The organism is Psychrobacter sp. 72-O-c, assembly GCF_904846605.1.
GTDB lineage: Bacteria > Pseudomonadota > Gammaproteobacteria > Pseudomonadales > Moraxellaceae > Psychrobacter.
Genome location: NZ_CAJHBI010000013.1, coordinates 1 through 57,671 on the forward strand (window position 1 = coordinate 1; position 57,671 = coordinate 57,671).

46 protein-coding genes and 1 pseudogene (1 of these 47 running past the window's edge) are annotated in these 57,671 nt (G+C 42.7%); 33 read left to right on the forward strand and 14 right to left on the reverse strand.

From position 1 onward, the window contains the following. Positions 1-190: 190 nt before the first annotated feature. Positions 191-1,081 (forward strand): DMT family transporter, encoded by an 891-nt coding sequence (locus JMX97_RS06340; RefSeq protein ID WP_201556300.1) that lies wholly within the window; start codon positions 191-193, stop codon positions 1,079-1,081. An 81-nt stretch (positions 1,082-1,162) separates the two neighbouring features. Beyond that, positions 1,163-1,687, forward strand: coding sequence for a TIGR00645 family protein (locus tag JMX97_RS06345; protein WP_201556301.1), 525 nt, complete (start codon positions 1,163-1,165; stop codon positions 1,685-1,687). Positions 1,688-1,905: 218 nt separating this feature from the next. Here the strand turns inward: JMX97_RS06345 and JMX97_RS06350 are convergent, their stop codons facing one another. Further along, positions 1,906-2,319 (reverse strand): organic hydroperoxide resistance protein, encoded by a 414-nt coding sequence (locus JMX97_RS06350; protein WP_201556302.1) that lies wholly within the window; start codon positions 2,317-2,319, stop codon positions 1,906-1,908. Between the two features lie 218 nt (positions 2,320-2,537). On the opposite strand from JMX97_RS06350, the gene JMX97_RS06355 reads away from it, so the two are divergent. Beyond that, complete coding sequence (locus JMX97_RS06355) at positions 2,538-3,395, forward strand: AraC family transcriptional regulator (protein WP_227671477.1); 858 nt, start codon at positions 2,538-2,540, stop codon at positions 3,393-3,395. Positions 3,396-3,694: 299 nt separating this feature from the next. On the opposite strand, the gene JMX97_RS06360 is transcribed toward JMX97_RS06355, so the two are convergent. Then, on the reverse strand, positions 3,695-4,825 hold the full coding sequence (locus tag JMX97_RS06360) for an S-(hydroxymethyl)glutathione dehydrogenase/class III alcohol dehydrogenase (RefSeq protein ID WP_201556360.1): 1,131 nt from the start codon (positions 4,823-4,825) through the stop codon (positions 3,695-3,697). A 301-nt stretch (positions 4,826-5,126) separates the two neighbouring features. Here JMX97_RS06360 and JMX97_RS06365 point away from each other — a divergent pair, with 301 nt between their 5' ends. Then, positions 5,127-5,999: a LysR family transcriptional regulator gene (locus tag JMX97_RS06365; RefSeq protein WP_227671478.1), complete on the forward strand. Its 873-nt coding sequence runs from the start codon at positions 5,127-5,129 to the stop codon at positions 5,997-5,999. 35 nt (positions 6,000-6,034) lie between these two features. Here JMX97_RS06365 and JMX97_RS06370 read toward each other — a convergent pair whose 3' ends face one another. Together JMX97_RS06370 and JMX97_RS06375 are read right to left on the reverse strand one after the other, a co-directional pair. Beyond that, complete coding sequence (locus JMX97_RS06370; protein WP_201556303.1) at positions 6,035-6,895, reverse strand: universal stress protein; 861 nt, start codon at positions 6,893-6,895, stop codon at positions 6,035-6,037. A gap of 44 nt (positions 6,896-6,939) precedes the next feature. Next, on the reverse strand, positions 6,940-8,439 hold the full coding sequence (locus JMX97_RS06375; protein ID WP_201556304.1) for a SulP family inorganic anion transporter: 1,500 nt from the start codon (positions 8,437-8,439) through the stop codon (positions 6,940-6,942). Between the two features lie 747 nt (positions 8,440-9,186). On the opposite strand from JMX97_RS06375, the gene uvrA reads away from it, so the two are divergent. The 4 genes from uvrA (at position 9,187) to JMX97_RS06395 (ending at position 14,942) form a co-directional block, all read left to right on the forward strand. Then, positions 9,187-11,781 (forward strand): excinuclease ABC subunit UvrA, encoded by a 2,595-nt coding sequence (gene uvrA, locus JMX97_RS06380; RefSeq protein WP_201556305.1) that lies wholly within the window; start codon positions 9,187-9,189, stop codon positions 11,779-11,781. 606 nt (positions 11,782-12,387) lie between these two features. Continuing rightward, on the forward strand, positions 12,388-13,254 hold the full coding sequence (trpC, locus tag JMX97_RS06385; protein WP_201556306.1) for an indole-3-glycerol phosphate synthase TrpC: 867 nt from the start codon (positions 12,388-12,390) through the stop codon (positions 13,252-13,254). 104 nt (positions 13,255-13,358) lie between these two features. Continuing rightward, positions 13,359-14,090, forward strand: a complete 732-nt coding sequence (locus JMX97_RS06390; RefSeq protein ID WP_201556307.1) for a Smr/MutS family protein — start codon at positions 13,359-13,361, stop codon at positions 14,088-14,090. Between the two features lie 219 nt (positions 14,091-14,309). After that, a complete protein-coding gene (locus JMX97_RS06395; RefSeq protein WP_201556308.1) occupies positions 14,310-14,942 on the forward strand; it encodes a DNA-3-methyladenine glycosylase family protein in 633 nt (210 codons plus the stop codon). A 107-nt stretch (positions 14,943-15,049) separates the two neighbouring features. Here JMX97_RS06395 and JMX97_RS06400 read toward each other — a convergent pair whose 3' ends face one another. Continuing rightward, the gene (locus JMX97_RS06400) at positions 15,050-17,017 is read right to left on the reverse strand and encodes a mechanosensitive ion channel family protein (protein WP_227671479.1); all 1,968 of its coding nucleotides are present in this window, start codon (positions 17,015-17,017) and stop codon (positions 15,050-15,052) included. Between the two features lie 378 nt (positions 17,018-17,395). Between JMX97_RS06400 and JMX97_RS06405 the strand changes: the two genes are divergently transcribed. The 8 genes from JMX97_RS06405 to JMX97_RS06440 all read left to right on the forward strand — a co-directional run bounded on the left by JMX97_RS06405 (position 17,396) and on the right by JMX97_RS06440 (position 32,277). After that, positions 17,396-19,300 (forward strand): TonB-dependent receptor plug domain-containing protein, encoded by a 1,905-nt coding sequence (locus JMX97_RS06405; protein ID WP_201556309.1) that lies wholly within the window; start codon positions 17,396-17,398, stop codon positions 19,298-19,300. A 370-nt stretch (positions 19,301-19,670) separates the two neighbouring features. Then, positions 19,671-21,095 (forward strand): adenosylhomocysteinase, encoded by a 1,425-nt coding sequence (gene ahcY / locus JMX97_RS06410; protein ID WP_201556310.1) that lies wholly within the window; start codon positions 19,671-19,673, stop codon positions 21,093-21,095. Between the two features lie 47 nt (positions 21,096-21,142). Continuing rightward, positions 21,143-21,988, forward strand: coding sequence for a methylenetetrahydrofolate reductase (locus JMX97_RS06415; RefSeq protein ID WP_201556311.1), 846 nt, complete (start codon positions 21,143-21,145; stop codon positions 21,986-21,988). Between the two features lie 215 nt (positions 21,989-22,203). Next, positions 22,204-23,082: a 16S rRNA (uracil(1498)-N(3))-methyltransferase gene (locus JMX97_RS06420; protein WP_201556312.1), complete on the forward strand. Its 879-nt coding sequence runs from the start codon at positions 22,204-22,206 to the stop codon at positions 23,080-23,082. 148 nt (positions 23,083-23,230) lie between these two features. Further along, entirely contained in the window at positions 23,231-24,928 is a 1,698-nt protein-coding gene (locus JMX97_RS06425) for a putative bifunctional diguanylate cyclase/phosphodiesterase (protein WP_201556313.1), read from the forward strand. Between the two features lie 487 nt (positions 24,929-25,415). Further along, positions 25,416-27,209 carry an acyl-CoA dehydrogenase C-terminal domain-containing protein gene (locus JMX97_RS06430; protein ID WP_201556314.1) on the forward strand — a complete coding sequence of 598 codons (1,794 nt, stop codon included), beginning with the start codon at positions 25,416-25,418 and terminating at the stop codon, positions 27,207-27,209. Positions 27,210-27,756: 547 nt separating this feature from the next. Beyond that, the gene (locus tag JMX97_RS06435) at positions 27,757-29,541 is read left to right on the forward strand and encodes an acyl-CoA dehydrogenase C-terminal domain-containing protein (protein WP_201556315.1); all 1,785 of its coding nucleotides are present in this window, start codon (positions 27,757-27,759) and stop codon (positions 29,539-29,541) included. A gap of 267 nt (positions 29,542-29,808) precedes the next feature. Further along, entirely contained in the window at positions 29,809-32,277 is a 2,469-nt protein-coding gene (locus tag JMX97_RS06440) for a site-specific recombinase (RefSeq protein WP_201556316.1), read from the forward strand. 89 nt (positions 32,278-32,366) lie between these two features. Here the strand turns inward: JMX97_RS06440 and JMX97_RS06445 are convergent, their stop codons facing one another. From JMX97_RS06445 to pdxA, 3 genes are all read right to left on the reverse strand, one after another. Further along, positions 32,367-33,203, reverse strand: coding sequence for a symmetrical bis(5'-nucleosyl)-tetraphosphatase (locus tag JMX97_RS06445; protein ID WP_201556317.1), 837 nt, complete (start codon positions 33,201-33,203; stop codon positions 32,367-32,369). 118 nt (positions 33,204-33,321) lie between these two features. Beyond that, complete coding sequence (rsmA, locus tag JMX97_RS06450; RefSeq protein WP_201556318.1) at positions 33,322-34,191, reverse strand: 16S rRNA (adenine(1518)-N(6)/adenine(1519)-N(6))-dimethyltransferase RsmA; 870 nt, start codon at positions 34,189-34,191, stop codon at positions 33,322-33,324. A 297-nt stretch (positions 34,192-34,488) separates the two neighbouring features. Beyond that, positions 34,489-35,571: a 4-hydroxythreonine-4-phosphate dehydrogenase PdxA gene (gene pdxA / locus JMX97_RS06455; protein ID WP_201556319.1), complete on the reverse strand. Its 1,083-nt coding sequence runs from the start codon at positions 35,569-35,571 to the stop codon at positions 34,489-34,491. A gap of 366 nt (positions 35,572-35,937) precedes the next feature. Between pdxA and dnaB the strand changes: the two genes are divergently transcribed. The 3 genes from dnaB to argF all read left to right on the forward strand — a co-directional run bounded on the left by dnaB (position 35,938) and on the right by argF (position 39,704). Beyond that, positions 35,938-37,338, forward strand: a complete 1,401-nt coding sequence (gene dnaB / locus JMX97_RS06460; RefSeq protein ID WP_201556320.1) for a replicative DNA helicase — start codon at positions 35,938-35,940, stop codon at positions 37,336-37,338. A 134-nt stretch (positions 37,339-37,472) separates the two neighbouring features. Further along, complete coding sequence (alr, locus tag JMX97_RS06465) at positions 37,473-38,597, forward strand: alanine racemase (RefSeq protein WP_201556321.1); 1,125 nt, start codon at positions 37,473-37,475, stop codon at positions 38,595-38,597. Positions 38,598-38,780: 183 nt separating this feature from the next. Continuing rightward, a complete protein-coding gene (gene argF / locus JMX97_RS06470; protein WP_201556322.1) occupies positions 38,781-39,704 on the forward strand; it encodes an ornithine carbamoyltransferase in 924 nt (307 codons plus the stop codon). Between the two features lie 165 nt (positions 39,705-39,869). Here argF and rpiA read toward each other — a convergent pair whose 3' ends face one another. Next, the gene (gene rpiA / locus JMX97_RS06475; RefSeq protein WP_201556323.1) at positions 39,870-40,529 is read right to left on the reverse strand and encodes a ribose-5-phosphate isomerase RpiA; all 660 of its coding nucleotides are present in this window, start codon (positions 40,527-40,529) and stop codon (positions 39,870-39,872) included. Between the two features lie 297 nt (positions 40,530-40,826). On the opposite strand from rpiA, the gene ilvA reads away from it, so the two are divergent. The 9 genes and pseudogenes from ilvA to JMX97_RS06520 all read left to right on the forward strand — a co-directional run bounded on the left by ilvA (position 40,827) and on the right by JMX97_RS06520 (position 48,496). Continuing rightward, positions 40,827-42,380: a threonine ammonia-lyase, biosynthetic gene (ilvA, locus tag JMX97_RS06480; protein ID WP_201556324.1), complete on the forward strand. Its 1,554-nt coding sequence runs from the start codon at positions 40,827-40,829 to the stop codon at positions 42,378-42,380. Positions 42,381-42,709: 329 nt separating this feature from the next. Beyond that, positions 42,710-42,874, forward strand: a pseudogene (locus JMX97_RS14005) (excalibur calcium-binding domain-containing protein); the annotation flags it as partial. An 85-nt stretch (positions 42,875-42,959) separates the two neighbouring features. Continuing rightward, positions 42,960-43,610 carry an FMN-binding negative transcriptional regulator gene (locus tag JMX97_RS06490; protein WP_201556326.1) on the forward strand — a complete coding sequence of 217 codons (651 nt, stop codon included), beginning with the start codon at positions 42,960-42,962 and terminating at the stop codon, positions 43,608-43,610. A gap of 166 nt (positions 43,611-43,776) precedes the next feature. Next, the gene (locus JMX97_RS06495) at positions 43,777-44,199 is read left to right on the forward strand and encodes an RNA-binding S4 domain-containing protein (RefSeq protein ID WP_201556327.1); all 423 of its coding nucleotides are present in this window, start codon (positions 43,777-43,779) and stop codon (positions 44,197-44,199) included. A 274-nt stretch (positions 44,200-44,473) separates the two neighbouring features. Beyond that, positions 44,474-44,992, forward strand: a complete 519-nt coding sequence (locus tag JMX97_RS06500) for a low molecular weight protein-tyrosine-phosphatase (protein ID WP_201556328.1) — start codon at positions 44,474-44,476, stop codon at positions 44,990-44,992. A 233-nt stretch (positions 44,993-45,225) separates the two neighbouring features. Next, positions 45,226-46,266 (forward strand): UDP-N-acetylmuramate dehydrogenase, encoded by a 1,041-nt coding sequence (murB, locus tag JMX97_RS06505; protein WP_265089440.1) that lies wholly within the window; start codon positions 45,226-45,228, stop codon positions 46,264-46,266. After that, positions 46,256-47,026 (forward strand): YdcF family protein, encoded by a 771-nt coding sequence (locus JMX97_RS06510; protein WP_201556330.1) that lies wholly within the window; start codon positions 46,256-46,258, stop codon positions 47,024-47,026. The genes murB and JMX97_RS06510 overlap by 11 nt, the downstream gene beginning before the upstream one ends. A 131-nt stretch (positions 47,027-47,157) precedes the next feature. Further along, positions 47,158-47,481 carry a cbb3-type cytochrome oxidase assembly protein CcoS gene (gene ccoS, locus JMX97_RS06515; RefSeq protein WP_201556331.1) on the forward strand — a complete coding sequence of 108 codons (324 nt, stop codon included), beginning with the start codon at positions 47,158-47,160 and terminating at the stop codon, positions 47,479-47,481. Positions 47,482-47,596: 115 nt separating this feature from the next. Beyond that, positions 47,597-48,496 (forward strand): sulfite exporter TauE/SafE family protein, encoded by a 900-nt coding sequence (locus JMX97_RS06520; RefSeq protein WP_201556332.1) that lies wholly within the window; start codon positions 47,597-47,599, stop codon positions 48,494-48,496. A 177-nt stretch (positions 48,497-48,673) separates the two neighbouring features. Here the strand turns inward: JMX97_RS06520 and JMX97_RS06525 are convergent, their stop codons facing one another. Both JMX97_RS06525 and JMX97_RS06530 read right to left on the reverse strand, forming a co-directional pair. Then, positions 48,674-49,828: a DEAD/DEAH box helicase gene (locus JMX97_RS06525; protein ID WP_201556333.1), complete on the reverse strand. Its 1,155-nt coding sequence runs from the start codon at positions 49,826-49,828 to the stop codon at positions 48,674-48,676. A 259-nt stretch (positions 49,829-50,087) separates the two neighbouring features. Further along, a complete protein-coding gene (locus JMX97_RS06530) occupies positions 50,088-50,303 on the reverse strand; it encodes a cold-shock protein (RefSeq protein WP_201556334.1) in 216 nt (71 codons plus the stop codon). Between the two features lie 355 nt (positions 50,304-50,658). Between JMX97_RS06530 and aroQ the strand changes: the two genes are divergently transcribed. Beyond that, complete coding sequence (aroQ, locus tag JMX97_RS06535; RefSeq protein ID WP_227671485.1) at positions 50,659-51,171, forward strand: type II 3-dehydroquinate dehydratase; 513 nt, start codon at positions 50,659-50,661, stop codon at positions 51,169-51,171. A 234-nt stretch (positions 51,172-51,405) separates the two neighbouring features. Further along, on the forward strand, positions 51,406-52,716 hold the full coding sequence (locus tag JMX97_RS06540; protein ID WP_201556336.1) for an ABC1 kinase family protein: 1,311 nt from the start codon (positions 51,406-51,408) through the stop codon (positions 52,714-52,716). A gap of 49 nt (positions 52,717-52,765) precedes the next feature. On the opposite strand, the gene JMX97_RS06545 is transcribed toward JMX97_RS06540, so the two are convergent. Beyond that, on the reverse strand, positions 52,766-53,596 hold the full coding sequence (locus tag JMX97_RS06545; RefSeq protein ID WP_201556337.1) for an ion transporter: 831 nt from the start codon (positions 53,594-53,596) through the stop codon (positions 52,766-52,768). Positions 53,597-53,917: 321 nt separating this feature from the next. On the opposite strand from JMX97_RS06545, the gene JMX97_RS06550 reads away from it, so the two are divergent. After that, positions 53,918-54,667: a YebC/PmpR family DNA-binding transcriptional regulator gene (locus JMX97_RS06550; protein WP_201556338.1), complete on the forward strand. Its 750-nt coding sequence runs from the start codon at positions 53,918-53,920 to the stop codon at positions 54,665-54,667. Between the two features lie 130 nt (positions 54,668-54,797). Here the strand turns inward: JMX97_RS06550 and JMX97_RS06555 are convergent, their stop codons facing one another. Together JMX97_RS06555 and ftsY are read right to left on the reverse strand one after the other, a co-directional pair. After that, a complete protein-coding gene (locus JMX97_RS06555) occupies positions 54,798-55,370 on the reverse strand; it encodes a methylated-DNA--[protein]-cysteine S-methyltransferase (RefSeq protein WP_201556339.1) in 573 nt (190 codons plus the stop codon). A gap of 128 nt (positions 55,371-55,498) precedes the next feature. Beyond that, positions 55,499-56,410 (reverse strand): signal recognition particle-docking protein FtsY, encoded by a 912-nt coding sequence (gene ftsY / locus JMX97_RS13945; RefSeq protein ID WP_320157739.1) that lies wholly within the window; start codon positions 56,408-56,410, stop codon positions 55,499-55,501. A gap of 849 nt (positions 56,411-57,259) precedes the next feature. Between ftsY and JMX97_RS06565 the strand changes: the two genes are divergently transcribed. After that, a complete protein-coding gene (locus JMX97_RS06565; RefSeq protein ID WP_201556340.1) occupies positions 57,260-57,457 on the forward strand; it encodes a hypothetical protein in 198 nt (65 codons plus the stop codon). Between the two features lie 97 nt (positions 57,458-57,554). Continuing rightward, a protein-coding gene (locus JMX97_RS06570; RefSeq protein ID WP_201556341.1) for a hypothetical protein crosses the window boundary here: on the forward strand, positions 57,555-57,671 show its 5' portion. The gene runs 93 nt beyond the window's last position; 117 of the gene's 210 nt are visible here — the first part of the coding sequence; it begins with the start codon at positions 57,555-57,557; the stop codon falls past the right edge of the window.

Genomic DNA, 57,671 nt, shown 5'->3' on the forward strand with positions numbered 1-57,671 from the left:
TAGGCTTAGATGTGTATAGCTCATGGTTGCAATCTCACTTTGGTGGTGGATAGAAACTGTGATGCTAGCGCATCTAGGCCTCTTTTTCACCTGCTGTTTGAAATTGCACTTCATGTGTTAATCTAAGAATATTAAAAAACATCTTAGTGTGGTTTGCACTACGCTTGTTATATCTTATTAGGAATTATTTTTGAAAGCCACGTTATACACAATTATTGCCTTGATGGCATTTGCCGCAAATTCTCTTTTATGCAGAATGGCCTTAGCAGGAGGCTATATTGATCCTTGGAATTTTACCATTATTCGGCTACTGAGCGGCGCGGTCTGCCTGGGTATTATCATGACGGTCTATACTTATAATATACGACGTAAAAGCGCAAAAAACGACGATATGCTCAATACTGCCATTTTAAAAGACAAAGGCAGTTGGCTCAGTAGTCTTAGCTTAGTGGTTTATGCCCTTTGTTTTTCGATTGCGTATGTGGAGCTAGATACTGGTACTGGTGCACTGATTTTATTTTCAACGGTTCAGCTGACTATGATTGGTTGGGGTATTTATCAAAAAGAGCAGCTTAGTAACCTACAGTGGGTGGCGCTTTTGGTGGCGCTCGCAGGTTTTGTTTACTTGATGCTCCCTTCAGCGGCAGTACCCTCGCTACTTGGTGCTATGATCATGGCAATAAGTGGCGCGGCATGGGGCATCTATAGCATACGCGGTAAAGTGTGCGTGTCACCACTACGGACAACTGGCTTTAATTTTATCAGAAGCCTCGTCGCTATTCCGATACTACTGTTAGCAGGGATGAGTTACTTAGTAGAAGTTAGTCTAGAAGGGGTGTTACTAGCATGCCTTTCAGGTGCGGTTGCCTCTGGTATAGGGTACAGCCTTTGGTACGTTGCGATGCCATTGCTAAAGAGTACGCAAGCGGCAGTAGTGCAATTCTGCGTTCCTGTACTAGCCGCTATTGCGGGCATGCTCTTTTTATCTGAACCTTTGACCATGAGGTTTATAGTGGCAAGCGCCGTAATTTTAGGCGCGGTATCGGTATTTGTCTTAAATAAAAAGGCGGTTAAAGCTTAAATCGAAGTGTGTTGGCAGTCTCCTATAGCACAACAGCAACGGCAATATAAACAGCGCTACTCCGATTATTAAGAGATCTATATGTTGAAAAAATTTGAAAAACCTTTAGAAAAAACTATCTTTAGTAGTCGCTGGCTGCTGGCACCTTTTTATTTAGGTTTGATTCTAGGCATTATTTTATTGTTTGTTAAATTCGTCCAGAAACTTTGGTACATGTTCGCCAATATCCTGAATGCCTCTGAGGCAAACGTCATCATCGATATACTGGTGCTGGTCGATATATCCTTGGTTGCCAGTTTGTTACTCATCATAATATTCAGCGGCTACGAGATTTTTGTCTCAAAAATTGACATTGGTGAGCATGTTGATCGCCCTAGCTGGATGGGTAAGGTCGATTTTTCTGGTCTCAAACTAAAGCTTATTGGCGCTATCGTTGCCATTTCTGCGATTGATCTTTTAAAATCATTTATGGATATTTCTACTGAAATGAGTGATCTCGATGCTGATAAACTCATGTGGAAAGTCATTATTCACATGACATTCGTAATATCTGGCCTATTATTTGCCGTTATGGATAAAGTGGTTGGTGAGACGAAAAAGCACTAATACTTATCAAGGTATATTTCACATTCACGTCTGCCCTGTCAATTCTTGCCTTCTCAACTATACTGCGCTGAATAAAAAACGCCCGTAACTCAGAACACTGGAGCTACGGGCGTTTTTTTATTGTCAGGATATGTATTGAAAAAATATTTAGCTTTTCAATTGGTTGTTTCCCAACGCTATGGCAAATCTGAATTTGTGCGTCAAACCGTTAATACTGATTAAACCACAGTAACCTCTAAGCGTGTGTCTACATTGCCACGAGTCGCATTAGAGTATGGGCAGACTTGATGTGTGGCTTCGATCAAGGTTTGCGCTTGTTCCTCATCGATACCGGATACTTCAACATATAAATCGATGTCCAAGTTATAGCTACCATCAGCTTTCATGCCAAGACCCACTTGGGCAGAGGTTTTTGATGACGTTACTGGCAATTTTAATTGTTGTGCCGTCATACTCAACGCACTATCAAAACAGGCCGCATAGCCCATTGCAAAAAGCTGTTCTGGGTTAACGCCCTCTTTGTCTTTTTCTTGAAAAGACACTAGATCAAAGCCTAATGTACCATTGTCGAGTTCGGTATGTCCTGAACGTCCACCAGTTGCTGTTGCGCGGGTTTTATAGAAAATTTTCATAACATTTGCCTTATTTTAAAGTGATTGGTTATTAAGTATTAATTTTTAAATACTGCTCTTTAAGTACTGCTCTTTAAATACTTATTTTTAAACATAGTATCTTTCGATTTAATGATTATACGAGGATGACAGATAAACGGTTAGAACATTCCTCTAACATTCTTGCCTAATTCTATAAATATTTATATTATTGAGTAAAACATAAGGACGGATAAAATATGATCCATTCAAAAATAATAGACCAGTTGCTGTCTACGCTACCCAAAAACAAAACCATTGAGTCTACCGTTTCAGGTTTGTTTTTTTATTGTGCAGATAGGCCCAGTGACATGGTTAGTTATATCCAAGAGCCAAGTATCTGTATTGTCTTGCAGGGGGAGCGAGAGATTTACCTAGGTGCAGAGTGTCAGTATTTCGATGACAGCCACTTGATGTTTTGCCCCGTCAATATTCCCATTAGTGTGCATATTGAGCAGGCCACTATAGAGAAGCCTGTTATTGTTTTATCCATGAAGTTAAACCTTGCCACAATCAGAGAAGTCCTAGCCAAGATACCCACTAAGCAAAGCATAGACGAGCGGCATTTGGGTATAAAATGGCAATTAGAGGATACTGTACTCTCAGCATTTGAGCGTTTAATTGACTTGCTCAATTATCCAAACGATATTGAATTTTTATCACTATTGATTCAGCAAGAGATCTATTATCGATTGCTTATGGCGCAGCAAGGAGAGAAGTTACGACAGTTGGTGGTCAACGGCAGCCATACGCATCGTATTACCCAAGCCACTGATTGGCTTAAAGCGCATTTGGGTGAGCCGGTGATGATAGAAGATCTAGCCAGTAGCTGCGGTATGAGTGTCTCAGGGTTCCATCAACATTTCAAAGAGATTACTCAATTAAGCCCGCTACAATATCAAAAAAGCCTCCGACTGATGGAGGCACGGCGACTGATTCAATTGGGTGAGGAACAAATATCGCAGATTGCCATGCAAGTGGGTTATGAGAGTCCCAGTCAATTTAGCCGAGAATATAAGCGGCTGTTCGGTATTAGTCCCAGCAGTGAGTTGATATAGTCGATTCATTCGAAACGGATATGGTGCGGCTGGATAATCGGCTCATTTAAAATATACAACACGTTCTTTCTATAGGAAACAGTTAATTTTTTAATGTTATTGTTTTTTTACTTAGGCTATTTATTATTATGGCTTAAGTTAGTTATAGTCGTAAATTTCGCTATTGTTGTATCTATTTTACTAGGGTGCTGACATTCACTATGAAAATTTTGAGAAAGCCCCCTAAAACGAAAAATGCCGCCCCGTAAAGGAGCAGCATTTTTTATTAAGAATTTGAAAGCTATAGCTCGCTCATTCCACTACGCATCGAAATGAATAACCGAGCGGATACTTTCGCCTTTATGCATCAGATCAAACGCTTCGTTAATATCTTCTAATGGCATAGTATGCGTAATGAAATCATTTAATGGAATTTCACCCTCTAAATATCGTTCGACGTAACCGGGCAATTCTGTACGGCCTTTAACACCGCCAAATGCTGAGCCTTTCCAGACTCGACCGGTTACTAGTTGAAAGGGACGGGTTGATATTTCTTTTCCGGCTCCGGCAACCCCAATGATAACTGACTCGCCCCAGCCTTTATGGCAGCACTCAAGTGCTGAACGCATGACATCGACGTTACCGATACACTCAAACGAGTAATCAACGCCGCCATCAGTCATCTCAACAATAACATCCTGAATAGGCTTATCGTAGTCTTTAGAATTGATGCAATCGGTCGCCCCCAATTTTTTGGCCAACTCAAACTTATCTTCGTTAATATCGACACCGATAATACGGCTGGCTTTGGCCATACTTGCACCGATAACGGCTGCTAGCCCAATACCACCAAGACCAAAAATAGCAACGGTGGAACCTTCTTCAACCTTGGCAGTATTCATGACTGCGCCCATACCAGTGGTGACACCACAACCGAGCAGGCAAACTTTTTCTAACGGTGCTTCTTTGCTCACTTTGGCCAAAGAAATCTCTGGTAAGACCGTGTATTCAGAGAAGGTTGAGCAACCCATATAATGATAAATAGGTTCGCCATCTTTATAAAAACGCGTGGTGCCATCTGGCATTAGGCCTTTGCCTTGAGTTTCACGTACGGCTGAGCATAGATTGGTTTTACCCGACATACACATTTTACACACGCCACATTCGGCAGTGTATAAAGGAATGACATGGTCGCCAACTTGGACGCTGGTCACGCCTTCGCCGATTTTCTCAACGATGCCGCCGCCTTCATGACCCAAGATAGCGGGGAAAACGCCTTCTGGATCTTCTCCAGATAAGGTATAAGCATCAGTATGACAGACACCGCTAGCAATAATTTTTACTAACACTTCGCCTTTGCGCGGCAGCATAACGTCCACTTCTTCGACTGAGAGTGGCTGATTTGGCCCCCAAGCAATGGCGGCTCTAGATTTAATAAACTTATCTGACATTTGCTCTGACATAGTCGTCTCTCTTTTTAATAATTAATTATTGTAGCCTGTTAAATACAGGCGTCGTTCTAAAATAAGCATTTGCGGTTAAGCGACACTATCCATCTTTTTTGACGTGACAGGCAATATTCTCACTACTTCCGAAAAAGAAACATTTAACTCATTGCGCTTTCTTTATATTAGCAGGCTTTAACGCTAATAGATTAGAAGCTGTTTTAATTTATGTTGCCATTTTACATTATTTCTAAGCTAATGATAATATACTCTATTTGAAAATATCTTTTACACAGTGGTAATAATCATGAAGTGGGATGGCATTAGCGAGTTCGTCTACGTCGCAGAATACGAGAGTTTTACTCAAGCGGCAAAAAAACTGGGCATCTCGACCGCCCAAGTAAGTCGACAGGTAAGCGCTTTAGAGCAGCGGCTCAATATCAAATTACTGTACCGCACTACGCGCAAGGTGACGTTGACGGAAGAAGGTCAGGTCTTTTATCAGCACTGCCGCGCTGTCCTCGATGGCTTAGATGCGGCTGAACAAGCGGTGAGTAATTTGCAATCAAAACCGCAAGGTATGATCAAGTTGACCGCCCCTGTCACTTATGGAGAACGGCAATTACTGCCATTGGTAAATGATTTTATGGTGCACTATAGCGATATTGAAGTGACAGCTTTTTTAAGCAACCAAAAGATCGACTTGGTTGAAGGCGGCTATGATTTAGCGATTCGCATTGGCAAGCTAAGCGACTCTACTATGATGGCCAAAAAGCTCAGTAGCCGTACCAATTTTGTCTGCGCGTCGCCATCCTATATTGAAAAATACGGTATACCGCATTCTCTGACTGAGCTTGTTCAACATAACTGCCTGCTTGGCACCTTGGACTACTGGCATTTTAAGGAAGCTGGTAAGGAGCGGAATGTTCGTGTGACTGGTACTGTACGTTATAACAGCGGTTATAGCTTAGTTGATGCCGCTTTAAAAGGGCTCGGCATCGTGCAGCTGCCTGACTACTACGTGCAAACACACCTAGAGTCAGGAGAGCTGATAAGCTTACTGGATACCTACAGAGAACATAGAGAAGAAATATGGGCGGTTTATCCCCACAATCGTCATTTGTCACCAAAAATCAGGTTGTTGGTAGATTATCTAATGGAACACTTATCTAAACCATAAGTATTTTCACGTACGTTGCCCTTTAATGCACTAACCTAGCGTACTAAAATAACGGGTGAGAGCGTGCTGGCAATAATCTCCGTAGTCGTGCTCCCAAGAAATAACTGCCGCCATTTAGAACGTCCATAAGCACCAACCACGATGATATCAATATCATTTTCTACTTGAAACGTTAGTAGTGTATCAACGGCATCAGAATCAGGTAAATGATGAGCCTCTATCATATAGCCCGATGACGTTAAGTGCTCCACTGCCGCCGCTAAGCTTTCTTTGGAGGAATCATCATGATTGCCTATCATCACAATATGGCCTTGTATGCCTTTTAACAGCGGGCTCTTAGCAGCCATTTGTGTGGCCTTAATGGCTGTTTTACTGGCATCAAATGCAATCATGTATGAAGTAGGCGTGGCAAACTTCTCTGAGCAAATTAGGATAGGTATATGTGATGCGCGTGCCACCGTTTCGATTTGGCTACCAATATTGATCCGATCATTTTTATGATCTTCTCCGCGCCGTCCCATGATGATGGCACGGTTTTTTTCTTTGAAATGTTCGATAGCGGGTAACAGCTTGCCGCGGCGTTGGTAAACGCTGACTTCTACATCAAAATCACTATTGATATGGCTTTTTGCATCTTCTACTAGGGCATTACTATAACTGTTGACAACTTTGGCCCTTTGTTCGTCGAGCTGGGTTAATTCTTCTAATAAAAACTGGCGACTATTCACTCCTATCGCACCGGACAAGTCGCGCCTTGACGACGCAGGGATGTCGCTAACATGTAATAGTGCCACCGGTAAATCTAAGCGACTGGCGTACCATGCGGCGTAGTTACAAACGGATTCAGTGACTGCCGATCCATCGATACAAGCTAAAATATGCTGTTCTGTGGTCATAATTTATCCTTAATTCTTGAATGAATAAAGTTATCAATTAGTAATCAATGAGCGCTTAAGTTATTAGCGGCGTCTGATTTGTCATGAACACCGAACTTTTCTACCATCGCTTGGCTGGCCTCATTAAGGCCTATCAGCTCAACCTCAGTGCCTTCTCGGCGAAACTTAATAATGACTTTATCAATAGCGGCGACTGCTGTCACATCCCAAAAATGAGCCTCAGAGACATTAATAACCACTTTAGGGATCGCCTCTTTAATATCAAATGACTCTATTAAGCGCTCTGCCGATGAGAAAAAAACTTGGCCATTCACTCGATAATAACGCGTTTGCTTCGATTCATCTAGCTGCGTATCGACACTCATATAACGTTCAATCTTATTAGCAAAGAATAATGCCGATAACAGAACACCGATTAAGACCCCATAAGCTAAGTTATGGGTGGCTACGACCACCGCAACCGTGGTGATCATTACTAAATTACTCTGTAGAGGTTTGGTCTTGAGCTCCTTAAAAGAGCCCCAGTTAAAGGTACCAACCGATACCATAATCATAACCGCCACTAACGCGGCCATTGGAATAATCTTCAACCAGTCGCTTAAAAAAACTACCATCAATAATAAAAACAACCCAGCAATTAAGGTCGATAAACGAGTAAAGCCGCCTGATTTTACGTTGATTATAGACTGACCAATCATCGCACAACCTGCCATACCACCAAAGAAACCACTAACCATATTTGCCATTCCCTGACCTTTGCATTCTTTATTACGATCGCCTTTGGTATCAGTTAAATCGTCTACGATGCTCAAGGTCATCATAGATTCTAACAAACCGACTATGGCCAAACTAATAGAGTAAGGCAAGATAATACGCAAGGTGTCTATATTCAAAGGAATATCGGGTAATAAGAAAATTGGCAGGGTATCGGGCAACTGGCCCATATCACTGATGGTTCGTGCCTCTGCGCCAAATACAATGGCCAAAATAGTCACCAATACGATGCAGACCAAAGGCGAAGGAATAATCTTGCCAATTTTCGGTATGTGGGGATAGCCATATATTATGATTAATCCTAAGGCCACCAGAGCATAGACATGCCATAAATTGGAGCCCGCTTGCGGCATTAACTCAGGGAGTTGCGACATAAAAATTAAAATGGCTAAGGCATTAATAAAGCCAATAATAACTGACTGAGAAACGTACTTCATCAGATTACCCAGTTTTAAGAAACCAAAGATAACCTGTAAAACCCCTGTCAACACAGTTGCTGCCAGCAAGTACTGTAAACCATGATCTTTGACTAGCGTGACCATTAATAAAGCCATGGCACCAGTAGCGGCAGAAATCATCGCTGGCCGGCCGCCAACGAAAGCGATAACCACTGCGATACAAAACGAGGCATAAAGACCCACCTGTGGGTCGACACCAGCAATAATTGAAAAGGCAATGGCTTCGGGAATAAGCGCTAAGGCGACCACCATACCCGCTAAAATATCGCCTCTAACATTTGATAGCCAATGCTCTTTAATAACATTTAACATTTTTAACTCAGTCTTATTTACGGATTTATTATTTTAATAATCGATACGTTTAAAATATACTAGCAAAGTAGAGGCGTACTAATTCGCCGCAATCTTCTGGCTAGGCTCATGTTCCCATTAAATATTATGAGAAGAAGCTAAACTCTGTTTTGAGTATCTTAATGTCAGATACTTAACGAACAAATCGATTGATAAGATAAATAATAAAGCAACGGGGTCACACAGAAAAAAGCGTAAAACGCTTTAAAAGAGGGGTATTGCTATAAAAAGCAACAAATTACTGAAGGGTGTACAGCTAGATTGGCATATTCATTGTTATATTAAAACTCTTATAGGATTGATAAATAGTAGCTGTCATTAACGGCGCTAATTCTAACATATAGATATGGTTAAGAAAATATTATATTTTTCAGCTCTAATAAAGTAATTAGAGGCTGTATGCTAAAAAAACTATTGATTTATATGGCAAATAAATTCTTCGTACTTCCGACTAGTGTCCAGAAAATAAGTCTCTTACGGACACCTCCTTAAATATTCCAATAAATCACAAAAACTGAGCTATCGATAATTCCTATTGAGGAGAGCCATATGGATCCCCAATCAAAGCACAGCTCAAAGCACAATTTATTAATCACTAATATTTACAGTTAGAAAAAAATATTTACTAAACTACGCTAAATCTTATAAGGGGTACAGCTCAAACTCATCTAAAATTTAAAAATACGATTTAACAGGAATAATTGTTTTATGAACAGCCCCCATAAAAAAACAACAAACAATAATAATTCAACAGAGAGTAAAAGCCGAACTAAAAAACCTTCTCGTGTTAAAGATCCCCGCGCTACTGACCATAGCATTCAAGTAAGAGGTGCGCGCGTCCACAACTTAAAGAACGTTGATGTCGATTTACCTCGTGATGCGCTGGTGGTTTTTACCGGTATATCCGGCTCAGGAAAATCGTCACTGGCTTTTGGTACCTTATTTGCAGAGTCACAGCGTCGCTACCTTGATTCGGTGTCCCCTTATGCGCGCCGATTAATAGACCAAGTCGACGAACCTGATGTTGACGCCATAGAAGGACTGCCGCCAGCGGTCGCATTGCAACAACAACGAGGCACACCCTCTGTGCGCTCATCAGTTGGCAGTGTCACCACCATCTCAAATGGTCTACGCATGCTTTACTCACGAGCTGGAGAATATCCTGCCGATCAAGAGATGTTGTATGCAGATGCGTTTTCACCCAACACTCCTGATGGCGCTTGCCCTACCTGCTCTGGTATTGGCCGTGTGTTTGAGGTGACTGAAAAGCTGCTGGTTCCCGATGATAGCAAAACCATTCGAGAACGTGCTATTGCAGCATGGCCACCCGCATGGCAAGGTAAGAACCTAAGCCGCATCCTAGTAACACTCGGCTACGACATCGACACGCCATGGAAGTCATTACCGAAAGAGACGCGCAACTGGATCTTGTTCACTGATGAAACGCCGACTGTCCCAGTCTATCCCGAATATAGCATTGAACAGGTACGTGTGGCGATTGAGAATGATGAAAAGCCCAATTATATGGGCACGTTCTCGAGTGCTAAACGCTTCATATTGCACTCTTTTGCCACTACCCAAAGCCCGCTAACTAAAAAACGCGTTTCTCAGTTTATGCAAATTTCTGTGTGTCCGGAGTGCCACGGTAAGAAACTAAAGAAAGAATCGTTATCGGTCAAATTTGCAGGACTAGATATTGGCGAGTTGTCACAGTTGACCCTGACCGAAGTTGCGCTCAAGCTTCAAAATGCTGCTAATAAAAACCCAGCTAATGATACCGTAAATCGAGAAAAAGCCATTGTTGCTCAGCGTATTGCCAGTGACATTCTTTCGCGAGTTGAAGCACTGACAATGCTGGGTTTGGGATATTTATCACTTGAGCGCACCACCCCTACTTTATCTCCAGGTGAGCTACAACGTCTGCGACTGGCCACTCAAATTCGCTCGCAACTGTTCGGGGTAGTTTACGTGCTTGATGAGCCCTCCGCAGGTTTACATCCAGCAGATACTCGAGCGCTATTAAGTGCGTTAGATGAGCTAATAGCATCAGGCAACTCGGTATTTGTGGTTGAACACGATGTTAGCGTTATCAGACACGCCGATTGGATTGTGGACGTTGGGCCAGACGCCGGAACTCATGGTGGCGAAGTGATTTATAATGGCCCGGTAGAAGGATTACGCGAAGTCAAAAATTCGCACACTGGCCAATATCTTTTCACCACCGATGCAAAAGTAAAACATACGCAAAGAGAGCCGACGGCTTGGCTTAAGCTAGCAGGGGTTGAGCGTAACAACTTGTATGGGCTAGATGTTGATTTTCCTCTGGGCGTTATGACTACCGTCACTGGGGTATCCGGTTCGGGAAAATCAAGTTTAGTGAGTCAGGCTATGGTCGAACTCATTTACGAGTCACTAGGACAAAAACAAATCGTGGAGGCCCCAACTGGCGAGGCCGATTTACTCGAACAAGAGTTAGAAACGCCAACTGGCGGGCAAATTGTTAGTGGGATGGAGCATGTAAAACGATTAGTGACCGTTGACCAAAAAGCAATTGGTCGCACGCCGCGCTCAAATCTTGCCACTTACACGGGGCTGTTTGATCATGTTCGTAAGCTGTTTGCAGCAACGCCAGAAGCAAAAGCACGCCGTTATAATGTCGGTCGTTTTTCGTTTAATACGGTAAAAGGTCGTTGCCCAAATTGCGAAGGACTCGGCTTTGTGATGGTTGAGCTGCTGTTTCTTCCCAGTGTTTATTCGCCGTGCCAAGTCTGTCATGGCCAACGCTACAATGACAAAACGCTTGAAATCACCTATCGCGATAAAAATATCGCCGAAGTGCTCGACCTAACGGTTGAAACAGCTTATGAGTTCTTTGCAGAGGAACCTGCCATTTTGCGGGCCTTAAACGCATTGCTTCAAGTCGGTCTTGGCTACTTAAGACTCGGCCAGCCAGCCACTGAACTATCTGGCGGTGAAGCCCAGCGGATTAAACTGGCCACTGAACTTCAACGTACCCAGCGAGGCGATACCCTTTATGTCCTTGATGAACCGACAACCGGCTTACATCCTGCAGACGTATCTATGTTGATGTCACAATTGAGTGGACTCGTTGACGCTGGAAATACCGTCATTATGGTCGAACACGATATGCAGGTTGCCAGTAATAGCGATTGGGTTATCGATATCGGCCCGGGTGCTGGCGATGAAGGTGGACTTATTGTTGCTCAAGGCTCACCTGAAGAAGTAGCTTGTTCAGAAATAAGTAAAACTGCACCCTTCTTGTTGGCAGAGTGCAATTCGTAAAAGTGTCATGTAGAGATGTTATAAAGCTACTTTAATTTATACAGTCAATTCAGAATAGAACAAGTATATGCATGACAATGTGCTGTCGTTTCTTACGACCGAAATATGTCTAAAAATAATCGACCGCTAAATACTCGTAACAACGATTCTTTGGCATCGTTTTATGAGTTTAAGTGCTTACCGTGCTTGGTGTCTTACCGATGCTCACTGAGATAATATCAGCAAAGTCTAAAATACCGCAGCCACGCACTATCATAAGACCTATTTTATTCTCTATTTTAGAATGACAACTTTGATGTTTTATGGCATGGTCACCAATGAATTGGCGGTTGCAGTACTTATCATTGATAGTTCTGCTGACCATAGCTTTTGATACTATTTTTCTTTAGACTGGTACTGTGACAGTCGGGGTAATGTAATTCTATTTGGGTCTTCATAACCTCAAGGATAATATCTTACTTTCGACAGTCATATTCTCTTTGGCTCTTCAGCATACTTTTGAAACACTACCGTCCATTTTAATCACAACCATTCAATTTTAATGCCTCTTTAGTTTGGCTAACAATTTAACTAACGACTTAATTTGACTGATAACCGGGTATAACCATGACCGCCAGCCTAAAAACAGACACTACTATTCCTTCAGTATTGCAGCGTATTATCGCTACCAAACGTGATGAAGTCGCTGCAGCCCGTAGTTCACTACCGCTAGCGGACTTACAAGCGCAAGTTGCTGCTGATAAACGAGCACGTCGCGGTTTTGCTACGGCCTTACGAGCGGCTGATATTGGTGTTATCGCTGAAATAAAAAAAGCCTCACCCTCTAAAGGTATTATCAATCATAACTTTGAACCGGCCGAATTTGCCAAGCAATACGAGCAAGCGGGTGCAAGCTGTTTATCAGTGTTAACCGACCGCGATTATTTTCAAGGTGATGATCGCTATCTGGCCCAAACGCTTGAATCATGTCATCTACCAATATTACGTAAAGACTTTATGATTGATATTTATCAGATTTATCAATCCTATTTATTGGGCGCAGACTGTATCTTGCTAATTATGGCCTGCCTTGATGACACGCAGGTGCAAGAGTTGCATGCGCTGAGTATTGAACTTGGTATGGATGTACTGTTAGAGGTACATACCGCTAGCGAGCTTGAACGCGCCTTACAGTTGCCCCGCTCAGATCACAATATTTATGGTATCAATAACCGTAATTTAAATACCTTTGAGGTAGACTTGCAAACCACCCTTGATTTGAAAGACACCTTGTTACAAGCTTTAGAGACTGACGATAATAGCTTACAAAAACCACTTATCGTGACTGAAAGCGGCATTCATAGCGCAGACGATATTCGTCTAATGCTCAGCCACGATATTCAGCATTTCTTAATCGGTGAGCAGTTTATGAAGACCGATCACCCAGGACGGGCGTTACAATCCTTACTTGCGAGCGTCCCTGTGAGCGCGTAAAGTATGACAGACAACGCTAGTACGATACTGGCTATAATATTAACTATAGCCTTAGTGATTAAATAATTAATCCATTCATTAACTAAACAGACACGTTAACTTTTATGGCAAATTCTATATTTTCAAAAGAAATGCAAGACCAGCTCAAAGAGCTCAAAGGACAACTCAGCAAGGGTCGCGATACCACGTCACCTGATGGCGAAGATCAAAAGCCAACTGAGCCCGTCTCTATGCTTAGCCAAAAACAAGTCAATAAAACCGTAAAGCAGTTAGATAGCGAACATATCGATGATGATAAAGTGCTATTCATGCAAGCGATGCATGGCGTCAATCAGCTCGATGACAACAACGTCCGCTCGCCTGCCAATGCTAAAAAAGGCCGTAAACCTGATGCGACGACCTTGTCAAAACGTGCTGCCGCTCAAGGTAAGGAAGCTGCGGATATAGGTGCAGGCTTATCGGATATGCAAGCGCTGCTTAATCCTGTCGCTGGTGAAGCTTACTTATCTTATAAGCAGCCTACCCTACAAACCAAAGTATTTACTCAACTCAAACAAGGCAAATTGCGTTGGTATGATGCAGTAGATATTCATGGCTGCACAATTGAAGAAGCTCGCGCGGCGATGACTCAACTGCTAAGCCAAGCGAAACAGAATAATGAAACCATGGTAAAAATTGTCCACGGTAAAGGTAGCGAAGCTATTCTCAAAACCTGCGTCAACGGCTGGTTACGTCAATTGCCGGAAGTATTGGCATTTTGCTCAGCCCCACCAAAAGATGGCGGCAATGGCGCCGTACTAGTACTATTAAAAAAGTCTAAAACTGACGGCGAGTAAATTATAAGCTTCTGGGTTGAGAGACAAAAAAAAGACCGCGTACGCGCGGTTTTTTTTATCTCTAATTTTTATTATTAAGCCCAACTTGAATATTAAAATAGCCTATTGTGTATCAGAAATATAGGGGTGTCAAATAAACGCTTTTAAATGTATTTGACCACTTTTATTCAGTGCTTTTTATTGAGCAACTGTTATTCGGCAACCTAAAATGAGTTATTTATGAGCTTACAAACGATTGATACCCCCGAAAAATTAAAAACGCAAATTATGGCAATTATCGCCATTGAACCAAAGTTTGCCCCTATTTATCAGCAAGTTGGTGTGCCGAGTCTACGGCGCAATGCAGGTGGATTTGAGCAGTTAATGAGAGCGATGGTAGGACAGCAATTATCCGTTGCTGCTGCCACAAGTATTTGGCAACGACTCGCTGAGGCAGGCCTAACCACACCGCAAGTAATTATGCAGGCAGAAGATGATACCTTACGGGCACAAGGTCTATCTAAGCAAAAAATTCGTTATACCCGCTCACTAGTTGAGCATGATATCGATTTCGACGCCCTGATAACGCTAACAAATGAGGATGTAATCAAGATACTCACGGCTGTTATCGGCATCGGTCACTGGACTGCCGAGATGTATTTACTGTTTTCTTTGGGCCGAGCTGATGTGCTCGCCGTTGACGACTTGGCGATCAAAGTCGCTGCGATGGATTTATTAGGTTTAGTAGAACGCCCAACTCCAAAAGAATTAAAGACAGCGACCCAAGAGTGGTCGCCGCATCGCAGTGCCGCAAGTTTACTACTGTGGGCGCACTACGGCTGGATGAATAAAAGAAAGGCAGTGCCGGTATAGTCGGGAATGTCATTACTTGTTTGTATAGACCCGATTAAGTAAATCGATTAGGAGCACTAAGGATTACTTCAAGCAGTAGACTATTTCAAGAACACCACAATGCTTTCTTACTTTGGGAAACCTAAAACTTTTTGAATGCGCTGAAGCTGATGTTTGGCTAAAGTATGGATGGCACCTTTCTGAGCGCTATCCTGTTCATCCTCTCCCACTTGTTCTTTTTTCTCATTTTTTTGTCTATATGCTGTTCCACTATTTTCGAGCTCGTCTAAATCTTTACTTAGATCAACAGGGCCTCGATCAACACTGTCAGCATCGTTTATTTTATCATCGTTACTGTCTACTGATTTATTCTCGAGATCGTTGTCCAAATGGTGTTCAAGCTCAACTTGATTAACGATCAATTGCTGAGTTGGTAAGGCATGCTCCACTTTGTACTTTTTGACCAGTGTTAATGCATCGACCAATAGTATGTCTTGTTTACCATAAAACTCTATAACGTCAAAAGAGTTGATGTAAGCTCGTAATTGAATGATGTAGCAGTCTTGACGCAGCTCTAAAATATTAGCCTGATTCCATTCTTTATTGGTTAGTTCATGATCATTCAAAAATTTCTCTAAATCCTTGACCATCTTAAAAATGACATCGATGTCAGCATTGCGTTTAATATATAAGTTATGCAAAAAATGAAACATGTCACGCGAGGTAAAGTTCTCAATTTGCATAGAGGAGAAGTCACCATTCGGAACGGTCACCACAGTGCGGTTCAGAGTACGCACCCGTGATGAACGAATACCAATATCGACCACCGTCCCCTCTTGATCTCCAAACTTACAATAATCTCCTATCCGTACCGGCGTGTCTGCCACGACCACCACACTACCAACGAGGTTCTCAATGGTCTTTTGTGCACCTAGCGCTAAGGCCAAACCACCAACCCCAAGCGCGGCAATACCTGTGGTTAAATCAAAGCCCAAATTACCAAAGATCACAATCACAGCGAATATTAGTAGCAAGGCTTTGGTCACTTTGCGCAGCAGTCCTAAGATAGAGACTCGCTCAATATAGTTCTTTTTATAGCTCAAATTTACCGCACGAGTAAAAATGACGTCGACGAGGCGCAGTAGTAGCCAGGTCAGCGCTAACCACGAGGCAATTTCGGTAAATCGATTAACTGGTTCACGTAGCGTCACTGATACGCCAGCATAGACCATCACCTCTGATAAAATCAGCGCCATAATAACCACGGCTAGCGGCAGTATTACTTTATCCGGTAGCGGCAACGGGACACCACGTACCCGTGGATAGACGATATTTAAAAGGTGATACCATAACCATACAAGTACATAGGTCAGCAACAGACTACCAACAGTGATTGCCACCGCCGCGACCAAATCGGCCAGCTGATAACCAAACAGCTTTTTATCTTCTAGTGACTCAATGGTATAACGCGATATTAAAGTAGGCTCAGTATTTTCTATCACTTCTGGGATAGAACTAAGCGTTTCGCCTGAGAACTGCCAATACTGTTCCCCTTGTTTGGAAACTACCCGCTCTAATACTAGCGGGACACTCTTATCGTTAATGCTAATATTACCCACATTTTCTTGGCTTGGCGGCAGCTGATCCGTTAAGTTGCCATCAAGAGTATTATTAATCTGTAGATCAGGCTGGAAACGCCCTCCCGCATCGAGCGCTTGCTTAAACTGACGGACGACGGTGGTTGGATTGTCAGATTTTGATAAATTAAGATAATTGCTAGCCAGCAGGTAATCATTATCACCCAATGCACTGATAAACCCTTGTACCGTATGGCGCGGAGTGTCCCGCCCGAATGAGTCTGGTGCAGGCTCACTCGCACTGTCATCTTTCTTACCACCGCCGATACCTAGCACCCCAGCGCCTTCAGCAGCAAATGCCGCATTTGGCAACACTAGACTTAATAGTAATGCAAGCAGCAGCGTGACCACTATTAACGCTTTTGTCAGCATTGTTGTCAACGTTTTTGATAATGGCGCTTTTGATGGCAGGGACATTTCGGTAGCGGCGATAGGACTTTGATCATGCTCAATAGACAAAACAAACCTCTTAATTCAATAAATAGAGCAATTTAAATACTTATAATATGGCCGCTATGATAACAATTATTTATAACGGTAGTGCTTTTGATTATGCACTTTATAGTGAATAATCGTTTCAAACATTCTTCATTATTTGGGACAGTTAAAAGCGCTTGGAAAATATAGTTAATTTCGAAACTAAGAAAAACGAGCAAATAGCTTTTCATCTTGAAGTTGACTCAGCTTAAGATGAATAAATATTAGGCTAAAGTTGTTTATAAATAGGCAGTTTTTATAGATAATAAGCGCGTGTAAATTATATATTGTTTTTTGTAATTTTTAGCGTCTTAATTTTCGCTTATGTAACTTTCTAATATGCTTACTTTGGAATTGACTATGGTTTTATCACGTTCATCTTCGACCAGCTATCTTCGCTTATGTATTTTAAGCGCGCTTGGCGTATTTGCCGTTAGCGCTACAGCAGCCACCAATGAGTTAAATATTGTTAGTGATAATGACCTACCACAAGTCGAGCTTGATAAAATCGTAGTGACTGCCACACGTACCCCAACTAAGACTAGTAACGTTATTGCTCAAACTCGTGTGGTTGATAGTGAAGAGTTACAACGCTTCCAAGGTCAAACAGTAATGGAAGTTCTTAAGCGTCAGCCGGGTATCAGTTACTACGGCAACGGTGGTATGGATAAGAAAAATAATTTTTATATGCGCGGCTATGACAGTAAGCAAATCTTAGTGCTTATCGATGGTATACGTTATAGCTCATTAAGTGCAGGGGGTGCTACGCTCAACTTGCTGCCTGCTGACCAGATTGAACGTATTGAAATATTATACGGCGCGTCAGGGTCTAGTATCTATGGGGCAGGCGCTATGGGCGGTGTCATTCAGATATTTACCAAAGGTACCAATGTTGAGAAAAGCAACTTTTCTGTTACCGCTGGTGTCGGCTCAAATGATCAATATTTATATGGTGCTAGTGCGCAATTTGCTAATGCTAACGGAACCGCTCTAAGCCTATCAGCAAGCCACAATGAAACTGACGGTATAAATGCCACTCTTCCAACGAACTCTTTTAACTATAACAAAGATGACGATGGCTTTGAGAGTGACAATTTTAGCGTCGCTTTAAATCAGCGTATTAATGAGCAATGGTCAGCAGGGGCTAGCGCTTTATATAGCAAATCAACCTCTGAGTTTGATTCTGGCTCGCAGGATGCTTACTCGGATCAAGAAAATGGTTCTGCTCAAGCTTTTATGGATTGGCGTTATCTGCCTGGCTCATCACTAAAATTACAATATGGTCATTCTATTGACAACATTGACACTTCTAGTAATTTTAGTAGCGTTTATGATAGTAAACAAGATCAAGTCAGTTTAGTAGGTCAGCATCTACTTCCTGTCGGACAAGGCATCTATGGCATAGAATACCTGGATCAAAGTATCGACACTACAGCCTATGACGCTGATGACCGTGATGTGACCAGTGCATTCTTAGGATACGTCGTAGCAAACAATCAGTTCGATGCCCAAGCCAACGTACGCTTTGATGACAACTCACAATATGGCGACCAAACCACTTATAATTTGGGCGGCGCTTACCACATCAATCCCAATCTCCGTATTGGTGCCAGCTATGCTAAAGGCTTTCGTGCCCCTACTTTCTATGATATCTATTCTGGTACTGAAAGTAATATTGATCTAGATCCAGAAACCAGTGACAACTATGAAGCTTTCATTGAGTATGACACTTTACTCCAGTCTACTCGTCTAACTGGCTACCAGAATACGGTTGATGACTTGATTAACTTTGTTGCTAGATTTGATGGTAATACATATATCGGTGGCAATAGTCAAAATATTGAAGAAGCAGAAATAAAAGGTATTTCATTAACCTCAGATTGGGTAATCAATGACTACCTATTTGGTGGCAGCTATGACTATCAACAAGCAAAAGACAGCAGTGGCGGTTTTAACGATGGCAACTTCCTACCTATCCGCCCTGAAAACAAAGGATTAGTATATATTGGTTATCGTCTGCCAAGTTTAGATATTCGCGCTGAATATCAATATATGGATGATTACTATTACAGTATTTCCAATGCTGATTCACAGCTCGTTGAAAGCTATGGATTGTTTAACATCAGTGGCAATTATCAGTTGACCAACAATCTGTCTATGACTGCGCGCTTGAATAACATTACCAATAAGAAGTATGTTACAGCACCAGGTTATAATACTGACGGCACTAACTTCTTCACCTCACTAACCTACAACTGGTTTTAAAATTATTTAGCATCACTTAAAACTTGTATTATCAGTAATTAAGGTCATCAATCGATGGCCTTTTTTTATGGCTTTAAATTATTCGTCAATGAACTAAAAAAGTAATTCGTAACATCAGCGTACAGTATTTACTGCAGCCAATAGGTGACAAATTAATCACCATGAATTACAATAACGACCTCCGAGAGGTGTTGCGCCATATGAATTAATTGTTGCGTTTGGGCTTTATAGACAAACCATGCTGATTAATCCGTCATGTTAGGCTCGGTAAACTGTTTAATACTAAAGATTTGAGTATTAAATAGCGTGAACAACGGCACCTGCGTTTTTATTCTTTTTATCATACGTTAACCACTGATAGGAGCATATTATGGACGCAGTGTCTACTTCCCCATCTGCCCATACGATCGACCCCTCTTTCACTGACTATAAAGTCGCTGATATCAGCCTTGCTGATTACGGCCGCCGTGAAATCACCCTTGCCGAAGCCGAAATGCCTGCCCTTATGGGTTTGCGTCGTCGCTACGAAGCGGATCAGCCCCTTAAAGGCGCCAAAATCGTCGGCTGTATCCACATGACCATTCAGACTGCCGTACTTATCGAGACCTTAATTGCGCTCGGTGCTGAAGTGCGTTGGACTTCATGTAATATCTTCTCAACCCAAGACCATGCTGCTGCTGCGATTGCTGCTGCTGGTATTCCTGTATTCGCTTGGAAAGGCGAAACTGACGCAGAATACGAATGGTGCTTACGTCAGCAAGTACACGTTGGCGGTGAAGATTCTGGTAACCTTTGGGATGCCAACTTAATCTTAGATGATGGCGGCGATCTGACCGCACTTATCCATGACGAATATGCTCACCTATTAGATAACATGCATGGTATCTCAGAAGAGACTACCACTGGTGTGCATCGCTTAATCGAAATGCTCAACAAAGGCACGCTAAAAGTTCCTGCTATCAACGTTAATGACGCCGTCACTAAGTCTAAAAATGACAATAAGTACGGCTGCCGTCATAGCTTAAATGACGCGATTAAACGTGGTACGGATATGTTCCTTGCTGGTCGTCGCGCTTTAGTTATCGGTTATGGTGATGTGGGCAAAGGCTCAGCACAAAGCTTACGCCAAGAAGGCATGATTGTTCGGGTTTCAGAAGTCGATCCTATCTGTGCCATGCAGGCTTGTATGGACGGTTATGAAGTATTATCACCATACATTAATGGCGACAACACTGGCGGCGCAGAAAACATCAATACTCGCCTGCTAGAAGATACCGACATGATTGTCACTACCACTGGTAACTACCATGTCTGTGATAAAAACATGCTTGCTGCTCTAAAACCAGGTGCGGTAGTCTGTAATATCGGTCACTTCGATACCGAAATCGACACTCAATTTATGCGTGATAACTGGCGCTGGGAAGAAGTTAAGCCACAAGTTCATCAAATCTTCCGCTCAGACGATGTTAACGATTACCTAATTTTGTTAGCTGAAGGTCGTTTAGTGAATTTAGGTAACGCCACTGGTCACCCGTCGCGCGTGATGGACGGCTCATTTGCCAACCAAGTATTGGCGCAAATGTATCTGTTTGAAGAAAAATTCGCTGAGCTGCCTGTCGACGAGCGCTTTGATAATCTATATGTCAAAGTCTTACCGAAGAAGCTAGACGAAGAAGTGGCTGCTGCTATGGTAGCCGGCTTTAACGGCACGCTAACCAAGCTGACCAATAAGCAAGCCGAATATCTAGGTGTGCCAGTTGAAGGCCCTTTCAAACCTGATGCCTATAAATACTAATATAAGTACTTATATCAATATTTATATGAATAATAAGGAGCGCGACTGTGAGTAAGCCTGCTTTTTCTTTTGAGTTTTTCCCTGCCAAATCTGAGCAAGGACATGAGAAGCTACTCAGCACCTTTGATGAGTTAAACAAGCTATCGCCAACCTACTTTTCGGTGACCTATGGTGCGGGCGGCTCAACGCGTAGCCGCACTTTAGAGATTGTGCAAGACCTATGTTTGCGCGGCGAGACTGAGGTTGCGCCGCACATCTCCTGTATCGGTGACGGTAAAGACGAAATTGCTGAGTTATTAACTCATTATAAAAGTCTAGGTATCAAGCGTTTAGTAGCGTTACGTGGTGATTTGCCGTCAGGACAAGTCGGTATGGGTCAACTGCCTTTTGCACTCGACTTGGTCAAGTTTATCCGTGAGCATTCAGGTGATCATTTCCATATCGAAGTGGCTGCCTATCCTGAAATGCACCCGCAAGCGCGTAGCTTTTTATTCGATATCGATAATTTAGTGAATAAATATCAAGCTGGCGCAAACGCGGCGATTACCCAGTTCTTTTACAACGCTGACAGCTACTTGTATTTGCGTGATGCGTTAGAAAGCCGTGGTATCGATACCGTAGCACAGCCATTGGTGGCGGGCATTATGCCGATTACCAACTCTAGCAACTTAATGCGATTTGCTGACAGCTGTGGCGCTGATATTCCGCGCTATGTGCGTAAGCAACTTGCTGATTTTGGTGATGATCGCAAAGCTATTCGTGAGTTTGGCTTTGATGTTGTTTACCGTCTATGCGAGCGCTTAATCGCTGAGGGCGTGCCAGCGATGCACTTTTATAGTATGAATAAGGTTGAACCAAATAAACGCTTGGTTGAAGCTTTAGGACTTACTTAGGGTTTGGCGCATGAAACTGCTGAGTATTTATCATGTTCAGCTTTTTTTAAATTTGTAGTTTAAGCAACTGGTGTTCTTAGGAGCACCAGTTTTTTATTCATAGACTGTTTACTCTATGATAAAAATTTATGATAAAAATATTTTTAAAGTAGCCAAGTGATATTCTATTAGGCTATTAATAAATATTCTTGATTAAAAAATAGGAATAAAAAGCCGTGCGACGTTTCTTTTATGCCATCAATAGTGATGATTACGACCATAAATCTGAGCAATCTTGCCAACCTCGATTAAGCTCGCTGCCTATAGGCAATGACGTCGAGTTACCGGACAGTATCGTCCATCATTGGTGCCGTGTGCTACGAGCCAATATCGGCGACCAAGGTATTTTATTCGATGGTTTTGGCGGTGAATATCAAGTACAGCTACAAACCATCAGTAAAAAGCATGCTACTGTTACCTTATTAGCGCATATAAGCGATGATCGCAGTGCGACTATTATTAGTAAAATCGGCCTGGTCATGAGCCGCGGCGACCGTATGGATTATGCCATTCAAAAAGCCACTGAACTTGGCGTCACTGCCATTCAGCTACTCAGCAGCCATCATGGTGAAGTCTCGTTAAAGCCTTTGCAAGTTGACAAAAAACTGCACCAGTGGCAGCAAGTTGCCCTTGCTGCTTGTGAACAATGCGGATTAAACCGTCCGCCACTTATTCTGGCGCCGCAGTCCATTAGCCAGTGGTTAAACACTGATACAGCATCATTGAGAGTCGATGACGTGTCGGTCAGTCCCACTATGGTAGCGCTCAGTCAAGACCCGTATTATCAGGTACTCAATCATCAAGCAGATATACGTTTGCAAATGAGTGTTCCGGCAATAGGTCAGCCTTTAATGCCAGAGGCGTTACTAACCGTATTAAAACAACAGCTGCCTTATATTGAGCTGTTGATTGGCCCTGAAGGCGGCCTCAGCAATGACGAACGCATGCAGGCTGAACACAGTGGCTTTGCACCTTGGCAAATTGGTGCGCGCGTGCTGCGTACCGAGACTGCCCCACTTGTCGCGTTGGCAACGTTGCATGCTCTGAGTTATTAATAATAAGATAAGAACAGCAATCTCTATTAACTTTTAATATTAAAAATGAACTATTGTTGGTTATAGTATTTATCCTTAATATAAGCGTGCTTATATTGCAGCATTTATTTTGAATTTTATAAGCCAGTATCTTTTATGAGCCAGTGTTATGAGTAATTTTGTCCCTATCCCAGCCTCAATCAAGCAGCAACTGCTGACTCAATTATGTGAGCGGTTTGAAGATGCCATATTCATATTGGACGCCAACCTTCGTTACTTATCGGTCAATGCTACCTACGAGATTATGATTGGCTACAATGAAGAATTCTTGATTGGACGACCACTGGGAATATATTCTGCTGAGTTCTTATCAGAAGAAGAAAGGGCTATCCTAAAAGATATTACCAAGCGTTTAGACAATGAGGGGTTTTATGAAAATGACTTTTCGATGGCTACCCGTTACGGACAAACACTAGAATGCCATATGACTTACCGCAGACTTTGTGTCGAGCAAACGGTCTACCATGTCGGTATGGTTCGCGATATGTCATCAATTGTCAAAGATAGAAAACAAGTGGCGCATCTGCTTAATTATGACCAGCTAACCGGTCTGCCTAATCGTAAGGTGTTTTTGAGCCAGACCAGTGAGCTATTGTTAGAAAGCTACCAAGAAGTGGTTATTGTGCGCTTAAACATCGATCGCTATCGTAATCTTGCCAGCACATTAGGGACTGACAGTATCAACATCCTAATAGAAGACTTCGTAAAGCGGGTTAGCCAGCTCGAGATGAGCAACTTGCGCTGTTTTTCACATTTTGGTGGGGATGACTTTGCATTACTTTTTGAATGTAACGACGCTAATATGGTACGCAATCAGCTCGATAGTCTCATGCAAATGTGCGAGCGCCCATATGCACTGGTTAACGATGTGATTTATTTGCACATCTCTGTTGGCATCAGTTATTTCCCTGACCATGGCAATCAGTTCTCAGAGCTGCTTATCAAAGCTGAAAAAGCCTTACATTATGTCAAGCAGAATGGTGGTGATGATGTCTGTTGGTACAACGAGACCATCAATGAGGCAACTACTGACAGCTTACAACTGGAAGCTGAACTTAGAGTAGCTATCAATGATTGTCAGTTTGTGCCCTACTATCAGCCAAAAGTAGCCTTGGATACCGGAGCTATTACCGGCTTTGAGGCGCTGGTACGCTGGCAGCACCCTACCCGCGGTCTACTGAAACCCACCAACTTTATCGATGCGATTATTGAACACAAACTATCGTTTGAGTTGTTTTGCCAGATGGCGGTTCAAATTGCCCAGCAGCTGTCTATTTGGCAAGCTATGGGCTTTGCGCAGCACCTCTGTATCAATGCTGACGCTGCTGAGTTTAGTCATTCTAAATTCTTCAGTTTTATCAGTAATTTATTTACCCAACATGATATCCACGCGCATCAACTACATATTGAAATGACCGAATCCTCCTTAATGCTACGCCATGCAAACGTTAAGCAACAGCTCACCTTACTCAAAGAACTGGGTGTCTGCCTAGCCCTTGATGACTTTGGCACTGGTTATGCATCGCTCAGTTATTTACAAGAATATCCCTTTGATTTCATCAAAATTGATAAAAGCTTTATTTCTAAAATTGTCACCGATCGTACCCAAAACGCTATCGTAAAAGCTATTTTAGATTTGGCAGACGCTCTTGATATGCAGGTTGTCGCTGAAGGTATCGAGACCGAACAACAGCGTGACTTATTATTACAAATGGGCTGCACGTATGGTCAAGGATATTGGTTTAGTAGACCGATTACCGCAGACGAGGCAACCGAAATGTTAACCCAGCAATATTCATCCAAATAAAACCACTATAAATCAGCTTTGGTTAGGGCGTATTGTTTAGTTTTTGCCTCATGAATAGTCGTTGTTAACCTCGTTAATAGTTGTCTTTTATAGTACATAGTATAATATATCTATAAAGTTACTATGCGATCACTACCCATCACTTTCTATCTCCTAACGTTGATTGTACAAAGGATGCAAGATAGGTTCATGACTTATCAGTTTCACCGCCAAACTTGTATTATCCCCTGTGAACGCCTATCTTTTACAGTGAATTCATTGAGACCAGCTAAATATTAAGCAGGCCTTAACAGTCATTATATTTAACTCTTTTAAACGTTATCTAAATCCAATATGACCGATATCTCCAATAGTCTTTGTCACTGTCTGTCATTAATGAAAAAATTAGTTAAGACAAATCAGGCAACCGTAAATACGACTTAGCTGCTAGATAATAGTAGCAATCATTGTTTCGCTATCGTTCATATTCTAAAAAAGGACAGGAAGTATGCAATATAAAGCGCCGCTACGTGATATGAAATTTGTCATGCATGAGCTTTTAAACAGCACTGCACATTACCAAACTATGGATGCTTTTTCTCATATTGAAGCGGATATTGTAGACAGTTACCTAGAAGCTGCAGCAAGTTTTGCTGAAAATGAGCTGTCACCACTGAATATGAGCGGTGATGCTGAAGGCTGTCATTTTAATGATGGTGAAGTTACTACCCCTAAAGGGTTTAAAGAAGCCTATAAGCAGTACTGTGAGCTTGGGTTCACGTCTTTAACAGCTGATGAAGAATTCGGTGGTCAGGCCATGCCCATGTCTCTAAACTCAGCTCTTTCTGAGTTTGTGGGTACTGCTAACTGGTCGTTTGGTATGTATCCAGGACTTTCAGAAGGCTGTGTCTCCACTCTTGAGCATCATGGTACTGACGAGCAAAAACACAAGTATTTGCCTAAACTGGTCGCAGGCGAATGGACAGGCGTGATGTGTTTGACTGAACCACAATGTGGCTCTGATCTAAACTTGGTCCGCACCAAAGCGGAACCTAACGATGATGGCACCTATAAAATTACAGGCGGTAAAATCTGGATTTCTGCAGGCGAGCACGACATGTCTGATAATATTATCCATATTGTTTTGGCGCGCACGCCAGATGCACCAGCAGGCACCAAAGGCTTGTCTTTATTTGTTGTACCAAAATTCATGGTCAACGAGGACAGCAGTTTAGGCGAGCGTAATGCGGTTTCTTGTGGCTCTATTGAGCACAAAATGGGCATCAAAGCCTCAGCCACTTGCGTAATCAACTATGACGGGGCAGCCGGCTATTTAATCGGTGAAGAGAACCGTGGTCTAAAATACATGTTCACCTTTATGAATGTGGCACGAATCGGCACCTCCATCCAAGGGGTTACCGCCTCTCAGTACGCCTTTCAAGGAGCATTGGCTTTTGCCAAAGAACGCTTAGCATTCCGTTCTTTAGATGGCGCTAAATTCCCTGAAAAACCTGCCGACCCTATCATCGTGCATCCAGCAGTCCGCGATATGTTATTAACCACTAAAGCATTTGCTGAAGGTGGCCGTGCATTGATCGGTTATATGTCTCAGTTTGCTGATACGGTTGCTAAAGGTGAAGGCGATGCCCGCAAATACGCGGATCAAATGCTGTCGCTGCTTACCCCCATTGGTAAAGCCTTCTTGACCGAAACCGGTCTTGAGTCTGCCAACCACGGCGTTCAAGCATTGGGCGGTAGCGGCTTTTGTGTTGAGTATGGTATGGAGCAAAATGTCCGTGATACGACTATTGGTTGTATTTATGAGGGCACGACTCAAATTCAAGCACTCGACTTGATCGGACGCAAAGTATTGGGCTCACAAGGCAAACTGCTTGCGAATTTCACCACCGTTATTGAACAATTCTGTGAAGACAATAAAGACAATGATGAGATGGGCCCATTTACCCGTCCTCTTATCAAACATGTCAAAGAATGGACCGATCTGACCACAGATATCGGCAAGCAAGCGGCTGAAAACCCTGAAGCAGTAGGCGGCGCAGCTGTCGATTATATGTACTTTAGTGGTTATGTGACTCTTGCCTACTTATGGGCACGTATGGCATTGATCGCTCAAACCGAAATTGCAAACGGTAGTAGCGAACAAGCGTTTTACGATGCCAAATTAAAAACAGCGCAGTTCTATTTTGCTAAGTTATTGCCACGTACTACCACCCACGTACAGCGTATCGGCACTGGCGTTGAGCCCTACATGAGTATGGACGTTGATCAATTTTCTTTTTAACCAAGCGTTTCAACTTTTGACTGATCGATTTAATAAAGACTAACTAATAATCGGCAACATACTCAGGTATGTTGCCGATTTTATTTTAGGCGTTAGGTCAAACTCTTAGAACCAGCTGTCTCTTATAATGTATTTATTTACACTTGTTTACCCGTCTGTTATTAATAGGTCTTGATTAGCCAATCTTGAATTATAAGTAGGCTATTTAAGTTCTATTTAAATACTACAAGGGCGCTACGCAACTTTTGGTGTACGCGTAATTCACGAAGAAATACACAAGATTGGGCGCTAATTTGCTAAACTTTATTTATCGCTTATCATGTTTACAATGATAAAATTAGTGTAACAGTTAGCATATGTCACATCATTACCATGACATTACCGATAAATCGTACATTATCAATAAATAACAAGTACTACGATCAACCCTATTATTTAGCGTGTTTATTTCTTTAGTACCATCTAACCGCTTTAGTACTATTTTTAGCTTTAGCAATAATAGATAAACCGATTCACTTTTATCCATATAGAACAATAAGGAATATTTATGTCTGTCTATAATGCCCCTCTTAATGACATGCGTTTCATCTTAACAGACGTTTTCAAAGCTCATGAGTTTTGGCAAAATAATGATAATTTGTCTCATGTCGATATGGAAACTGTCGATATGATTTTAGAAGAAATGGCAAAATTATCCAAAAACGTTCTACTGCCTATTAACCGTAGCGGCGACGAAGAAGGCGCAACCTTCCAAGGCGACGGTGTAGTCACTACTCCTGAAGGCTTTAAAGAAGCTTACAACCAATATGCGGAATCAGGCTGGGTTGGTCTTGGCGGTAATCCTGAGTACGGTGGACAAGGCTTCCCGAAAATGGTCACTATGTTGACTGAAGAAATGATCTTTACCACCAACCAATCGTTTGCTTTGTACCCCAACCTTACGGTCGGTGCAACCCTATGTTTGAATGCCGCCGCCTCAGAAGAACAAAAGAAAACCTATTTGGAAAAAATGTATTCTGGTGAATGGTCAGGTACGATGTGTTTGACTGAGCCTCATGCTGGTACTGATTTGGGTATTATCAAAACCAAAGCAGAGCCTAATGGCGATGGTAGCTTCGACATTTCGGGCACCAAAATCTTTATTACTGGTGGTGAGCACGACTTAACTGAAAACATTATTCATTTAGTCTTGGCAAAAACTCCAGATGCACCCGCTGGTTCTAAAGGCATTTCGCTGTTTGTTGTGCCAAAGTTTTTGGTCAATGAAGATGGCAGCTTAGGTGAGCGTAATACGCTAGCAGCAGGTTCAATTGAGCATAAAATGGGCATCAAGGCCTCCGCTACTTGTGTCATGAACTTTGATAATGCCAAAGGCTGGTTGGTTGGGGCTGAAAACACAGGTCTGTCTTCTATGTTCATTATGATGAACTACGAGCGCGTGACTATGGGTCTTCAAGGTCTTGGTGGCTCCGAGCTTGCTTATCAAAATGCCGCACTGTATGCCGTTGATCGTGCTCAAGGTCGTAGCGATACGCAATTTCAAAGCCCTGAAAAGCCTGCTGATGCCATCGTTCACCATGCTGATGTCCGCCGTATGCTATTAAACGCTAAGGTTAACTCTGAAGCATCACGCTGCTTTGCTATGTATGTGGCCAAACAACTCGATGCTGAAAAGTTCAGTACCGATCCTGAAGCGGCTCAAATTGCCGCTGCCCGGGTGGCCCTATTAACGCCAGTGGCTAAGGCATTCTTAACCGACAAAGCCTTAGAAGCGACTATTGATTGCCAGCAAGTCTTTGGTGGTCATGGCTATGTCCGCGAATGGGGTATGGAGCAAATCGTTCGTGATACCCGTATCGCCCAAATTTATGAAGGCGCGAATGGTATTCAGGCGCTTGACTTACTGGGTCGTAAAGTGGCTCGTAATGATGGTAAATATGTCACCAACTTCTTAGGTGAAATTCGTGATTATATTGACTCCATGCAAGCAGACCATGGTATCAAGCAAGCAACATTAGGTGCTGCGGATACAGTTGAAGAGTTAACTAAGACGGTTCTTGCTAATATCAGTACGCGTAAGAATGAGATTAATGGCTGCGCGGTTGACTACATGCATGCGTTCGGCTATCTGTGCTACTCGTACATGTTTGCCATGATGGTAGAAGCTGCTGATGGTAAAGAAGGCGAGTTTTATACTAATAAAGCCAAGCTTGCTGACTACTTTGTCGGTCGTGTGCTACCACGTATTGATGCTCATGCGCAAATGGTCCAAGCCGGTAGCGATCCAATGATGAACTTTGATCTTGATTACTTTAATGTCGCTGTTAGCTAATCATCTGCTAAACCATCCCTAATACAACGATAAAGAGGACAGTTCACTACTGTCCTTTTTTATTGCCCAATACTTTTTTACTGAAACTACCTCTTGAAATCAATTACTAACAAAATAATTGACCATCGACACGCTGTTCAGATTAAAATAACAGCGGGCTAGCTTTTGACTTTTAGTAACAGCTAAATATGCCGCTATCTGGTTAAGTCATTTTAGATATCCAAAAAAAACAACCAATATTCGAACAACCACAATAAAGGGTACGATGTGTCAGAAATGAAACGCATTTTACAGCAGATTACTGCCTTAAGTGATGTACCCGATCCTTCGGTTCTCAAACGCTTGATTGATGAGCTGCGAGTGACTGATAAGGAGCCTGTTTTAGCCAATGAAAATCTCCAAACCCTTATTGATATCTTACGTCAACACCCAGAATATGGTGATGGACTTGCCAGCTTTGTATTAAAGCTGATTATCCAATATCGCCAAATTGCGCTGTATACTGATACTGGCATCATGTCAGATGAGGGATTTTTTAGTAGCCTGCGCCGCTTAATCGGGCATCGATTTTTACCGCTACTGCCACAAGATGACTCGGTCGTTGAGCTAGTAGGATATTTATTCGATAAGCGCTCTGATGAGCGCTGGCTGGCTAACATCGAAAAAGAAAAGTGGGATGCTTTAGTTGAATTACTTCAAGTCAGAGAACAACATCTATATCTAGTCGCCACGGCAAAAAATAGTATTTTGAACGCTATTGTTATTTTATCTTATCGTATCAGTGGTATCGGACTACATCCTGATTTGATGGAAGCTTACCCGCAAATATTAAACTACTCAGCGTCTTTTGTGGCACAAAACCAAGAAGCCGTTTTATTTGTTAATCAATATCGACAAACGCACGAGCTAGATAATTTAACTGACATTACGCCTGAACAAGCGGTCAACCCGGCACCTTTGTTAGTCATGTTGGAGCAATGTGAAGATATCGTCGCCACCGTGCGCAAACGTATTTATAAAACCGGTATTTCCATTCGCCTGACCAATATGATGCTGCGTCTCGATCAAAGCTTGCAGCGCATGCGTATCTTAACTCAGCTGGTTTCAGATAACTCTCAACAACGTGATCGCGCAGTGATTGAGCTTATTCAGGCGCTGATCACGTCTGCTAATCGTCTTTATAGCATTGGTTACTTGATTGATAATAATACCAAACTACTCTCACGTAAAGTGACCGAAAACGCCAGCCGCGTTGGTGAACACTATATCAGTACCGATAAAGCTGGCTACCAAAAAATGTTTAAAAAAGCTTCTATTGGTGGGTTTGTGATTGCTTTTATGGCCACTATTAAAATATTGGCTTATCATTTAGCGCTTGCACCAATGGGCCGAGCTTTTATAAACAGTATGATTTATGGTTTGGGCTTCGTTTTTATCCACGTCATTCACGGTACGGTGGCAACTAAACAGCCGGCAATGACTGCCGCTGCTATCGCCTCAACCATCTCAGACAGCTCGGGTAAAAAATCACATCAGCTCACCAAGTTGTCAGAGCTGATGGTCGATATCTTGCGCACCCAATTCATCGCTATTATGGGCAATGTTATGCTGGCCATACCGGTGGCACTGATGATCTCTTTTGCATGGCTGCAGTATACGGGTACGCCCATGATTGATCCGGTTAAGGCGGGCCACCTTCTCCATGATTTAGATCCCTTTCGCTCATTAGCGCTACCGCACGCGGCCATTGCGGGGGTTTATCTGTTCTTATCTGGTCTTATTGCCGGCTACTATGATAATTTGGCGGTTTACAATCAAATTGGTGCGCGAATTCAACGACATCGGTTACTGCAATATTTATTACCCAAATCATGGCTTCAGCGTTTGGGCGGCTTTATAGAAGCCAATCTTGGCGCGATCATGGGCAACTTTTTATTTGGGGTATTCTTAGGCAGTACCGCTACTATCGGTTACTTATTTGGCCTACCAATTGATATTCGTCACATTGCTTTTGCTTCGGCAAACTTGGCGCACGGACTGTTTAACCTATCAGCCACACAAATGAGTTGGGAAATCATTTTATTATCCTTCCTTGGAGTCGCGCTTATTGGTATCGTCAACTTGATGGTAAGCTTTTCGCTTGCCCTATTTGTAGCATTGCGTTCTAAAGAAGTTAGATTCTTTGAATGGAGTCGGCTCACCAAGCTCGTCTTTGGCCATATTATTCATCATCCGTCCGATTTTTTCTGGCCACGCGATAATCCCATGAAATACGCGCGTATCGATAGCCAAGGACATATGATTTTTGAGGACAGCTCAGCACAAAAAGACGGCAAGGCAATACCTAATAATTACGTCGTCAGACGCTTATCTGATATAAAAATATTGCCTGAGTCCATGCAAGCCGCCACAACGGACATCTACTACGACAATAAACCTCAAGGTAATGATGTCAGCGTAGGACAAGCAGCTCACACTACGTTATCTAACGCCTCATCCAAAAACATAATCGATCTTGACGATGGGCTAGTAGATGAAGAGCTCAACAGCGTACCCTACACTGATGACATTCAATATGATAAGGCCACCAAAACGCTTGGAACAACTGATAGTGGCAAAAATAATAGCAGTCATGAGGGCTCTGATAGTAGTCATGATAGCTCTGATAATAAAGCTACTGGAGATGCCAAAACGCCACTTCCTAAACCCAAAAAGCCGCCCAACCTACCCAGTTAGAGTAGTAAGACGGCGACTTATATTTTTTACTTAAAACGAGCCAGGTTAAATAATCTTGAAATAAACAGTCTCGAAATGAACAAATTTTACTAGGGCGTAGGACAATGCGCACTGGAAGTGATAACTTCACCGTCACTTAATCGGTAAGCCAATAGATAGTTACCCCAGACGCAGCCCCCATCAAGTGCGCGAGCGTGTGGCAGATCAACTTCACCTTTAAGGGCCGCCCAATGTCCAAACAATATCTTACGCTCGCGTGGCACTTGCCATTCAAACCATGGCGCAAAGTCATCCGGCATCACCTCATCGAGACTGGCGGTAAAGCTAAACTCCAGTGTGCCATCCTGTTTGCATAGCCGCATGCGGGTAAAATAATTAGCAATTGCCCGTATTTTGGTAAAACCATTAATACCGGCATGCCAATCATCGACCGTTTTGCTATATAAGTGTGGCAGTATCCGATCAAGCTGATATAAACTGCCTTGCAGCTGTGCCTCCAACTGCAGTGCGTAATCTGCTGCTGCCTCAATGCTCCAATGTGGCGGGATACCCGCATGCACCAATATCGTATGGGTATCGGGGTAAGCCAATATCGGCTGGTGGCGTAACCACTGTAATAATTCTTCGCTATCTTCAGCAGCAAAAATCGGGGCCGTCTTGTCTTTTTTCTTAATTTTAGTCGCCCCGCGCCATACCGCGAGTAAATTTAAATCATGATTGCCCAAAACAGTTGCTGCAGCCCCTTGCTCACATAACGCTTTAACATCGCGCAAGGTATTTAGTGAGTCTTCACCGCGTGCCACTAAATCACCGGCAAACCATAACTTGTCTTGAGTCGGATCAAAATCCAAGGTCTTAAGTAATTGACGATACGCGCCATAGCAACCTTGCAAATCACCGATGACGTATTGATGACGAAAACTCATAATGCCTCTGTTGCTAAGACTTGATAATTATTATTGAAAGATAAGTCAATAAAGAAATATTTATTGAAAACAATCGACGCTAGAGATACGGATAGCGTTTATCGATAATAAATATAATTTAGCTCTCTACTTCTAAATGACGCACTTGGTTGCTTAAATTCACAAAATCGCTAACACTCAACGTTTCCGGACGTGCTTGTGGATCGATACCACAGGCTGCAAAATCGTCTTCGCTTAGTGTGGGTAGCAACGTCGATTTCTTAAAAATAGCGCGCAGGGTTTTGCGGCGATGGTTAAAGGTCTCACGTACTATGAGTGCAAAATGCTGCTCATCTTCTGCCACTATTGGCTTATCAATATGCGGGGTAAGGCGAAAGACCGCACTAGTCACTTTGGGCGGTGGGTTAAAAGCACCTCTTGGTACGGTCAATAAATAATCGGTATCACAATGATATTGCATTATGACTGACAGACGACCATAGATTTTGCTGCCAACGTCGGCGGTAATACGCTCTACTACTTCCTTTTGTAACATAAAGTGCATGTCTTGAATGACATCAGCATAACTAAGCAAATGAAACAGTATTGGCGTAGAGATATTATACGGTAGATTGCCCACCACGCGTAGCTTGCCACGCTCAGGGCTATATAGCTCGCGATAATCAACGTTCATGGCGTTGGCTTTGATAATCGTAAAGTTAGGATGGCTGTTGGCACCGATACGAATGCGTAAGCTATCTGCTAAATCGCGATCAAGCTCAATGACAGTCATAGCGTCGACTTCAGCTAATAAAGGTTCAGTCAATGCCCCCATACCGGGACCAATTTCTATTAGGTTTTCATCACGACTCAAATGAATACTATCGACAATTTCACGAATAACACTGCGATCATGCAAGAAATTTTGTCCAAAGCGTTTGCGTGGCTGGTGTTTGGCAGCTCGCAAGCTGGCAGATAAGGTTTCGGCGTCAAACGAAGGTTTAGACATAAAGGATTCTTAATTAATAAACAATAAAATAGTAAATACCGCTAATAAAGCAGTAAGAGAATGGTTTTATATTTTTAAATTATATCACAGCTTATAATTAGCCTGCATTTTGCATTGTCTTGTAGGTTGAAAAATGTAGTCCGTTCAAAATAAAAATGGCACAAGTATTATAACGTGCTACTGGTACAAATTTTCCTCGCTTGCTGTGCGGCGTCTCAACTCCAGAGGCTTCAAACAATTTATCCTAGCAGCACTGTATTCTTTTCAAAATAAATCAATGATTATAAGTACCGTATTCTAATGAGCAAAAGCCTTATCTGCCATTTCATTCGCCATAACTAACGCTTGGTATAAGCTAGTAGCACTGGCGCCGCCGCGACCCGCCAAATCAAGCGCCGTGCCATGATCTACAGACGTTCGAATATAAGGCAATCCTAAGGTTAGATTAACCGTATCACCAAAACCATGCGACTTAAGTACCGGCAATCCTTGATCATGATACATCGCAATGACTGCATCACAATTCTCCAAATGTCTGGGCGTGAATAGTGTATCAGCGGGCATCGCCTCCGAGATATCTACCCCTGCTGCGATAAATTCTTGTAACACAGGGTTGATAATTTCAATCTCTTCCGTGCCCAAATGCCCACCCTCGCCAGCATGCGGATTAAGACCACAAACTAAAATGCACGGTTGAGTCAAACCAAATTTTGAGCGCATATCATCGAGCACAATTTGTACCGTCTGGCGTACATTATCTGCAGTGATAGCCGCGGGCACATCTTTTAGAGCCAAATGAGTGGTCACTAAGGCGACTTTCATGGCTGGGTTGGCCAGCATCATTACTACTTTATCACGGCCACTTTGCTGCATAAAAAATTCCGTATGACCGCTAAACATAGTGCCATCTAACAGCTTGATATCGGCATCAATCAGCGCAGATTTTTGTAGTGGTCCGGTTATTATAGCGGCCACAGTGTTATTTGACGCAAGCTGATGGGCGATTTCTAATTGCTGCGCAACCATTAGCGCATTATTAATATCAATATGACCAGCGACCACAGGAGCACCACAAGGAATATCAAGTAAAATAAACGCAGGGCTATTATCATCATTAGTGACAGCAAACTGCTGTGATATATGCCCTATAAAATCGTCAGCATCTATTTGTGCATCTGCTGTTTGCCAAGATAGTTTGCTCGTTAACACACCAGCGGCGACCAACTCATCTACTCGCGCTTGCATGGCAGCGGCATCAGCGGTCACCCAAATTGGTCGCGAAAAATCTTGTAACTTACCGGCTTGTGCCAGTAGTAGCACCACGTCCATACCGATGCCCGCAGGCTCACCAGTGGTGATAAGAAGAGGTAGTTTTTGCATAGTCAAACTGTCCTTACTCATATTATAAATATCAGATTTTATTATATTTCTTATTATATTTATGACTTTTTAGTGCATCATTTTATTCGCTATTCATATCTATTAAGAGACTGGCGGATACATAGATAGTTGCTGATAGCGTCCGAAAAAAGCACATAATGTGTTAAACTTTCGCTTTTGATTGTAGCATTTACTGGCGAGCGATGAAGCCACGTTTTGGTACCTCTATCGTAGAAGTACAGCTCACTTTCTGTTTATATTTTTAATCATACTATTTTTTTTAGACATACTCTTTTAACTGTTTTATTTTAATGCATTTTTTACAACGACTTCTGAATACCGACTTTTTTTAATAATTAGGCACTCATGGCAGACACCGACAAGACCGACGACTTACTCAATCAGCAACCGCCACACAATATCGATATCGAAAAGGCGTTGCTGGCTTCTTTGATGAGTATTGAAGAGGCATATGACAAGATTGCCGACATCGTCACCAAAGACGACTTTTATGCGGGGCGGCACCAATATATCTTCGACGCTATCGCTCATTTGGCGGCAGTTAATGAGCCTTATGATACGGTTATGGTGCATGACTGGTTAGAAGCTCAAAAGCTTCTTAAAAGTGCTGGTGGTGACAGTTATTTAGCCGATATCTTAAGCCAAAGCCCAGCGACGCTCTTTAACCTAACCGCCTATGCTCAGCGCGTACGTGAACTGTCTACCTTGCGCCAGCTGATTACTACGGGCAATGATATGCTCACTTTAGCTTATCATCCCAAAGATCAAACCGTCAGTGATATTTTGGATAATGTGGAAGCCAAAATATTCAGTATCAATGAGCAGCATAATAAACGCGCTGAGCAGCGTGGGCCGGTTGGCATTACTTCAGTATTGACCAACGTCATCGATAAAATTCAAGAGCTTAAATCAAATCCTGATGGCATGATTGGTCTGCAAACCCCATTTGCCGAGCTAAATAATAAAACTCAAGGGCTGCAAGCTGGTGATCTAGTTATTGTCGCCGCTCGTCCTTCTATGGGTAAGACCACCTTTGCTATGAACTTGGCGGAGGGTATTTTATTCAATGAAGATCTACCAGTGGTGGTGTTTTCTATGGAGATGCCGGCAGAATCAATTGTTATGCGTTTATTATCATCTTGGGGAGCGATTAATCAAACCCATCTGCGCTCAGGGCAAATGAACGAAGATGAATGGGCAAAAATGATGAATGCTATTCAACACCTGCAATCAAAGCATTTATATATCGATGACAGTACTGCCCTACCGCCATCAGAGCTGCGTTCTCGCTGCCGCCGTATCGCCAAAAATCATGATGGAAAGTTGGGTGCTATCATCGTCGATTATCTACAATTAATGAAAGTCCCTGGTCTTGATACCAACCGGGTTGGAGAAATCTCTGAGATCTCTCGTAGTCTAAAGGCGTTAGCACGTGAACTTGAATGTCCAGTCATTGCCCTATCACAGCTGAACCGTAGTCTAGAAAACCGCCCAAATAAGCGCCCGATTATGTCAGATTTACGTGAGTCTGGCGCTATTGAACAGGATGCCGATTTGATTATGTTTATCTATCGCGACGAGGTTTATAATGAAAACTCAGACCACAAAGGCGTGGCTGAGATTATTATCGGTAAGCAACGTAACGGTCCTATCGGAACATTACGCTTGGGTTTTGAGGGGCAGTTTACCCGCTTTATTAACCTCACGCCTGAATACTATCAAGGCGTTACCTTTGATGATGAATAGTGCGCGAGCGTGCTTAATATTTAAAAAAATAATTAACTTTTAACGATAAATTGCTACTGATAACAAACGGCTATTAATAACAATAGCTTTGGCTGGTCAGTAGCTTTAAAACTCTGCTAATAAAGAAGCTGACTATGCGCACCGCCACTATCACTATTAACCCCAATGCCCTTACCCACAACCTGATGCAAGTCAAAAAAATTGCGCCTACTGCTAAAATTTTAGCCATGGTAAAAGCCAACGCGTATGGTCATGGAGTCGCTATGGTCTTGCCAGCTCTACAGCAGGCAGACGGTATCGGCGTGGCAACTTTTGATGAGGCGCTAGAAGCACGGCAGCTAGGATGGGATAAAACGATTGGCCTAGTTGAAGGGGTTTTTAGTGCCAATGAATGGCAGCAAGCCATTGATCAGTCATTCAGCTGTGTCATTCATCATCGTCCGCAGCTAGATTGGGCGTTAGAGAATGTACCGTCAGCTAATAGCCCAACACGGCTAGTATGGCTTAAATATAATACCGGCATGAATCGTTTGGGTTTCAATGATGAGAACGTCATTCAGGCAGCAAATCAACTTCATGATGCTGGCTACCAACTGATTCTTACCACTCATTTTGCCAATGCAGATGATCACGACCATCCGTTAAATGCTATCCAAATACAGCGCTTCGCTGACATGCTCACTGTCCTAAGAGATAATGTCAGTCAAGATATTAGAGGATCACTATGTAATTCAGCAGGATTGGTGAATTTTACCGATAGTCACTACGATTGGGTACGTCCAGGCATCATGTTATATGGTAGCTCGCCGGTCAATAATAAGTCTGCTTACGATTTAAATTTACAGCCTGCGATGGACTTTAGCGCGCAAATTATGGCCTTTCAAACGGTTAAAGCTAGCGACGCTATTGGCTATGGTAGCCGCTGGATTGCACAACAAGATACCAGAACGGCATTGATCAGTATAGGTTATGGTGACGGTTATCCGCGTGTGATCAATGACGATTCTTATGTCTCTGTCATCGATGCCAATACTGATGATGGTACTACCCAAAGCTATCCCTGTCCGGTTCGTGGTCGAGTCGCAATGGATATGATTGTTATAGACATCAGTGCAGTACCTGAAAATATTGCTCTAAATAGTAAGGTGGTGCTTTGGGGCAGCGCGCCTCATGTTGATGAAGTGGCCGCTCATGCTGGTACTATTGGCTATGAGCTTCTGTGTCGCCTTAGCTCACGTCCAGAGCGCAAACAAGTTTAACTAATTTATCCAAATAACGAAGTCCTAGTACTCACTCCTCATGTCAAAATTGGACGTTTACATTGGAAGTAATTACGCTATACTAAAAGTTTGTTGTCACCACGGCATAGCTACTCGCTGATCGCCATTGACGGCTGATAACGTATCATTTTTCATTGACTGTGATCGACTGCTAGGACTGCTATGAGTTTGCGCCATTTTTTGACCTTATCTGATTTAACCAAACAAGAACTAGAAGCTCTTATCAAACGCGCAAGTGAATTGCGTAAGATGCAGCATGCTGGCGAAATTTATCAGCCCTTTGTTGGCCGTACGCTGGGTATGATTTTTGAAAAATCATCTACCCGTACACGCATATCGTTTGAGACCGGTATGGGTCAGTTCGGCGGCAGTGCTATTTTTCTATCGCCAAATGACACCCAGCTGGGTCGCGGTGAGCCTTTAGAGGACTCAGCACGCGTGATATCGAGCATGGTTGACATTATTATGATTCGTACCTTTGGGCACGAAAAAGTTGAAACCTTTGCTGAGTATTCCAGTGTGCCGATTATCAATGCGCTAACCGACGACTACCATCCTTGCCAGCTGCTTGCTGATATGCAAACCTACTACGAGCATCGCGGTAGTATCGAAAATAAAATCGTCACTTGGGTCGGTGATGGTAATAATATGTGCTCATCGTTTATGCAAGCAGCGCATCAGTTTGGCTTTGAGCTGCGCGTAGCGGCACCCTATGGTTTCGAGCCAGACCCTGCGCTTATGGAGCGTTTCTCGCACTGTGTCAGCTTAGTCGAAAACGTACAAGATGCAGCCAAAGACTCCAACTTGATTGTCACAGACGTGTGGGCAAGTATGGGACAAGAGTCAGAACAAAGCACCCGTGCACGCCGTTTCGCGCCTTATCAAGTCACGCCGTCACTGTTAGATAAAGCAGATCCGGAAGTGGTCTTTATGCACTGCTTGCCTGCGCACCGCGGAGAGGAAATTTCTCACGATATGCTCGATGACCCACGTTCTGTAGTCTGGGATGAGGCAGAAAACCGCTTACATGCACAAAAGGCACTAATGGAATTTTTATTAAAAGACAAGATTAAGTTGCCTGCATAGTTCCGTATCTATTTTATTTGAAGTTTATTATGGGCAAAAGTTATTTTAAGAGAGTTGTTTAAAGATAGTATTGTAAAAATTGACACCATAAAAAAGGCAGATTACCATTTGTAATCTGCCTTTTTTACTATACAAAAACCGTCACGCTAAAATATCAAATTAATCTTAACGCGTTAAGGTTTCTACCCCATCACTACCTGCCTTTAACACAATATCGGCTTGATTGGCGGCAAAAATACCATTACATACTACCCCCACGATATTATTCAATTGCTGTTCAAGCTCAAGCGGATTGCTGACGTCTAAATCGTAAGTATCTAAAATAACATTGCCATAATCGGTGACAAAATCTTCACGATATACGGGCTCACCGCCGAGCTGCGCCAACTGCCGTGCCACATAAGAGCGCGCTTGTGGTAACACCTCAATCGGTACAGGGAACTCGCGCCCAAGAAACTCAACTATTTTACTGTCATCGACCATACATATAAATTTATTAGACGCGGCTGCAACAATTTTTTCGCGAGTGAGTGCCCCGCCACCACCTTTAATTAATTGCAAATGCTCATTTACTTCATCTGCACCATCTATATAAACATCCAGCGTACCAGCAAAGTTTAAATCGACGATTTCGATACCGAGTGCACGAAGTTTATCTTCTGTAACCTGCGAGCTGGCAACCGCACCGGCAAGTCTAAATTTTGGCAATAACTCAATCAGACAATTTACAGTACTGCCCGTCCCTACACCGAGTATCATATCGTCTTCGATATAGCGTAGAGCAGCCTTGGCAGCGGCTTGCTTTTGTGCGTGCTGATCACTCATCATAAATCCTTGGCAAGACAAACTTATCAATATAAAAGAGGTAAAATGCGCGGTCATTATAACTGATGCCTATAACAGATGTCAGCCTGCCACCAATTTTAATTTGGCCATTATTTTGTTCATTTTTAGGATGCATTTTTCGTTATAAAGGCTTTAATTAAATCACAACCACCGTGAACACGACCACGGAAATTGCAATTGCGCCTTGCAAGATGACAAAAATCAGCATAGGCTAATCTATTTCGTTTTTATCTTCATTCATCATCTATTTATTCATCACCTAGATTAGGAGTCGTTATGCTGTCACATTGGGTACGAGCCATCTTGCAAGCCACCGTCTATGACGTTGCTATTCAAACCCCACTTGAGCCTGCACCCAAGCTGACCCAGCGTTTTGCTAATGACATTCGTTTTAAACGCGAAGACTTACAACCCGTTTTTTCCTTTAAATTGCGCGGGGCCTATAACCGTATCAGCCAATTGAGCGACGAGCAAAAGTCTCACGGTGTTATCTGCGCTTCAGCCGGTAATCATGCTCAAGGTGTTGCTTATTCAGCACGAAAATTGTCGCTAAAGAATATTATCGTTATGCCCACCACCACCCCTGACATTAAGGTCGATGCGGTCAAAGCGTTGGGTGGCAATGTTGACCTACAGGGTGATAGTTTCGATCAAGCCAACCGTTATGCCATTGAGCTTGCTGAGCGTGAAGGCTTAACGTTTATACCGCCATACGATGACGAGCTGGTCATTGCCGGTCAAGGCACCATTGGTCTTGAGCTGACCCAGCAATGGCGCAATATGGACTATGTCTTCGTTGCTGTAGGTGGCGGTGGCCTTATCTCAGGTATTGCGGCATTCCTAGGCGAAGTGGCTCCACACGTTAAAGTTATCGCGGTAGAAGCAGAACAATCTGCTTGCCTACAGGCGGCACTTAAAGCTGGCGAGCGCGTAAAACTCGAACAAGTTGGCTTATTCGTTGATGGCGTAGCAGTGGCACAAATTGGCGAGCTGCCGTTTGAGGTGATTCGCACCCAAAAAAGTGATAACTCAGGACCGATTGTTGAACCTGAAGTAGTAACTTGTAGCAACGATGAAGTCTGCGCCGCTATCAAAGATATTTTTGAAGAAAATCGTAGCATCGTTGAGCCTGCTGGCGCGTTATCAGTCGCTGGTATGAAAAAATATATCAAGGCTAATAACATACAAGATAAGAACTGTGTGGGTATTATCTGTGGCGCGAACATGAACTTTGACCGCTTACGTTATATCGCTGAGCGTACTGAGATTGGTGAGAAAAAAGAAGCGATCTTTGCCGTGACTATCCCTGAGAAAACGGGTGCCTTCTTAAACTTCTGCCGCAGTCTACATGGTCGTAATATCACTGAATTTAACTACCGTGCGGACAATCAACTATCACCAGACTCTATGGAACCTGCTGCGATATTTGTCGGTATTGGGCTAAAAGAAGGTGATAAAGAGCGCCAGACTATCAGCGACCAATTGGCAGCTGATGGCTACGCGGCACACGATTTAACGGATGATGATATCGCTAAGTCGCATATTCGCCATCTGATTGGCGGTCATGCCCATGTAGAAAATGAGCAGTTATTAAAGATCACCTTTCCTGAACGCCCTGGTGCGCTGTTAACTTTCCTAGAAAAATTAGGCGACGATTTTAATATCACTTTATTCCATTATCGCAATCATGGTGCCGCTGAAGGTCGCGTTTTGGTTGGCTTGCAAGCGTCTGAGAGTAACTCGCGCTTGCTACAAGATGCCCTACTCGATATCGGCTATGACTGTGCTACGGTCAATGACAATATTGGCTATCAGCTGTTTTTGAAATAGTATAAAACAGGCATGAATTATAGCGTGTCATGCCTGTTTCTAACTAATGGCAATTCTTAATTGATAACGGTCATTAATTCATAGCAGCTATGAATAGGTATCAAGCGATCATGAAAAAGATATTGATTATCGTGGTTTTAGTCATTCTAGCGTTTTACGGCTATAAACTTCTTCAACCTAAAAATACCACGACCAATTTTACAACTGATGCTTCTACTGTTCCTGCCCTCACGTCTACTGACTTTGATGATATACCGCCGACGTACGTTGACTCAGAGCCAACTTCAGCATCGGACCCAGCACTGAATTCAGTAGTCAATTCACAACCTGCTCCGCCAGTAGTAGCAACGCCAAACTTTTCTTGTGACGGCAGACAGCATTGCTCACAAATGAAGTCATGTGAAGAAGCGACTTACTTTATACAATATTGTCCTAATACAAAAATGGATGGCAATAACGATGGTATCCCCTGTGAACAACAGTGGTGTCATTAACTTTAAAAACTATCTTTGTTAAAGTAACCCATCATTTTTGTGATGGTTCACTGACTACTACTGAAAGTATAAGGTTGAGAGTACCATGCACGTCCCTACAAACTTTTCTGAAAATAACTTTGACAGTATTATTGATTTTATAGCAGCCAATCCTTTAGCGACATTGGTCGCTCAAACCAGCGATGGTATTGAAGCCTGCCATATACCTTTATTTTGGCACAATGATCATTCTCAGTACGGTAAGCTTTATGGTCACTTTGCTCGGAAAAATATAATTTATCAGAATGCTCTAGCGTCTACATCGTGGTTAATCATTTTTCAAGACTCAGGACACTACATCAGCCCTAATTGGTATCCGACCAAAGCTAAAACGCATAAAGAAGTGCCTACCTGGAACTATCAAAGTATACATATACAAGCAGACATTAATTTGATTGAAGATACTGATAGACTGAAGTGGGTGTTAGGAAAAATGACCTCACAGCAGGAAACTATATCAGATAGTCCTTGGTCATTAGAAGATGCGCCAGCTGCCTATATTGATACTATGTGTCGCGCTATTATTGGGTTTGAGCTAACCATAGAAGCTGTACAGGCTCAGTTTAAACTGAGTCAGGGCAAAGTTGAAGAAAATATAGCAGGTGTCATCAATGGGCTAAACGAGTTAAATACTGAACACGCGGCTACTATGGCTCATAAAGTTGTAAAGCAAAACGGCTACCATAGTAGGCGTTAGTTTTATATTGATAATACTAAAGCACTTTAATACAAAGCACTTTTATATAAAACCACTTGAATATAAGAATCCTACAACCATTTAGCACTAATAGTATTTACTTAGCACTTATTATTCTTACTTAGTTTTCGAGTGTCTTATTCCATATGTATTCAAAGGGATCACCATGAAAAACAACCTTGATAATACAAACCAAGCTTTAATTAAAATCCGCCTTGATAAATGGCTGTGGGCAGCACGCTTTTATCGGACGCGCACCCTTGCCAAACAAGCCATTGAGAGCGGGCGGGTTCATTATGGCGGTAGCCGTGTGAAGACTAGTAAAGAGATAGCGGTTGGAGATGAATTAACGATTCGTCAAGGTTCCGCAACCGCGATGACCGAAAAAACAGTAACCGTGGAAGCATTAACGGCTCAGCGAGGCAATGCCACTGCCGCCCAAGTCTTGTATTCAGAAACTGAAGAAAGCGAAGAGCGCCGTGCCTATTATGCTGAGCAGCGTAAGTTAGCCAATCTTGCACGCCCTGATAATAAGCCTAGTAAGAAAGAGCGCCGTGACTTGCAGCGCTTTAAAAAAAATCAAGACTAACCATCAGGGCTAACCATTAGAACTAAAAGAACGCTAAATAATTACCTACGCGTTACGTAAACGTTAGTATCAACGGTAACCTATTATATCTGCGCAGATAGTATCAGCACAGATTCGACGAATGACCCTAATGTTTAGCTTAGACTCTTGCCATTCAGGGCATTAACCGTTACGCTGAGAGCTAATTTGTTTAACCATTTACATGCTAATAAGCCGCATTATTAATGTTGGTTTCTTATAGCGTGTTTTTTTTATTGTCATAGAAGGTCATACTATGCTGATTAAAGCATCCACTCCATCATCTGTATTGTTAGTTTGTTTGGGCAATATTTGCAGGTCACCAACCGCCGAGGAAATTTTTCGTCAGCAAGCTGCTATTGCAGGGCTAGCGATGAAAGTAGACTCAGCAGGTACAGGCGATTGGCATATTGGTCATAAGCCAGACGAACGGGCGCGGCGTCATGCCAAAGCTCACGGTTATAATATCAATAAACTGGTGGCCCGCCAAGTAAGTGCAGATGACTTCCGTAACTTTGATCTGATTTTGGCAATGGATGCGCAAAACCTAGCTGACTTACAAGTACTCAAAGACAGTATCGCTGATACAAACGATAGCGCTAACATAACCACTAAGCCATTAGCAAAGTTAGCATTATTTAGCGAAGAAGACCCAACCTATGGCGGCGATGATGTCCCCGATCCCTACCAAGGTGATGGCCAAGCTTTTGAAGAGGTCATTGAACGTATTGAATCAAGCGCCCAAGCTTGGATTGAGAGTTGGAAGACTGTATAAGTTTGAAAGACTATATAGAAATAAGATCTCTATATTTCTCCCACTTTTAGTCGGCGCATCCTTTATACTAAACACCGCTTAATTTGTTATTTATTCGCCAAACAGGCTACCTTATGACTTCAGCTTTGCGCCCTGATCTTAGCATCCAACGTGATTTATCGCCTGACCTATCTTATGACTTATCACATAAAAAGCTGTCTGAAAAGTCGTATGATTTGTCACATGCCAATACTATGGCGTTGGCATGTGTTGCTGATTCCGTGGTGACGTTGACGGATGAAGATCAGCTTGATCGCTTTATGGCAAATTATGCAGGAAGCAATGAGTACAATATACCGTTATTGGTGCTGTCTGGCGGTAGTAATGTGTTATTGCCAGCGCAATTGCACGCTATCGTCTTACGACCACTAATGCGCGGTATTGTCGTCATCAATCAAACCCAAACGTACGTCGATATTGAAGTCATGGCGGGTGAAAACTGGCACGATTTGGTCATCTATACGGTCGCTCAAGGCTGGTATGGACTTGAAAACCTCGCTCTAATACCTGGTCTGACTGGTGCAGCACCTGTACAAAATATCGGCGCTTATGGCGTCCAGTTAGAAGATAGCTTGCAATATGTGCGTGCCTATCATTTGCCCAGCAGAACTTGGCAGCATTTATCCGCTACTGACTGCGAGTTTGGTTACCGTGATAGTCTCTTTAAACGCTCGCCAAATACGTGGCTAATCAGTCGTGTGGGTTTTCGCCTGCATCTTGACCCCTCACAGATTTTAGCGAGCTATGGCGATGTGCAATCGGTAGCACAAGATTATGCCAAACAACAAAATCGTACGCTGCCCATTCCAGCTGATGTGATGCAAGCGATTATCGATATTCGTACACAAAAACTACCCGACCCCAAGCAACTACCCAATTGTGGTAGTTTTTTTCAAAACCCTATCATCAGTAATGCTAAGTTTACAGCGCTACAAGAAAATTACCCTGATATCGTTGGCTACTCGATGCCTCAGTCAATGGTCAAGGTCGCCGCAGGCTGGTTAATTGAGCAAGCTGGCTTAAAAGGTGGTGGTATTGCACCGATTGTCACTCATCAACAGCAAGCGTTAGTGCTTACCAACCATACCCCTTATCAAGCCACCCAAGACGACGTAGCACAAGCCCAGCAATACATTGCGGATTGTGTTTATAAGAAGTTTGCGATTCATTTATCTCGTGAGCCGGTTTGGGTAAATGCTGATGGCTCAATCGGACATGGCGAGCATGTGGTCTAAAAAGTCTTTGTCTAAACGCCTATGGCGACATTACCTGCGATCAGCTGAACGCATGGTCAAACTGTTTCGTATTATTAGCATTACCTTTGTACTCGGTTCAACGATCATTATTATAGTGCTTATCAGTTTATTTACTCCACTGTTCTCACACGCTGTTATCTATGTATTGCAACACTTGCCTCTACCCACTATGCCAGCTGACGCGATGGGCTCACCACCAACTGCATATGTGGTTCTCGGTGGCGGCTTAACCAATGACAGCAACAATCAAATTATCCTCAATCGCTATAGCCTCAATCGCGTTCGTACTGCGGCCACAGCCTATCACGATCTACCACTACCTATCGTACTAAGTGGTGCTGAAGCGCCTTGGCTCAGGCAGTGGCTCATCGAACATGGTATTGATGGCTTAATAAGTGAAAATGCCAGTATGAATACCTGCGAAAATGCGCGCTTTACCGCCAAACGCATTCCTCTAAATCACGTCTATCTTATTACCGATAGCTATCATATGGCTCGTGCACGGAGACAATTTGCTTTAAACGGTATCAACAGCACCCCAATTAATGCACCTTTGCCGGTCGAACGTGATTGGGGGGAGCCGGCACAAAACTTAAGCCATTCAAGGCGCGCTGTTTACGAAATCGCAGCCTACCTGCGCGATGTTTTACGCCCGCAGTTAGACTGTCGCCGTGCCGAAGACATGACCTCTCAGCAGTTATTAACCCCAAGAGGCGTAGCGGTCAAAACCTTCGATTGAAACTTATACTTTAAGCGCTTCTATAACTTGATAACTTGTCTAATCTTGCCCACGCTTTCCCATATACCAGTCATTTAATCTATCAGCAATCAGCGTATAATAGAGTAGAACCGCCAACCAAGAGGTCTATAATGCTCAGCATATTTTTATTAATTCCATTGAGTTTGATGCTGTTTGTGGTTGCCATCTGGGCGGTACGCTATGCGGTAAAATCCAACCAGTTTGAAGATTTAGACAATGCCTCGCAACGCATCATTTTAGATGATCGCCAAGAGCGCAGACAAACCATTCAAGCTCATGATAATGCTAAAGCATCTGCTGATAACACTAAGCATGTATCTAACAATGACGATGCCAATAATCAGCAAGTGAATAGTGCAAAAGTGGATACGACTCTTATTACTAACCGTAGTACTGATCATAATACTGACAGTGATGACAACCCAAAAATATAATCATTACCAACACTTCCTATCTGTGGTCAACTGCATTATCGGTCACTATTAATAAGTTACGAACAATAAGACAAACCCGTTTTCGACCCGCCACTTATTTTATGAGACGCTCACTATGACCACCGCTTTATTAGTCGCAGCATTATTGATGGGTTTTTTTGGCTCACCGCATTGTTTGGGTATGTGTGGCGGTCTTGTGACGGCATTTGGACTATCTATGAAGGATGTCAGTCCAGCTAAGCGCCGTGCTCTAGTTGCCACCTATCATCTGGGACGTCTAACCAGTTACGCACTCTTAGGCTTAGTCGCAGGACTTATTGGTACCACTGTGTTAGAGCCATTAATGAAGGGTAACAGTACGCCACGTATTTTACTGGGCTTAGTACTGGTTTTTGTTGGCGTAACCATGCTTGGCGCACCATTTTTGACCAAGCTTGAGCGTTTTGGTATGCGCTTTTGGCAGTACCTTAGCCCACTTCGTCAAAAAGTATTCCCACTAACCACTTTCCCACGTGCACTAACTGCTGGTCTACTTTGGGGCTTTTTGCCTTGTGGCTTGGTCTACGGTGCCCTACTTATCGCAATAGTCGCCCACAATCCGTTGAGCGGTGCAGCATTGATGTTCGTCTTTGGCTTAGGCACAGTGCCAATGTTGGTTGCCACGCACGAAACCGTTGGCTGGTTACGCGATAAGATTGGACGTTTTCGCCTAAGACAGCTGAATGGCGCTATTATGGTGGCATCCGGTCTGGCGGTTATGGTTGTACCCATGGTAATGGCTAACATGCACAGTGGCCATGGCGGTAGCGATGCACAGATGGATCACGACAGCCATTCTGCTATGATGTCTGAGCCGGAAATGTCTGAAGCAACCATGGCCGATATGAGTCAAATGAATCATGACATGATGCCCAATACGGATAACACTACGGATCTTAGTATGCACGACATGAGTGCTATGCCGAATACTACGCCAAGTGATATGCCAAGCGAACATAACATGGACAATAATTGATCCGCTTCTATAGAGCATGCTCAGTGATATGATAAAAAGATGTCACAACTCAGCATAAGAAAATCTCATTAGCAACCTCCATAAAAAACCCTTAACGTCACAATTGGCGTTAAGGGTTTTATTTTGAACATGATGCTTGGTTTATAATGGTGCTTTACAGCTAGTACTTTACAACAGTTACTGTTGCCACTGCTCAAGGGTAAACTTAGTATCTAAATGCTTCTCTAACGCCGGTATATTAAAAGCATCGTCCTCACTGACGAAGCTAATACTGATTCCTGTTTGTCCGGCGCGGCCTGTACGACCAATGCGATGAACATAATCATCCGGTTGATCGGGCAAAGTATAATTGACCACATGACTGATATCATCAACATGTATCCCGCGCCCTGCCACATCCGTCGCTACCAAAATAGAAGCGTGACCATCTTTAAAACGCTGTAAATATTTTTCACGTTTTTGCTGAATCACATCACCGGATAGCATGACAATTTTGTGTGCTTGGCGTAGCTTATGATAGAGACGCTTTACCTGATCTTTACGATTGGCAAAGACAATCACTTTTTCCACTGCCGTATCGGTAAGAATACGCTGTAGCGCTTCTAACTTCTGATCTTCTGTGAGTAAATAAAAGTGCTGATCAACCAGCTCGCTGGTTTTATGCTCCGGCTCAATTTCAACAAACTGCGGCTCATGCAGCCAGCGATAGGCCAAGTTCATCACATCTTGGTTAAATGTGGCAGAAAACAATAAACTTTGACGATCCGTATTGGGTGGCATCCGGCCTACTAAACGTTTAATATCTGGTATAAAACCCATATCCAGCATGCGATCAGCTTCGTCTAATACCAGCACTTCCACACGATCTAGATGAACCATGCCTTTATTCATCAAATCAATCAGACGACCAGGCGTTGCAACCAAAATATCGACATATTGACGGTCAAGCTCATGCTGCTGAGTTTCGTAATTGGTTCCACCCATGATACAGACGCTATGTAGCGAGGTATATTTGGTCAGCATAATACAATCGTCGAATATTTGCTGAGCAAGTTCGCGTGTTGGCGCCATGATAACTGCGCGCGGTTCACCTAAATAGCGCTCTTCATTACTAGCAAAAGGACGGTTGAGCAAAGCTTCCATAATGGTGAGCAAAAAAGTCGCCGTTTTTCCGGTACCCGTTTGCGCCTGACCGATAGCATCTTGATGTGCCAAGGTATGCGGTAATATCTGCGCTTGAATGGGAGTTAGCTCGGTAAAGCCTAAATCACTCACCGCACGTAGAGTGGGCGCTGAAAGTGGCAAATCAGTAAATGTCGTGAAATTACTCAAAAAATTATCCTTTTATATTAACCGCTTATATATTAACTAGTGATAGGCTCACGGTAAGCCTTAGCGTAGACTGTATCTAAATATCAATGACCATAACCATGCCAAACTAAAAAGCATAAAAAAGCCAAGCCTAACATCTATCCCTTACCGAATACGCTGCGATAAACTCAACATCGGTAAGATAAGACGGGCTTGACTTAGGAGTATATCAGTAGTCTGCGCTGACATTATAGATAAACTGCGCTAATGTCAGTCTTGATCACTCTTCTACTTTTCTCACTTCTTCAGCTTGGAGACCTTTATCGCCTTCTACCACACTGAACTCGACTTTTTCACCATCTTTTAGAGAACGATAACCATCACCTTGGATGGCACGAAAATGAACGAAAATGTCTTCTCCGCTATCACGTTGAATGAAACCAAAGCCTTTTGAGTCGTTAAACCACTTAACGATACCATGCTCACGATCTGACATAACATTACTTCCTAAAAAGTTCGCTTAGCCCCAAATTCCTTTGCAACATTGCATATAAACGGGTACTAAAATTATGAAATCAGTAACAAAATTGCAATAATTATTGCTTATAAAATATCATAGCACGGGTTTTTAGTAACATAAAGACTTTTAACACGATTTTTGAGGTCTAAGTCAGTTTTTGATGTAATTTTTTTATAACCTAGCTAGCAAGCTGTTATGATAAAGGGCTAAGGTTAAATCTATTCAGTTTATCCTTTCTAATATGAACATCTTTTATGTATTAGTAATTGATGAGTACCAATACCACTTCAAGTTTGTAGAGACCATTATGAGCACCTCCCCTCAGTCAACGATGCCAGCAAACCTCTCTAATCCAAAAGCAACCCAAGCCCTTACCCATAAACTGTTACTTGTTAATGGGGTAAATCTTAATTTACTAGGCAAGCGTGAGCCTGAAATTTATGGTCATACTACCCTTGCTGATATTGAAACCCGCCTAATAAAACGTGCCGCGCAATATGGTGTTGAGCTGGTTTGTATTCAATCAAACCATGAAGGTAATCTTGTTGACGACATTCAGCATTACGGATTACTAGCAGAGCCAGCCGCGCAAGTAGATGCGGTTATTATTAACCCTGCGGCTTTCACTCATACGTCGGTTGCGCTACGCGATGCCTTATTGGCGACCCAAAAGCCATTTATCGAAGTGCATCTATCCAACGTCCATACGCGGGAATCCTTCCGGCAACATTCTTATTTAAGTGATGTGGCAGTCGGTGTTGTCTGTGGTTTGGGGCATTTAGGCTATCAGATGGCGTTGGATTATTGGCTGGTCGATACTTATCTTATAAATTTAGATGGCTAATTTTCTTGCACTTATTTTTGCTGCACTAATATTTGCATCATTTAGTACAGTAACTAAAGCAAACTGGTTAAGTAGTGACAGCTTGATTAAAATAAGACTTAATGAAAACATAGATTTTATATTTAGCGCTTATATTGGTAATAAAGTAGCGCTTATAAACAAACAGTCATAGCAGCAAAACAGCTCAATAATTGAGAATATGACTTAATGAATAATTTAATAATGGTGATATGAATGGCAAAATCGTCCGGAAAACGCTTTATGAAACTTGCTGGCATGACTGCAAGTATTGCGGGCAAGGCGGCAAAAAACTCATTAAAGCACCTCTCTAGTGACGAAGAAAAACGCCTGCAAGCACGCTCAGAATTAATGCAAGATGTGGGTATCCAGATAGCCGAAACACTTGGGGAGATGAAAGGTGCGGTGATGAAAGTGGGCCAAATTGCCTCACAATATAAAGATGTATTCCCGCCTGAAGTTGCAACTGCTTTGGAGAAGCTACAAAAAGATGCGCCGCCTATGCCTTATTCGCAGATACGTTCGCAAATCGAGCGCGAGCTCAAAGCCCCCGTTGACCAGCTGTTTACTGAGTTTGAGGAAACGCCATTTGCCGCCGCCTCTATCGGCCAAGTTCACAAGGCTACGCTACCTTCTGGAGAAAAGGTAGTCGTTAAAGTACAGTATCCCGATGTCGATGAAAACTGTGATAGTGACCTTAAACAGGTACGCATGGCGCTCAAAATCGCGGGCGTTCTAAATATGAATCGTGAGCTACAAGATCAGCTGTTTAACGAGATTCGCCAAAGCTTACATGACGAGCTGGACTATACGAAAGAGGCGCATAATTTACGAGTGTTTGGCGCTTTTCACGCCGATGACGAAGGCCTTATTATCCCAAAGGTAATCAGTAGCCATTCCTCTAAACGGGTTTTAACCTTAACCGAAGAGATGGGTGAAACGCTGACGGTAGCCGCAACTTGGGATAATGCTATTAAGCAGAAAATCGCAGAACGTTTGTTTCATTTTAGCGCCGGACAGCTTTTTGGCTTATATCGGATGCACTGTGACCCGCATCCAGGTAACTTCGCCTTTCGTGCCGATGGCAGTGTAGTCGCTTATGATTTTGGCGGCGTTCGCAGCTATAGTGACAGTGAAGTTAAGTTATTTCGCCGTTTTGCGCAACACGCGATAAAAGGTGATGTGACGGCTCTGGAGCAAGACTTAGTCGCTCTTGAGGTACGCCGAGATGATAAGACAGATATTCCAGGCGAGTTTTACCAAAAGTGGCTAGCGATTGGTCTCAAACCTCTGTCCATTATGCCCTATCAAGAAGGTGCTTTTGATTTTGCTGGCAGCCAAGTACATCACGAAGCCATCACCCAAATGCGGACATCCTTAAAGTATTTTGGTCAGTTTCAACCATCAGCTACTACAATGATGCTAGATCGCACGGTATCGGGTCAGTATTGGAACTTAGTCAACCTAGGCGTCGAGATTGATTTGTCACCTTTAGTTGCTGGCTACATAGAAACGCCTGCACACTAATAATCGTAGTTGATTATCAAAACCCTTACGAATGTAGAATAGCCAGTTATTACACATGTAGAGCATGTCCACAACGATCACAAAACACTGCCCCGACTGCATGACCAAATTTACCGCAGTTCGGGCAAGTTACTGGATTGAGCTGTGGACGCATATTACGTGCCAGCTCAGAGGTAAAGATCCCTGTAGGTACTGCGATAATGGAATAACCGGTAATCATGACCATAGAAGCAATAGTCTGACCTAACGGCGTTTTTGGTGAGAGATCACCATACCCCACCGTTGTCATGGTCACAATAGCCCAGTAGATAGATAATGGAATGCTGGTAAAGCCATTTTCCGGCCCTTCAACCACATAAATGACTGAGCCGAAAATCGTTACTAGCAGTACCAGTGATAAGAAAAATACAGTGATTTTTTGTTGACTAGTCTTGAGCGCCGATGCTAAAAAACCCGCTTGCTGCATATAAGCTTTCAGCTTGAGCACTCGGAAAATACGCAAGATACGCAAGATACGTATCACTATTAGATATTGTACGCCCACGAACATGAGACTTAAGTAACTCGGTAGTACGGATAATAGATCCACTACCCCAAAAAAACTAAAGACATAACGGAAACGGTTAGGCGCTGAAAATAGCCTTAAGGCATATTCAATAGTAAATAAAATAGTAAAGAACCATTCAGCATAATAAAATATCGTGCCATACTGCAAGCGCATATATAACACACTATCGAGCATCACCACGGCCACACTGGCCAAAATCGCAATCAATAATACAATATCGAACAGCTTACCCAAACGGGTATCTGTGCCTTCAATAACGATATGAATGCGCTTACGTAGGCGATTAAGGGCTTCAACGGTTGGTTGCTTCATAGGATCAGTAGCGTCATAGCAGTAATGGCTTTATAAAATAAAAAGGTTTAAATCGACATGGAAAGTGTGGTGAGTCAAAATGCCTATAAGTGGTTTATAATATCGTCCACTAGTGGTTATTATAGGCTTCTAACATTTGTCACAGTGTAGCAAAAAACCACTCCTAGCGACATACAAATCATTAACTCACACGCAAGCTTATTCCCACCAATAAGCTTGGCAATTGTACAATAAAAAATTATGTGAGCATGAATCAGCGGTTGTTATTAACAGCCCTCTTATCAGCTGACTAAATAACAAGCAAAAATTTAAGGATGTAATATGGCAGGTCATTCAAAATGGGCAAATATCAAACACCGTAAAGCGCGTCAGGATGCGGTAAAAGGTAAAGTATTTACCAAAATTATCCGCGAAATTGTCTCCGCTGCCAAGCAAGGTGACCCCGACCCTGATAAAAACCCACGCTTGCGAGCCGTTATTGAAAAAGCTTTATCAGCCAATATGACTAGGGATACGATCAATCGTGCGGTTACTCGCGGTGCTGGCGGCGGTGACAATGACAATATGGAAGAAGTTAGCTATGAAGGTTATGGTATCGGCGGCGTAGCCGTATTAGTCGAAACTATGACTGACAACCTCAATCGAACCGTCAGTGAAGTGCGTCATGCTTTTACCAAGCACGATGGTAATTTAGGCACTTCAGGCTCTGTCGCTTATCTATTCAATAAGCGCGGTGAGATTAGCTTTAATGATGTCAGTTTAGAGGACGAAGTGATGCTGGCGGCATTAGATGCTGGCGCGCTTGATATCGAAAACGATGGCGAGACCCTACTGGTTATTACTGAAGTCGATAGCTTTGGGGCTGTAAAAGATGCGCTAAATGCGGCAGGCTTAGTTTCTGATAACGCTGAGGTCACTATGTCACCAGCGACTAGTGCGGAGATTGATAACATTGATGACGCGCAACAAGTAATGAAAATGATTGATATGTTAGAAGACATAGATGATGTGCAAGAAGTCTATACCAATGTTAATTTCTCAGATGACGTCATGGCGCAACTTGAAGAATAATGGTCATTGACAAGCTATGTATTGATAAATAGTTTATGTAGAAAAAAGGCCAAATGCTTTTAAACATTTGGCCTTTTTAGCACATTCTTTATGTAATAAACTTCTCAAATGCTTGGTTTTAACCCTAGAGCTAACCTTTACATTTAACACCTTCAAGCGCGAGCAAATGCTCTTTTTTATCTAATCCGCCAGTATAACCGCCAAGCTTACCATCGCTAGCAATGACTCGATGACAAGGGACAATAAGGCTAAATGGGTTTTTCCCGTTAGCATTAGCAACGGCTCGATATCCTTTAGGGTTATTAACTCGCTGCGCAAGCGTGGCATAACTGATAGTCTCGCCATGAGGTATTGTTTGCAATCCTTTCCATACTCTTTGCTGAAACTCGGTACCTGATGATAAATCTAAAGGTAAGTCAAATTTTTTGCGTTCGCCATTAATGTATTCATTGATTTGTTCAATAGTAGTAAGTAACAGAGCTTGTGTCATATCAGCAATGCTTAGGCTATTTTTATCTATAAACTCAAAGTCACTATCATCAATTTTATAATACTTTTTAAGCTTAGGAAATGATTTGGAGTTAAGCCATGACTGGCCTTCTTTCAGCCAATCAACGACAACAATTTTAGGGCTCTCGTTTTCATTAGCACCTGCAATTAAAGCTAACTCATATTGTCCAAAACTTGTTGTAGTTACTATCATAGTTGTCTCAAAATTAGCGCTATTTTAAAAACTAGACTTATAAACTTAGCCCAGAAGATGAGAATGACACCGCTTGTAACGGCGTCATCTTTTGGCTATTTACATCAATATAATACCTCTAGCCACCCTTATTCTTTCTCATCAGTCTCAAACAATGCCGCAACAAACTGCTTGGGACTAAAAGCACGCAAGTCATCAATCGACTCACCAACTCCAATATAACGAATAGGAACATCAGTGGTTTCAGCAATATTAAATACCACACCGCCTTTAGCAGTGCCATCTAGTTTAGTAATAGTAATACCCGTTAACGGCACTACTTTATTAAACAGCTCAACTTGATTAATCGCATTTTGTCCCGTACCCGCATCAAGGATAATCATGCCTTCGTGCGGCGCAGTAGGATCAGATTTACGCATCACGCGTACCACTTTTTCTAGCTCGGCCATTAAGTGGGTTTTATTTTGCAAGCGACCTGCAGTATCCGCTATCAGCACATCAATATTTTTAGCTTTGGCAGACTGCATGGCATCGAAGATAACTGAGGCACTATCCGAGCCGTGACCTTGAGCAACGACCGGAATATCATTACGATCACCCCAAATTTGTAGCTGCTCCGTAGCAGCAGCACGGAAAGTATCGCCGGCAGCCAGCATCACAGATTTACCCTCACCTTGTAAGCGCTTAGCAAGCTTACCGATAGTGGTGGTTTTGCCGACGCCATTGACGCCAACCACCAAAATAACGAAAGGTTTTTTGCTGGTATCAATTACAAGTGGTGCGACTTTCGGCGTTAGGATATCGACCAGTTCCGTTTGTAATGCTTTATATAAAGAATGCGCATAGATTAAATCGCCACGTGTCGTCTGTTCAGTCAAACTTTTGATGATACGATTGGTCGCATTTACGCCAATGTCAGCAACTAATAACTGATCTTCGACCTCTTCTAACAGCTCATCGTCAATTTCTTTACCGCCGATAAGGATACTCACCATACCTTCAGCCAAATTCTTACGTGACTTGGTCAAACCTGACTTCATACGGTTGAACCAGCTGCCCTTTTGACGACCTTGTGGCTCATTTTCTTGTTGAGTATCTTGCGGTTCAACTTCTTGTTCTGGCTCTGATTTAGACGGTTCAGCACTACTGCTTCTAGAATGAGCGCTTCCACTATCACCCAATTGCGCTTGTAGAGGCATTATTGGTATAGCAGGTTGCGCAGTCTCATTCTTCGGTTGGCTCGGCGCTGGACTGTCGCTAGGCGGTGTGCTTTCGGTCTCATTTTTGACTTCAGGTGATACAATCGGCGCACCCAAGGCTATATTTTCTACCCCATCTACGCTTGAAACATCTGTATTTGCCGCTTTGTCCTCTTTATTATCGAGATCGCGCTCTTCATAAGGCGCTTTGGGCTCAAAATCGTCAATAATGGGTACAGATTGCGCCGGCATGCTGGGTAAGGTAATATCATCGTCATCTAAATCATCAAGGCTACCATCAAGATTGATGACCACGCGATTGTTATTGTTTGGATTATTCATAAGCTTGCCCTAAAAGTTATCAAAGTCAGTAATCTGTTTATTGTTCAGTAAACTATTTGTTATAAAGACATTATCTGTATCATCCGAATGAGAGATGATTTTGTGCTAGTTTAGCATAATTCAGACTACGCTCATTCAACCTAATAACAGAGTGTTGAATAAGTGATACAAACCGTTTAAGAAAGCTTGGCTTAAGATTTGCACACAAAACTATGACCTTTAATACGTTAAACTTCGCTACAGTTTGCTAATCGTTATTTGGCTCTTACTCCGCTTTTATTCCGCTCTTATTCAAAGTTAAGTTATGATTCAGTGGTATTTTTCAACAGTCTTCTACTAGGAACTTTTATGTCATTAATTATTCAATCTAATTTGCTCAATCAGTCGTCGAACAGTCAAGCATCAAAATCAAACTCCAAAAAATGGATAGGTGTTAGTACAATACTTATTATAGCTGCGTTAGCGTTTTCAGCAACAGGCTGTGGCACCACACAAGAATTCAAGCCAACTACTAGCGTCATAGTCGGTGCTCATAAATCTTTATGACACTTCTTATTTCAAGATTTGGTTATTTTAAGATTTGATTATTGTACGTTTTAGCATTAATACATTCCATTATCATTTTATATAAGTAGACCTTATCATGTCATCTTCAATGCATTCACGCTTATCAAAACGCAGACGTTTATTGAAGAGCAAATATCAATTGAACGATGTCAAAAATGGAAAAGCTACTAAAATAACCTTTGCGCTTATTATC

What these genes read in the sequence shown, in the direction of transcription:
- aroQ (WP_227671485.1), top strand. Translation starts at nt 50,659, where the DNA reads ATGCCAGCAAACCTCTCTAATCCAAAAGCAACCCAAGCCCTTACCCAT.
- rpiA (WP_201556323.1), bottom strand. Translation starts at nt 40,529, where the DNA reads ATGAGTGATCAGCACGCACAAAAGCAAGCCGCTGCCAAGGCTGCTCTA.
- JMX97_RS06375 (WP_201556304.1), bottom strand. Translation starts at nt 8,439, where the DNA reads ATGTTAAATGTTATTAAAGAGCATTGGCTATCAAATGTTAGAGGCGAT.
- JMX97_RS06545 (WP_201556337.1), bottom strand. Translation starts at nt 53,596, where the DNA reads ATGAAGCAACCAACCGTTGAAGCCCTTAATCGCCTACGTAAGCGCATT.
- JMX97_RS06445 (WP_201556317.1), bottom strand. Translation starts at nt 33,203, where the DNA reads ATGAGTTTTCGTCATCAATACGTCATCGGTGATTTGCAAGGTTGCTAT.
- JMX97_RS06530 (WP_201556334.1), bottom strand. Translation starts at nt 50,303, where the DNA reads ATGTCAGATCGTGAGCATGGTATCGTTAAGTGGTTTAACGACTCAAAA.
- ilvA (WP_201556324.1), top strand. Translation starts at nt 40,827, where the DNA reads ATGCTGTCACATTGGGTACGAGCCATCTTGCAAGCCACCGTCTATGAC.
- JMX97_RS06520 (WP_201556332.1), top strand. Translation starts at nt 47,597, where the DNA reads ATGACCACCGCTTTATTAGTCGCAGCATTATTGATGGGTTTTTTTGGC.
- JMX97_RS06500 (WP_201556328.1), top strand. Translation starts at nt 44,474, where the DNA reads ATGCTGATTAAAGCATCCACTCCATCATCTGTATTGTTAGTTTGTTTG.
- JMX97_RS06430 (WP_201556314.1), top strand. Translation starts at nt 25,416, where the DNA reads ATGCAATATAAAGCGCCGCTACGTGATATGAAATTTGTCATGCATGAG.
- JMX97_RS06350 (WP_201556302.1), bottom strand. Translation starts at nt 2,319, where the DNA reads ATGAAAATTTTCTATAAAACCCGCGCAACAGCAACTGGTGGACGTTCA.
- ahcY (WP_201556310.1), top strand. Translation starts at nt 19,671, where the DNA reads ATGGACGCAGTGTCTACTTCCCCATCTGCCCATACGATCGACCCCTCT.
- JMX97_RS06425 (WP_201556313.1), top strand. Translation starts at nt 23,231, where the DNA reads ATGAGTAATTTTGTCCCTATCCCAGCCTCAATCAAGCAGCAACTGCTG.
- murB (WP_265089440.1), top strand. Translation starts at nt 45,226, where the DNA reads ATGGCGTTGGCATGTGTTGCTGATTCCGTGGTGACGTTGACGGATGAA.
- ccoS (WP_201556331.1), top strand. Translation starts at nt 47,158, where the DNA reads ATGCTCAGCATATTTTTATTAATTCCATTGAGTTTGATGCTGTTTGTG.
- JMX97_RS06345 (WP_201556301.1), top strand. Translation starts at nt 1,163, where the DNA reads ATGTTGAAAAAATTTGAAAAACCTTTAGAAAAAACTATCTTTAGTAGT.
- argF (WP_201556322.1), top strand. Translation starts at nt 38,781, where the DNA reads ATGAGTTTGCGCCATTTTTTGACCTTATCTGATTTAACCAAACAAGAA.
- JMX97_RS06565 (WP_201556340.1), top strand. Translation starts at nt 57,260, where the DNA reads ATGTCATTAATTATTCAATCTAATTTGCTCAATCAGTCGTCGAACAGT.
- JMX97_RS06555 (WP_201556339.1), bottom strand. Translation starts at nt 55,370, where the DNA reads ATGATAGTAACTACAACAAGTTTTGGACAATATGAGTTAGCTTTAATT.
- pdxA (WP_201556319.1), bottom strand. Translation starts at nt 35,571, where the DNA reads ATGCAAAAACTACCTCTTCTTATCACCACTGGTGAGCCTGCGGGCATC.
- trpC (WP_201556306.1), top strand. Translation starts at nt 12,388, where the DNA reads ATGACCGCCAGCCTAAAAACAGACACTACTATTCCTTCAGTATTGCAG.
- JMX97_RS06435 (WP_201556315.1), top strand. Translation starts at nt 27,757, where the DNA reads ATGTCTGTCTATAATGCCCCTCTTAATGACATGCGTTTCATCTTAACA.
- JMX97_RS06360 (WP_201556360.1), bottom strand. Translation starts at nt 4,825, where the DNA reads ATGTCAGATAAGTTTATTAAATCTAGAGCCGCCATTGCTTGGGGGCCA.
- JMX97_RS06540 (WP_201556336.1), top strand. Translation starts at nt 51,406, where the DNA reads ATGGCAAAATCGTCCGGAAAACGCTTTATGAAACTTGCTGGCATGACT.
- alr (WP_201556321.1), top strand. Translation starts at nt 37,473, where the DNA reads ATGCGCACCGCCACTATCACTATTAACCCCAATGCCCTTACCCACAAC.
- JMX97_RS06510 (WP_201556330.1), top strand. Translation starts at nt 46,256, where the DNA reads ATGTGGTCTAAAAAGTCTTTGTCTAAACGCCTATGGCGACATTACCTG.
- rsmA (WP_201556318.1), bottom strand. Translation starts at nt 34,191, where the DNA reads ATGTCTAAACCTTCGTTTGACGCCGAAACCTTATCTGCCAGCTTGCGA.
- JMX97_RS06365 (WP_227671478.1), top strand. Translation starts at nt 5,127, where the DNA reads ATGAAGTGGGATGGCATTAGCGAGTTCGTCTACGTCGCAGAATACGAG.
- uvrA (WP_201556305.1), top strand. Translation starts at nt 9,187, where the DNA reads ATGAACAGCCCCCATAAAAAAACAACAAACAATAATAATTCAACAGAG.
- ftsY (WP_320157739.1), bottom strand. Translation starts at nt 56,410, where the DNA reads ATGAAGTCAGGTTTGACCAAGTCACGTAAGAATTTGGCTGAAGGTATG.
- JMX97_RS06390 (WP_201556307.1), top strand. Translation starts at nt 13,359, where the DNA reads ATGGCAAATTCTATATTTTCAAAAGAAATGCAAGACCAGCTCAAAGAG.
- JMX97_RS06495 (WP_201556327.1), top strand. Translation starts at nt 43,777, where the DNA reads ATGAAAAACAACCTTGATAATACAAACCAAGCTTTAATTAAAATCCGC.
- JMX97_RS06550 (WP_201556338.1), top strand. Translation starts at nt 53,918, where the DNA reads ATGGCAGGTCATTCAAAATGGGCAAATATCAAACACCGTAAAGCGCGT.
- JMX97_RS06490 (WP_201556326.1), top strand. Translation starts at nt 42,960, where the DNA reads ATGCACGTCCCTACAAACTTTTCTGAAAATAACTTTGACAGTATTATT.
- JMX97_RS06395 (WP_201556308.1), top strand. Translation starts at nt 14,310, where the DNA reads ATGAGCTTACAAACGATTGATACCCCCGAAAAATTAAAAACGCAAATT.
- JMX97_RS06405 (WP_201556309.1), top strand. Translation starts at nt 17,396, where the DNA reads ATGGTTTTATCACGTTCATCTTCGACCAGCTATCTTCGCTTATGTATT.
- JMX97_RS06355 (WP_227671477.1), top strand. Translation starts at nt 2,538, where the DNA reads ATGATCCATTCAAAAATAATAGACCAGTTGCTGTCTACGCTACCCAAA.
- dnaB (WP_201556320.1), top strand. Translation starts at nt 35,938, where the DNA reads ATGGCAGACACCGACAAGACCGACGACTTACTCAATCAGCAACCGCCA.
- JMX97_RS06370 (WP_201556303.1), bottom strand. Translation starts at nt 6,895, where the DNA reads ATGACCACAGAACAGCATATTTTAGCTTGTATCGATGGATCGGCAGTC.